The sequence below is a fragment of the Stenotrophomonas sp. STEN008 genome (genome assembly GCF_056760435.1).
In genome coordinates this window covers 110,989-159,835 of the sequence record NZ_JBRRET010000006.1, presented here as the reverse complement: position 1 = coordinate 159,835, position 48,847 = coordinate 110,989, and the positions used below count along the sequence as shown (strand labels likewise).

44 protein-coding genes, 1 tRNA gene and 1 riboswitch (1 of these 46 cut by a window edge) are annotated in these 48,847 nt (G+C 66.5%); of the genes, 36 read left to right on the top strand and 9 right to left on the bottom strand.

Features of this window, described 5'->3' with window-relative positions; all coding sequences use genetic code 11:
* Positions 1–218: 218 nt before the first annotated feature.
* Positions 219–1,796: a BCCT family transporter gene (locus tag ACVOME_RS05325; protein WP_481504808.1), complete on the bottom strand. Its 1,578-nt coding sequence runs from the start codon at positions 1,794–1,796 to the stop codon at positions 219–221.
* A gap of 245 nt (positions 1,797–2,041) precedes the next feature.
* Positions 2,042–2,142, top strand: a riboswitch (TPP riboswitch).
* Between the two features lie 82 nt (positions 2,143–2,224).
* Here ACVOME_RS05325 and thiC point away from each other — a divergent pair.
* From thiC to ACVOME_RS05295, 6 genes are all read left to right on the top strand, one after another.
* Positions 2,225–4,069, top strand: coding sequence for a phosphomethylpyrimidine synthase ThiC (gene thiC / locus ACVOME_RS05320; protein WP_180875870.1), 1,845 nt, complete (start codon positions 2,225–2,227; stop codon positions 4,067–4,069).
* A 97-nt stretch (positions 4,070–4,166) separates the two neighbouring features.
* Entirely contained in the window at positions 4,167–4,838 is a 672-nt protein-coding gene (locus ACVOME_RS05315) for an ion channel (protein WP_053519170.1), read from the top strand.
* 260 nt (positions 4,839–5,098) lie between these two features.
* On the top strand, positions 5,099–7,411 hold the full coding sequence (locus tag ACVOME_RS05310; protein ID WP_445394124.1) for a winged helix-turn-helix domain-containing protein: 2,313 nt from the start codon (positions 5,099–5,101) through the stop codon (positions 7,409–7,411).
* Positions 7,412–7,525: 114 nt separating this feature from the next.
* Positions 7,526–8,425: a helix-turn-helix transcriptional regulator gene (locus ACVOME_RS05305; protein WP_053519175.1), complete on the top strand. Its 900-nt coding sequence runs from the start codon at positions 7,526–7,528 to the stop codon at positions 8,423–8,425.
* 49 nt (positions 8,426–8,474) lie between these two features.
* Positions 8,475–11,354: a TonB-dependent receptor plug domain-containing protein gene (locus tag ACVOME_RS05300; protein WP_065175097.1), complete on the top strand. Its 2,880-nt coding sequence runs from the start codon at positions 8,475–8,477 to the stop codon at positions 11,352–11,354.
* A 166-nt stretch (positions 11,355–11,520) separates the two neighbouring features.
* The gene (locus ACVOME_RS05295) at positions 11,521–11,730 is read left to right on the top strand and encodes a hypothetical protein (protein ID WP_481504807.1); all 210 of its coding nucleotides are present in this window, start codon (positions 11,521–11,523) and stop codon (positions 11,728–11,730) included.
* Between the two features lie 68 nt (positions 11,731–11,798).
* Here the strand turns inward: ACVOME_RS05295 and ACVOME_RS05290 are convergent, their stop codons facing one another.
* Both ACVOME_RS05290 and ppa read right to left on the bottom strand, forming a co-directional pair.
* Positions 11,799–12,920 carry an HDOD domain-containing protein gene (locus tag ACVOME_RS05290; RefSeq protein ID WP_053519181.1) on the bottom strand — a complete coding sequence of 374 codons (1,122 nt, stop codon included), beginning with the start codon at positions 12,918–12,920 and terminating at the stop codon, positions 11,799–11,801.
* Positions 12,921–13,071: 151 nt separating this feature from the next.
* The gene (ppa, locus tag ACVOME_RS05285; protein WP_283219384.1) at positions 13,072–13,611 is read right to left on the bottom strand and encodes an inorganic diphosphatase; all 540 of its coding nucleotides are present in this window, start codon (positions 13,609–13,611) and stop codon (positions 13,072–13,074) included.
* Positions 13,612–13,798: 187 nt separating this feature from the next.
* Between ppa and ACVOME_RS05280 the strand changes: the two genes are divergently transcribed.
* The 5 genes from ACVOME_RS05280 to ACVOME_RS05260 all read left to right on the top strand — a co-directional run bounded on the left by ACVOME_RS05280 (position 13,799) and on the right by ACVOME_RS05260 (position 19,490).
* Positions 13,799–14,299: a hypothetical protein gene (locus ACVOME_RS05280; protein ID WP_193396835.1), complete on the top strand. Its 501-nt coding sequence runs from the start codon at positions 13,799–13,801 to the stop codon at positions 14,297–14,299.
* Positions 14,299–14,775, top strand: coding sequence for a hypothetical protein (locus ACVOME_RS05275; RefSeq protein WP_111186799.1), 477 nt, complete (start codon positions 14,299–14,301; stop codon positions 14,773–14,775). The genes ACVOME_RS05280 and ACVOME_RS05275 overlap by 1 nt, the downstream gene beginning before the upstream one ends.
* Before the next feature lie 79 nt (positions 14,776–14,854).
* A complete protein-coding gene (locus ACVOME_RS05270) occupies positions 14,855–15,361 on the top strand; it encodes an RNA polymerase sigma factor (protein ID WP_053519189.1) in 507 nt (168 codons plus the stop codon).
* 105 nt (positions 15,362–15,466) lie between these two features.
* Positions 15,467–16,405, top strand: coding sequence for a FecR family protein (locus tag ACVOME_RS05265; protein WP_481504806.1), 939 nt, complete (start codon positions 15,467–15,469; stop codon positions 16,403–16,405).
* Between the two features lie 169 nt (positions 16,406–16,574).
* Positions 16,575–19,490 (top strand): TonB-dependent receptor, encoded by a 2,916-nt coding sequence (locus ACVOME_RS05260; protein ID WP_481504805.1) that lies wholly within the window; start codon positions 16,575–16,577, stop codon positions 19,488–19,490.
* Between the two features lie 67 nt (positions 19,491–19,557).
* On the opposite strand, the gene ACVOME_RS05255 is transcribed toward ACVOME_RS05260, so the two are convergent.
* Positions 19,558–19,815: a DUF2789 domain-containing protein gene (locus tag ACVOME_RS05255; protein ID WP_053519195.1), complete on the bottom strand. Its 258-nt coding sequence runs from the start codon at positions 19,813–19,815 to the stop codon at positions 19,558–19,560.
* Between the two features lie 107 nt (positions 19,816–19,922).
* Here ACVOME_RS05255 and ACVOME_RS05250 point away from each other — a divergent pair, with 107 nt between their 5' ends.
* The 4 genes from ACVOME_RS05250 (at position 19,923) to truD (ending at position 22,658) form a co-directional block, all read left to right on the top strand.
* Complete coding sequence (locus ACVOME_RS05250; RefSeq protein ID WP_065175093.1) at positions 19,923–20,510, top strand: biliverdin-producing heme oxygenase; 588 nt, start codon at positions 19,923–19,925, stop codon at positions 20,508–20,510.
* A gap of 31 nt (positions 20,511–20,541) precedes the next feature.
* On the top strand, positions 20,542–20,973 hold the full coding sequence (locus tag ACVOME_RS05245; RefSeq protein ID WP_065181703.1) for a YbaN family protein: 432 nt from the start codon (positions 20,542–20,544) through the stop codon (positions 20,971–20,973).
* A 159-nt stretch (positions 20,974–21,132) separates the two neighbouring features.
* A complete protein-coding gene (gene ispF / locus ACVOME_RS05240) occupies positions 21,133–21,630 on the top strand; it encodes a 2-C-methyl-D-erythritol 2,4-cyclodiphosphate synthase (protein ID WP_074901199.1) in 498 nt (165 codons plus the stop codon).
* Positions 21,627–22,658, top strand: a complete 1,032-nt coding sequence (gene truD / locus ACVOME_RS05235) for a tRNA pseudouridine(13) synthase TruD (RefSeq protein WP_164152232.1) — start codon at positions 21,627–21,629, stop codon at positions 22,656–22,658. Before ispF ends, truD begins: the two co-directional genes overlap by 4 nt.
* A gap of 10 nt (positions 22,659–22,668) precedes the next feature.
* Here the strand turns inward: truD and ACVOME_RS05230 are convergent, their stop codons facing one another.
* Positions 22,669–23,208, bottom strand: a complete 540-nt coding sequence (locus ACVOME_RS05230) for a Smr/MutS family protein (protein ID WP_065181254.1) — start codon at positions 23,206–23,208, stop codon at positions 22,669–22,671.
* Positions 23,209–23,417: 209 nt separating this feature from the next.
* Between ACVOME_RS05230 and surE the strand changes: the two genes are divergently transcribed.
* The 4 genes from surE to ACVOME_RS05210 are packed head-to-tail and all read left to right on the top strand — an operon-like array spanning position 23,418 to position 26,275.
* Positions 23,418–24,197 carry a 5'/3'-nucleotidase SurE gene (surE, locus tag ACVOME_RS05225; protein ID WP_053519730.1) on the top strand — a complete coding sequence of 260 codons (780 nt, stop codon included), beginning with the start codon at positions 23,418–23,420 and terminating at the stop codon, positions 24,195–24,197.
* On the top strand, positions 24,194–24,871 hold the full coding sequence (locus ACVOME_RS05220; protein ID WP_053519731.1) for a protein-L-isoaspartate(D-aspartate) O-methyltransferase: 678 nt from the start codon (positions 24,194–24,196) through the stop codon (positions 24,869–24,871). The genes surE and ACVOME_RS05220 overlap by 4 nt, the downstream gene beginning before the upstream one ends.
* Before the next feature lie 19 nt (positions 24,872–24,890).
* Positions 24,891–25,505, top strand: a complete 615-nt coding sequence (locus ACVOME_RS05215) for a YqaA family protein (RefSeq protein ID WP_053519732.1) — start codon at positions 24,891–24,893, stop codon at positions 25,503–25,505.
* Positions 25,502–26,275: a peptidoglycan DD-metalloendopeptidase family protein gene (locus ACVOME_RS05210; RefSeq protein WP_053519733.1), complete on the top strand. Its 774-nt coding sequence runs from the start codon at positions 25,502–25,504 to the stop codon at positions 26,273–26,275. The genes ACVOME_RS05215 and ACVOME_RS05210 overlap by 4 nt, the downstream gene beginning before the upstream one ends.
* 80 nt (positions 26,276–26,355) lie before the next feature.
* Here ACVOME_RS05210 and ACVOME_RS05205 read toward each other — a convergent pair whose 3' ends face one another.
* Both ACVOME_RS05205 and yhbY read right to left on the bottom strand, forming a co-directional pair.
* Positions 26,356–26,730 carry an Mth938-like domain-containing protein gene (locus ACVOME_RS05205; protein ID WP_053519734.1) on the bottom strand — a complete coding sequence of 125 codons (375 nt, stop codon included), beginning with the start codon at positions 26,728–26,730 and terminating at the stop codon, positions 26,356–26,358.
* A 13-nt stretch (positions 26,731–26,743) separates the two neighbouring features.
* Positions 26,744–27,049, bottom strand: a complete 306-nt coding sequence (yhbY, locus tag ACVOME_RS05200) for a ribosome assembly RNA-binding protein YhbY (RefSeq protein ID WP_053519735.1) — start codon at positions 27,047–27,049, stop codon at positions 26,744–26,746.
* Positions 27,050–27,114: 65 nt separating this feature from the next.
* Here yhbY and rlmE point away from each other — a divergent pair, with 65 nt between their 5' ends.
* The 16 genes from rlmE to ACVOME_RS05120 all read left to right on the top strand — a co-directional run bounded on the left by rlmE (position 27,115) and on the right by ACVOME_RS05120 (position 43,029).
* Entirely contained in the window at positions 27,115–27,747 is a 633-nt protein-coding gene (gene rlmE / locus ACVOME_RS05195) for a 23S rRNA (uridine(2552)-2'-O)-methyltransferase RlmE (RefSeq protein ID WP_065181256.1), read from the top strand.
* Positions 27,748–27,813: 66 nt separating this feature from the next.
* On the top strand, positions 27,814–29,751 hold the full coding sequence (ftsH, locus tag ACVOME_RS05190; RefSeq protein WP_053519737.1) for an ATP-dependent zinc metalloprotease FtsH: 1,938 nt from the start codon (positions 27,814–27,816) through the stop codon (positions 29,749–29,751).
* A gap of 102 nt (positions 29,752–29,853) precedes the next feature.
* Positions 29,854–30,039 carry a hypothetical protein gene (locus tag ACVOME_RS05185; RefSeq protein ID WP_065179301.1) on the top strand — a complete coding sequence of 62 codons (186 nt, stop codon included), beginning with the start codon at positions 29,854–29,856 and terminating at the stop codon, positions 30,037–30,039.
* Positions 30,040–30,198: 159 nt separating this feature from the next.
* A complete protein-coding gene (gene folP / locus ACVOME_RS05180) occupies positions 30,199–31,095 on the top strand; it encodes a dihydropteroate synthase (RefSeq protein WP_481504804.1) in 897 nt (298 codons plus the stop codon).
* A complete protein-coding gene (gene miaA / locus ACVOME_RS05175) occupies positions 31,095–32,048 on the top strand; it encodes a tRNA (adenosine(37)-N6)-dimethylallyltransferase MiaA (protein ID WP_481504803.1) in 954 nt (317 codons plus the stop codon). The genes folP and miaA overlap by 1 nt, the downstream gene beginning before the upstream one ends.
* 96 nt (positions 32,049–32,144) lie before the next feature.
* Positions 32,145–32,420, top strand: a complete 276-nt coding sequence (gene hfq, locus ACVOME_RS05170; RefSeq protein WP_004152891.1) for an RNA chaperone Hfq — start codon at positions 32,145–32,147, stop codon at positions 32,418–32,420.
* Positions 32,421–32,434: 14 nt separating this feature from the next.
* Positions 32,435–33,745 (top strand): ribosome rescue GTPase HflX, encoded by a 1,311-nt coding sequence (gene hflX, locus ACVOME_RS05165; RefSeq protein WP_346479943.1) that lies wholly within the window; start codon positions 32,435–32,437, stop codon positions 33,743–33,745.
* A 120-nt stretch (positions 33,746–33,865) separates the two neighbouring features.
* Complete coding sequence (locus ACVOME_RS05160; RefSeq protein WP_053520002.1) at positions 33,866–34,360, top strand: CinA family protein; 495 nt, start codon at positions 33,866–33,868, stop codon at positions 34,358–34,360.
* A 34-nt stretch (positions 34,361–34,394) separates the two neighbouring features.
* Entirely contained in the window at positions 34,395–36,077 is a 1,683-nt protein-coding gene (gene ubiB, locus ACVOME_RS05155) for a 2-polyprenylphenol 6-hydroxylase (RefSeq protein ID WP_065181390.1), read from the top strand.
* A gap of 89 nt (positions 36,078–36,166) precedes the next feature.
* Positions 36,167–36,802: a transcriptional repressor LexA gene (gene lexA / locus ACVOME_RS05150; RefSeq protein ID WP_481504802.1), complete on the top strand. Its 636-nt coding sequence runs from the start codon at positions 36,167–36,169 to the stop codon at positions 36,800–36,802.
* A gap of 204 nt (positions 36,803–37,006) precedes the next feature.
* Complete coding sequence (recA, locus tag ACVOME_RS05145; protein WP_074901222.1) at positions 37,007–38,044, top strand: recombinase RecA; 1,038 nt, start codon at positions 37,007–37,009, stop codon at positions 38,042–38,044.
* A gap of 110 nt (positions 38,045–38,154) precedes the next feature.
* Positions 38,155–38,649, top strand: coding sequence for a recombination regulator RecX (recX, locus tag ACVOME_RS05140; protein WP_461287702.1), 495 nt, complete (start codon positions 38,155–38,157; stop codon positions 38,647–38,649).
* 109 nt (positions 38,650–38,758) lie between these two features.
* Positions 38,759–41,407, top strand: coding sequence for an alanine--tRNA ligase (gene alaS / locus ACVOME_RS05135; RefSeq protein WP_461287703.1), 2,649 nt, complete (start codon positions 38,759–38,761; stop codon positions 41,405–41,407).
* Between the two features lie 147 nt (positions 41,408–41,554).
* On the top strand, positions 41,555–41,758 hold the full coding sequence (csrA, locus tag ACVOME_RS05130; RefSeq protein ID WP_053520007.1) for a carbon storage regulator CsrA: 204 nt from the start codon (positions 41,555–41,557) through the stop codon (positions 41,756–41,758).
* A gap of 78 nt (positions 41,759–41,836) precedes the next feature.
* Positions 41,837–41,929: transfer RNA gene (locus ACVOME_RS05125), tRNA-Ser, on the top strand.
* Between the two features lie 179 nt (positions 41,930–42,108).
* Complete coding sequence (locus ACVOME_RS05120; RefSeq protein WP_065181262.1) at positions 42,109–43,029, top strand: hypothetical protein; 921 nt, start codon at positions 42,109–42,111, stop codon at positions 43,027–43,029.
* 66 nt (positions 43,030–43,095) lie between these two features.
* Here ACVOME_RS05120 and ACVOME_RS05115 read toward each other — a convergent pair whose 3' ends face one another.
* Positions 43,096–45,204, bottom strand: coding sequence for a phosphocholine-specific phospholipase C (locus ACVOME_RS05115; RefSeq protein ID WP_481504810.1), 2,109 nt, complete (start codon positions 45,202–45,204; stop codon positions 43,096–43,098).
* Between the two features lie 8 nt (positions 45,205–45,212).
* Positions 45,213–47,591: a TonB-dependent receptor gene (locus ACVOME_RS05110; RefSeq protein WP_193395531.1), complete on the bottom strand. Its 2,379-nt coding sequence runs from the start codon at positions 47,589–47,591 to the stop codon at positions 45,213–45,215.
* A 225-nt stretch (positions 47,592–47,816) separates the two neighbouring features.
* Here ACVOME_RS05110 and ACVOME_RS05105 point away from each other — a divergent pair, with 225 nt between their 5' ends.
* Positions 47,817–48,847 carry the 5' portion of an alpha/beta fold hydrolase gene (locus ACVOME_RS05105; protein WP_279941748.1) on the top strand. It continues 115 nt past the right edge of the window, so the window shows 1,031 of its 1,146 coding nt (coding positions 1–1,031); it begins with the start codon at positions 47,817–47,819; its stop codon lies beyond the right edge, outside the window.

The window sequence follows — 48,847 nt, the reverse complement described above, 5'->3', positions numbered from 1 at the left end:
CTTGTAGGCTTGGCCGCGGCATCCATGCCGCGGACGCCCCCGGGCGGCCCCCCCCCCCGCCCCCCGCCCATTTCCGGGCGCGGGAGGCCCGGAAGGGAAAGAAGAAGGGGAAGCCCAACGGCAAACTGCGGGGGGTGGGGGGTGGGGGGGGTAGCCGTCTCCCAGTGTAACGGTACCCCACCCCTTCGTGTTTTTCCGGCGCAGGCTGCCGAACACCCTCAATCCGAATCCTGCGCGCGCGCTGCTTCGGCCTGGGTTTCTTCCTGTGCCGCCATTTCGCGCGCGATCCACGCATCGATCATGTGCCGCTGGCGCTGTGCCTGCCGCCGCTCCCGCGTGTACTCCTGGTCCAGTACCCGGTACAGCGAGACCATCACCAGCACCATCAGCAGCGCGAATGGCAGTGCCGAGATCGTGATCATGCCCTGCAGCGCGTCGAGGCCGCCGGCCAGCAGCAACGCACCTGCGATCAGTGCGATGCCCACACCCCAGGCCAGCTTGCGCTTGGCGGGCGGGTCGCCTGCCTCGTCGGTGGACATGCTGGCCAGCACCAGCACCGCCGAGTCAGCCGAGGTCACGAAGAAGATCATCAGCAGAACCAGCGCGATGCACGACAGCAGCAATGGCAGCGGCATGCTGTCGAACAGGGTGAACAGTACGGTCTCATAGCCATTGCCCAGCGCCTGTACCAGGTCTGCATGGCCGAAGATCTGCGACCAGATCGCGGTGCCACCGAACACCGAGAACCAGAAGAAGCCCAGCAGCGTCGGCGCCAGTACCACGCCCACCACGAACTCGCGCACGCTGCGGCCACGCGAGATGCGCGCGATGAACGAACCCACGAACGGTGCCCAGGAAATCCACCAGGCCCAGTAGAAGATCGTCCAGTCGGCGACCCACGTACTGGAGGAGAACGGTGACATGCGCAGGCTCATCGTCACCAGCTGGTTCAGGTAGGAACCCAGCGTCGTGGTGAAGGTATTGAAGATCGCGCCGGTCGGCCCGAGCACCAGGACCAGTGCCAGCAGCAGGGCGGCCAGCGCCAGGTTGAAGTTCGACAGCCATTTCACGCCGCGCTCCACGCCGCTGAGGGTGGAGGCCATGTACAGCACGAAGGCGACGGCGATGATGGTCAGCTGCAGCGGCACACCGGCATGCACGCCGAACACGCGCTGCATGCCGGCTGCGATCTGGATGGTGCCGAAGCCCAACGTGGTGGCCACACCGATTGCCGTGGCCACCACCGCGGCAATGTTGACAATCCGTCCGATCCAGCCCCGATGATGATGACCGATGATCGGCTGCAGCATGTCGCTGACCAGCCCGCGGCCGTTGCGGTTGAACTGGAACCACGCCATTGCCAGACCGATCAGCGCGTAGATCGCCCACGGATGCAGGCCCCAGTGGAAGAACGCATAGCGCATCGCTGCACGTGCGGCGTCCATGCTTTCCGGTGCCAGTCCTTCCGGCGGCTTGCTGAAGTGGGAGATCGGCTCGGCCACCCCCCAGAACACCAGGCCGATGCCCATGCCGGCGGCGAACAGCATCGACATCCAGCTGGCCCGCGAGAATTCGGGTTCGGCGTCTTCGCCACCGATGCGCAGGTTGCCGAAGCGGCCGAACGCCAGGTACATCAGGAACACCAGCGCCAGGAACACCACCAGCAGGTACAGCCAGCCGATGCCGCGGATGAGTTCGCCGAGGATGCTCTGCACCACGGCGTTGAAGGGACCGGGCGCTACGCCGGCAAGCAGCACCAGCAACAGGACCAGTGCGATGGAAACACGAAACACCATGAAGGAGCTTCTCCGATCAAAGGGATTGAGGGAGCGAGCAAATGCTTGCAGCGAGGGGCCGGCGGCACTCGAGCGCTAGCCGGGCAGGGGCCGCGATGGCGGCGATGCGTCATCGGTCGCAGCGACACGATGCGCGTGCACGTTACTGAACGCGACGTCATGGTTGCGTTAATTCATCAATGGCGCGTGACGCGCAGCCGCCCCGTGGGCTCGCCCTGTTGCAGGACTTCTTATGGTCTAATGCCGGCAAGAAGCGGGGGTACCGCGGCCATCGGCCACGGTTGAGACAGTCCCTTGGAACCTGATCCGGCTCATACCGGCGTAGGGAAGCTTTGCAATGCAACCGAACCCGGACGCGGCCCAAGGGCCGTCCGCGTGCGGGGGCAGTGCGCCGCCGCTTCGTCCCTGACCCTCCTGGACGATGCCCGATGAACGCACAGCTCTCCGCCCTGCAGCAACAGGCCCAGCAACTCTCCGAATCCGTGACCCGGCCGATTCCCGGCTCGCGCAAGATCCATGTCACCGGCTCGCGCCCGGACCTGCGCGTGCCGATGCGCGAGATCACACTGAGCCGCACGCCGACCCTGTTCGGCGGCGAAGAGAACGCGCCGGTCACGGTGTATGACACCTCCGGCCCCTACACCGATCCTGACGTGCGCATCGACCTGTCCGCGGGCTTGCCGGCCCTGCGCCGTGCCTGGGTCGAAGCGCGGGGTGACACCGAACAGCTTGATGGCCTGAGCTCTTCCTTCGGCCGCGATCGCGAGCACGACCCGAAGCTCGATGCGGTGCGCTTCCCGGCCCGCAGCCTGCCGCGCCGCGCCCGTGCGGGTGGCAATGTCACCCAGATGCACTATGCGCGCCGCGGCATCATCACGCCGGAGATGGAATTCGTCGCCATCCGCGAGAACCAGCGGCTGGACGCGATCCGCGATGCAGGCCTGCTGCAGCAGCATCCGGGCGAAGCCTTCGGCGCATTCATCCAGAAGATCATCACCCCGGAGTTCGTCCGCGACGAAATCGCCCGTGGCCGGGCGGTGCTGCCCAACAACATCAACCATCCGGAAAGCGAGCCGATGATCATCGGCCGCAACTTCCTGACCAAGATCAACGCCAACATCGGCAACAGCGCGGTGTCATCCGGCATTGCCGAGGAAGTGGAGAAGCTGGTGTGGGCGATCCGCTGGGGGGGCGATACGGTGATGGACCTGTCCACCGGCAAGCACATCCACGAGACCCGCGAGTGGATCATCCGCAACTCGCCGGTGGCGATCGGCACGGTGCCGATCTATCAGGCCCTGGAGAAGGTCGATGGCCGTGCCGAGGCACTGACCTGGGAGATCTTCCGCGACACGTTGATCGAACAGGCCGAACAGGGCGTGGACTACTTCACCATCCATGCCGGCGTGCTGCTGCGCTACGTGCCGCTGACCGCCAAGCGGGTGACCGGCATCGTCAGTCGCGGCGGCTCGATCATGGCCAAGTGGTGCCTGGCCCATCACAAGGAGAATTTCCTCTACACGCACTTCGAGGACATCTGCGAAATCATGAAGGCCTACGACGTGACCTTCTCGCTGGGCGATGGGCTGCGCCCGGGCTGCATCGCAGACGCCAACGACGCGGCGCAGTTCGGCGAGCTGGAAACGCTGGGCGAGCTGACGAAGATCGCATGGAAGCATGACGTGCAGACGATGATCGAAGGTCCCGGGCACGTGCCGATGCAGCTGATCAAGGAAAACATGGACAAGCAGCTGCGCGAATGTGGTGAGGCTCCGTTCTATACGCTGGGGCCGCTGACCACGGACATCGCGCCCGGCTATGACCACATCACCAGTGCCATCGGCGCAGCGATGATCGGTTGGTTCGGTACCGCGATGCTCTGCTACGTGACGCCGAAGGAACACCTTGGCCTTCCCAACCGCCAGGATGTGCGCGACGGCATCATGGCCTATCGCATCGCCGCACATGCGGCCGACCTGGCCAAGGGGCATCCGGGCGCGCAGGTCCGCGACAACGCATTGAGCAAGGCGCGCTTCGAGTTCCGTTGGGAAGACCAGTTCCACCTCGGGCTGGACCCGGAGAAGGCAAAGGAATTCCATGACGAGACGCTGCCCAAGGACGCGCACAAGCTGGCGCACTTCTGCTCGATGTGCGGGCCGCACTTCTGCTCGATGAAGATCACCCAGGACGTGCGCGAGTACGCCGAGGCCGGAATGAAGGAGAAGTCCGAGCAGTTCCGCGCTGCGGGCGCGGAGGTCTACCAGCAGGGCTGATCGGACTGGCGTCGCCGGGCGTGCCCCGGCGGCGCTGCATCGCGCGCCTCACGCGCATCCCGTTATCCTCCGCCCATCTTTCCGGGGAAGGGACGCCATGCCTGTTGCCGTGACCACCCGCTGGCTGGCCATCGCCCGCCGCCATCCGTCCGCGTGGCTGCTGGGCGCGCAGCTGCTGGCGGTGATGCTGTATCCCGCGCTGGACGACACGGCCGCCGGCCGCGCCGCATTGGGCATGTTTGGAATGGCGGTGCTGGGCCTGGCGTTGTGGGTGGTCCAGCGCAGCCCGTTGGGTACATGGCTGGCACTGCTGCTGGCGATTCCGGCGGTGGTGTTCTCCATCGCCGGCGCGCTGCTGGACCGCGCCGCGCTGGTGACCACCGCGCAGCTGCTGGAGAGCCTGCTCTACTTCTATACGGCCGGCGCCCTGATCGCCTACATGCTGCAGGACCACAAAGTCACCCGCGACGAACTGTTCGCGGCCGGCGCCACCTTCACCTTGCTCGCGTGGGCATTCGCCTTCGCATTTGGGGTGTGCCAACAGTGGTATCCGGGCAGCTTCCAGGGCAGCAGCGAGGGACCTCAGCGAAGCTGGATGGAGCTGCTTTATCTGAGCTTCAGCTTGCTGTCCGGGGTCGGCCTGAGCGATGTCGTGCCGCTGCATCCGCAGGCACGCGCACTGGTCATGCTGGAGCAGTTCTCAGGCGTGATGTACGTGGCTTTGGTGGTTTCGCGGCTGGTCGGATTGACCATGCTGCGGCGCTTCTGAAAATGAATGGCAGATAAAAATTTCGCGCCCGAAAGGGCGCGAATGATGGTGCGAAGTTATGTGAATGCGTCGGCGAGAGAGAGCCTGATGTCGACCACGCGATAGGCGAGGTAACCGGCATAGGCTAGTATTCGCGCGCTCCATTGTTTTTGCGGTATGCGCCGATGCTTTGTGCGGAGTCTGGCTTTTCGCTGTTCCCCGTTGGGGACGGTATCGAAGGCGAACACTGCCCGGAAACTGTCTCTACTGTTTAGCAAAAAATGAACCGCAGCGAAATCCAGCCCACCGAATCTGATCGGATCCGGATTGGCGAATGTGTCGTCACTTTGTCCTCGCGAGAGGTCGAAGTTGCCGGCGCGCGTCGCCCGCGCCGGCTGACGCCGAAGGCGCTGGGCGTGCTGCGTGTGCTGCTGCGGCAACCCGGGCGCGTGGTCACCCGCGAAGAACTGTTCGCCGAGGTGTGGCCCGATACGCTGCCCACCAACGATGTGCTGACGCAGGCGGTCACCCAGCTGCGCAAAGCCTTCGCCAACGACGATGACAACGGCCAGGCGTATATCGAGACGATCGCCAAGACCGGCTACCGCCTGCGCGTGCCGGTGCAGGCCATGCCCGAGCCCGAAGCGGAACTGGCGGTCGAGGCCGAAGGCGCGGCTGGCGATTCCAACGCGGTCGTGGAAGTGCACACGCCAGCCCCGGAGGACATGCGACGCCGTCGCTGGCGCTACCTGCGACGTCGATTGTTGCTGGTGCTGGGCCTGTTGATGCTGGCCGCACTGCTGGTGATGACGGTCCTGCTGCTGCGCCGTGCGCCGGCCAGCTCTCCGGTGGAGGCGGCGGTGGAGAACGGCACGCGGGTGATCGGCAGCCCGCAGCGGCCCTATCGGCTGATCACCGCCACCGCAGGCTTCGAAACCTATCCCACGCTGTCGCCGGATGGTTCGCAGGTGGCCTACGAAGGTGCCAGCGAGGATGGCCTGGGCGGCGGTGCGATCAAGGTACAGACGTCCGGCAACGCGCCGGCGCGGCAGCTGCTTGTTCCTCCTGAGGGTGCGGTTGATCGCTTCCCGAACTGGTCGCCGGATGGACGCGACATCGCCTTTGCCCGCTTCTCCGCCGATGGGGGTTGTCAGGTGCTGATCGCCAGTGCGACCGGCGGCGCGTTGCGCCAGGCCACGCGCTGCGATGGCACCGAGCTGCTCAGCTTCGACTGGACACCCGACGGGCGCGGCCTGGTATTCGGCAGCATGGTGGGCCGCTATGCCCACCGCGGTATCCGAGTACTCGATCTGGCCAGCGGACAGTGGCAGCCGCTGCAGTACGCCGTCGATCAGGACGATTTCGATTACGCGCCGCGCTATTCGCCGGACGGCAAATGGCTGGTGTTCGTGCGCAACCCGCAGATGGGCGACCTGTGGCGGGTTCCTGCCGCGGGTGGTACGCCGGAGCAGCTGACCAGCGAGTCGGCTGAGCTGCGCGGATGGGCCTGGCTTGGCGACGGCCGCACCATCGTGTTCGGCCGCCGGGTCGACAGCGAGGTGCGGCTCTATTACCTCGACATCGAGCGGCGCACGCTGCGTGATGCCGGACTGGACGACGCGCAGTGGCCGGCGGTATCGCGGCATGGCGGCATGCTGGCCTTCGTCCATCGCCGTGCACAGTTCGGCGTGTTCAAGGTGCCGATGCAGGGCGGTGAACCGGAGCGCCTGTTTGCGTCCAGCGGCCGCGATGGTCAACCGATGGCAGCACCGGACGGTCGCCAGCTGGTATTCACCTCTGACCGCTCGGGCAGCTTCGCTCTCTGGTGGGCGGACATGCAACGCCCCGATTCGCTGCGGCCGATCGAGGGGCTGCGCCCGGAAGCACGGCAGGCCCCCGATTGGTCGGCCGACAGCCGGCAACTTCTGGTGGTTGGGCGCGATGCACACGGTCGCGCGGTGGTCTACGAGATCGCACCCCGCGACGAGCGTCTGCAACCGCTGCCCGTGCCCGCCGAACAGCCGCTGCAGGCGCTGTATGGCGCCACGCCCGAGCAGCTGCTGGTGGTCGAACGTGATGCCGACCAGCGTACGCGGCTCAGTCTGTTCGATCGCAGCACCCAACCCTGGCGGCGGCTGGCGAGCATCGACGGCGTCTCCCAGGTCCGCTTTGACCGCGCAGGCCGTCGGGTGCTGTTCACCCGCCTGGCGGCGGAGGGGTTGTGGGCGGCGGACGCGGCGCTGTCCCCGGACAGCGTGCGGCAGATCAGCGAGGACAAACCCAGCCGCTGGCGCTACCGCTCGTGGACGGTTGCCGGCCACGACAGCATCGGCTATCTCGGCAGTTCCACCCGCTGCAGCACCATCCTCGTCCGCATCGCCGCCGGGCAGGAGGATGCCGGGCGCTGCCTGGACGCGCAGCGCTTGAGCGCGAGCAACGGACTCAGCGCCAGCGCAGACGGGACGGCCCTGTTTGTCGCTCTGGCAGTCAGTGATGGCGCCGACATCGGCGTGATGCGGCTGCCCGAAAAGGCGCCAGCGCTGTTCCCGGCCTTCTCCAAGATGTTGATGTTCAAGGGAAATGGGCCTTCGTAAATTTTTCGTCGGGATCTCGCCGCGAATTCGTGGCGATCTCGTCGGTCTTTCCTGACGCGGTGCCGCCTGATTGGGCAAAACGGAGGCCTGTACTTGGCAAATCCGTGGTGCACCATGCGTCAACTCTCACTGGCCGATCGTGGCCAATCCGTCTCCCTGGACAAGGCACTCGATGACGTCGTGCCGACCTGTCTGGGCGTGGCCCGGCTCGGCAGCCTGCAGACCGCGGGCAGCAGCTTCACCGTGTGGATGCAGGTGCGCGGCAGCTCCTGGGTGGAGGCCAAGGAGGGGCGCTTCCGACTGCGCCACGGCGAATGGATCGCGTTCGAGAAGGAATCGCGCCCGCTGGTGCAGGCAGGGCGCAACGGGCTGTGCATCGGCCTGAACCTGAACGTGGAAGCGCTGCGTGTGCTGGCGGAGATGGCCGACTGCGGCCTGTACGCGGGCCGCGGCCGGATGGGCCGCAGTGACGCTCGCGTCGCGCTGCGCCTGTGGCGTGATGCCTTGGCCAGTGGCCACCCGGCGCAGCACCTGCGCCCGCTGCTGCTGCATCTGGCCGGCCTGCAGCGTGGATTGGCCGACAACGTGCAGCGCTGCCCTGGCCGTTCGCGCAGCCGCAAGCGCCAGGTGTTCGGTCGCATGCAGCGCGCCCGCCTCTACCTGGAAGGCAACAGCCACCGCGTCGTACGCATCGGCGAACTGGCCGAGCTGACCAACTTCTCCAGCTGGTATCTCTCCAAGACGTTCCAGAGCCTGTATGAAGAAAGCCCGCAGTCGCTTTCGGCACGGCTGCGCCTGGAGCGCGCCGCCGACCTGCTGCGCGACACCGACATGATGGTGGGGGAGGTCGCCGCGGCCAGTGGTTTCGACAACTGCTGCAGCTTCGCCCGGGCGTTCCGCGCCCGCTACGGGCAGTCCGCTTCGCGCTTCAGGGAAAACGGCGGCTTGCTCCCGCCACAATCCGCAAAGTCTCTGGTTGGTTCGCGCAAATACAGCGCTGCAACGCAATCGTAACGTGCTGGGGTGTTTTAACACGCTGCTAACACGTACCTTGGAGAGATTGATGAACGTTCGTAACCCCGCAGTGCGGTTCGGCCTGCTGCCGGCCGGCATTGCGCTGGCGCTGGCGCCCGCCTTCGCTTCCGCACAGGAAGCACCGGAAGCAAAGGGCACCACCGACCTGGACCGCATTTCGGTCACCGGCTCGCGCATCCGCGGCGCTGCCGTTGAAACCCAGCAGCCGATCGTCACCCTGAGCCGTGAGAACCTGGAAAAGCAGGGCTACACCTCGGTTGCCGACGTCCTGCAGAACCTGACCTCGGCCGGCTCCCCGGCCATCTCCCGTTCGGAGTCGCTGGCTTCGGGCGAAAACGTCGGTGGCTACTACGTCGACATCCGCAACCTGGGCGCGCAGCGCACCCTGGTGCTGATGAACGGCAAGCGCCTGGGCGCGACCACCGCCGGCTACCAGGATCTGAGCCAGATCCCGATGGCCGCCATCGAGCGCATCGAGATCCTGAAGGACGGCGCCTCGGCCATCTACGGTTCGGACGCCATCGCGGCCGTGGTCAACGTGATCACCCGCAAGCGCTTCGACGGCGCTGAAGCCAGCGTCTATGTCGGTCAGTACGGCAAGGGCGACGGCGACACCGAAACCTATTCGTTCACTCTCGGCAGCATGGGCGAGCGCGGCGGTGTCACCCTGTCCGCCGAGTACTCCAAGCAGGATCCGGTGTGGGCGAAGGACCGTTGGTTCAGCCGTGACGGCAACGCCGGCCCGAACTACCCGGGTTCGGGCGCCAGCCCGATCAACCAGAAGGGTGGCTTCTGCGACCCGTGCGTCACCCCGAACCTGAAGCAGGGCGAGCCGGGCTATGTCGGCCCGAGCGACCAGCGTTGGTACACCCTGCGTGATGGCGGCAACCCGGCCAACCGCGCCGACTACCGTCTGGAAACCTCCGCTGACGCCGTCAATGCCAACCAGCAGATGATGGTGCAGACCGGTATCGAGCGTAAGTCGCTGTACGTCAACGGCAACTACGACTTCACCGACGCGATCTCGTTCAACGCTGACGTGCTCTACAACGAGCGCAACACCACCCAGCAGATCGCAGGCTATCCGTACCAGTCGGCATCCTTCGACACCCCGCTGTCGGCCGACAGCGCGTTCAACCCGACCGGTGAAGACCTGACCTTCCGCCGCCGTCTGTGGGAAGTGCCGCGCACCACCGAAAGCCAGGTCAAGACCCTGCGCTTCGCCCCGAGCATCAGCGGCTTCTTCGACTTCGCCGGCAAGACCTTCGACTGGGACGTCGGCGCGCTGTGGAACCGCAACGAAACCACCAAGCGTGGTCACGGTGACATGAGCCTGATCGCATCGGAACAGGCGCTGGGCGCTTCGTTCATCGGTGCTGATGGCGTCGCCCGCTGCGGTACCAGCATGTCCGATCCGCTCGCCACCAGCGGCTGCCGTCCGTGGAACCCGCTGCTGCCGTTCGGCGTTGCCGGTGCCGGTTCGCTGGCCGACCAGGCCACCCAGGACTTCCTGTTCCCGTACTTCACCGATACCGGTCTGACCAAGACCACCAGCTTCACCGCCAACCTGTCGGGTTCGATCGTGACCCTGCCGGCCGGTGACCTGGGCTTTGCCGTGGGCGTCGAGCACCGCAAGGAAGAAGGCCGCTTCTCGCCGGACGCCTTCGCACAGTCGGGCCAGTCCACCGGCCTGGGCGCGCAGACCACCCAGGGTGAGTACTCGCTGGACGAGGTCTACCTGGAACTGAACGTGCCGGTCCTGGCGGACATGCCGTTTGCCAAGGAACTGACCCTGAATGCTGCGACCCGTTACTCGGATTACAGCAACTTCGGCGACACCCTGAACTCGAAGTTCGGCTTCACCTGGCGTCCGCTGGACGAGCTGCTGGTTCGCGGTACCTGGGCCGAGGGCTTCCGTGCTCCGACCATCGACAACCTGTACGGTGGCCTGAGCAGCAGCTTCGAGTCGTACACCGATCCGTGCGGCATCACCGCGCCGGGTTCGGTCAACGGCAACGCGGCCTGCTCGGCGGCGGGCGTCCCGGTCGGTTACACCCAGCTGGGCCAGGGCCTGATTCCGTGCACCTCGACCCCGTGTGCGACGCCGGACCAGTTCATCTCGGGTGCCAACCCGAACCTGACCCCGGAAACCTCCAAGAGCACCACCGTCGGCCTGGTCTGGAGCCCGCGCTGGGTGCAGGGCCTGGACATCTCGCTGGACTGGTACAAGTACGAAATCAGCGACATGATCATCGCTGACAGCGTCGACCGCATCCTGCGTGACTGCTACGTGCTGGGCGATGCTTCGCGTTGCGCCGCGCACACCCGTGCAGGCGATGGCCACATCAACGGCATGACCTACGGCCTGGCCAACCTCGGCCAGATGGAAACCCAGGGCTACGACCTGGGCATCAAGTACCGCCTGCCGGAGCTGGCCATCGGCCAGTTCGCGATCGACTGGCAGACGAGCTACCTGGCCAAGTACGACGAGCAGGGCCAGAACGCTGACGGTGACAACATCACCATCGGCCGTGTCGGTGAGCCGGGCCTGTTCCGCGTGCGTTCGAACCTGGGCCTGACCTGGTCGAAGGGTGACTTCGGCGTGGCGTACACCGCGCGTTACTACTCGGGCATGAACGAAGCCTGCGTGGCCAACCGTCCGTGCGACGACGCCGACCGCTACCAGAACGGTGAGAAGTCGCCGCTGCGCAAGACCGGCTCCAACACCTTCCACGACCTGCAGGTCAGCTGGAAGGCACCGTGGGATGCCACCATCGCGCTGGGCGCCAACAACGTGTTCGACCACAAGGGTCCGATCATGTTCACCCAGCCGAACTCGAGCTTCGCCTACTACGGCGGCTTCGACGTGGGTCGCTTCCTGTACATGAAGTACACCCAGCGCTTCTGATCCATCGAAGTGCGATAGCAGAACGAGGAGGGCGGACCGCAAGGTCCGCCCTTTTCGTTTCTGTAAGGGAATTCTGATCAGGTCGGGAAAGTGAGTGCGGTCACTGTCTGCTCTTGTCGCATTCAGCACAGTAGGTGCGTCCAATACCGGACACTGGGAGATGGATATGAAGCGCACGCTTTTCCGCCAGGTATCGGCCGCCGTCCTGATCTATGCAACGCTGGTGGGCTCGCTGTCCGCACGGAACATCATCGTCTGCGGCGGCGGTGTGTACTGCGAGCAACTCCGGCTGGAGTGCCTGGCCAAGGGCAGCGCCCCGGCCCTGTGCGAGCGTCAATGGCGTCTGTGCGTGCTGGACGCCTGTCCGCAGCGCTGAGAGAGAAAAAAGGGCGCGTCCGTTGGACGCGCCCTCATGCGAGGTGACGGCAGTCGCCCGCGTGCCGCTCAGGCGTCAGTGGGTGTCAGCCCCATCAGTGCATTGGCATGCTCACGCCACTGCGGCAATCGATTGAGTACGCCTGCGCGCTGCAGGTAGTCCTCGTCAACGGGATCGCCGTTGACCAGCGCCAGCGCCACGTGCACCGCGCCGGTCACCCAGAAACTGCGGGTCGTGGCGCGTTGCGGCTGCAGGTGGAACGCCACCGCTTCGATGATCGGCATCGGCAGGCCCCACAGCCCCAGCAGGTAGGCGCCGGCTTCGGCGTGCCCGGGACGGAGGTCGCCGGCCAGCGCAGGCTCGCTGCGCTCGTTGCGGACGCCCGGCAGCAGTAGGCCGATGTCAGCCAGCAGCGCCGCGGTGGCACCCAGTTCCGCACTGGAATCGGGCAGCAGGCGGGCGGCCAGGCGCGAGGCGAGCAGGGCGCGCTGCTGCAGCGAGTTGCGTTCGGCCGCAGACAGCGTCGGTGCCGAGAACACCTCGCTTGCCAGGACCAGGTCGCGCAGGGTGGACAGGCCCAGTCGGGTGACCGCCGTGCGCAGATCGGCGATGGTGCGGCCCTGGCTGAAGAAGGCCGAGTTGGACAGCTGCAGGACTTTCGCGGCGATGGCAGGATCGGCGGCGACCAGTTTGGCCACGTCGGCGCTGTCGGTATCGTCATCGTGTTCCAGGGCCTGGGTCAGGCTCAGGTACAGGTGTGGCGGCGAAGGCAGCTTCTCGATGCGGCCGATGGCATCACGCAGGCGCGGGCTGTCCAGCACCTCGCGCAGCTCTTCCAGGCTGGTCAAGGCCTCCAGCAGCACTTCCGGCGCCAGTGGCAGCGGCAGGAAGCGGTGGGCAACGCCGATCAGGCGCGCCGGTGGTGGCCGGTTGCCGTGCTGGGCATCGACCAGGGCGATACGGATGGTTTCCGGGCGCAGTGTCCGGATCTGCCCCAGCAAGGTGGTGGCATTGAGGTCCGGCAGCTGCGGGCAGACGATCACCGCGTCCACGCCCTGCGTCGCCACTGCCGTCATCGCGGTGTGGCCGTCGGCGGCGGTCAACGGCTGCCAGTCTTCCCCAAGATCGGCAATGAATTCGGTCAGCTCGGCCGGCAGGCTGGCTGCATCTCCAACAAGCAGAATACGCACGACACAATCCCCTGGCTGTCTCGACGCTGGATGTCGACGACGTGTGAAGTGACGCAATTTACCTAATACAGCACCCGGAGTGCTGTGCCGTGGTGTTGAAACGTGACCCGCATCGCTCCGGCAGGACACACCGGAGCGACGCGGTTCAGGATCAGGCCTTGCTGCCGTCCAGGTAGCGCGCGTGCGCTTCGACCAGGATCTGCTTGGCTTCCGCCGCACCGCCCCAGCCGTCGAGCTTGACCCACTTGCCCTTTTCGAGGTCCTTGTAGTGCTCGAAGAAGTGGCCGATGCGCTCCAGCCAGTGGCTGGAGACCTGCTCGATGTCCTCCACGTGGGCATAGCCGCTGAAGATCTTGGCGACCGGCACGGCCAGGATCTTCTCGTCGCTGCCAGCCTCATCGCTCATCTTCAGCACGCCGACCGGGCGGCAGCGCACCACCGAGCCCGGCACCAGCGGCAGCGGCAGCACCACCAGCACGTCGGCCGGATCGCCGTCGCCGCACAGGGTGCTGGGCACGTAGCCGTAGTTGCACGGGTAGCGCATCGGGGTCGACAGGATGCGGTCGACGAAGATCGCGCCGGTTTCCTTGTCCACTTCGTACTTCACCGGCTCCGAGTCCTTCGGGATCTCGATGATGACGTTGATTTCTTCCGGCGGGTTCTTGCCGGGCGAGACGAGTTCCAGACCCATGGTCGTGCTCCAGGTGGGGATGTAGGCGGATAGCCCTCCATTTTATGCCTTTGCAGGCCGCTGTGCAGGTGGGGCGACCCCTACAGGCCGCTGCGCAGGTGGACGACCTGCGGCGCCCGCCTTGCCCGATGGGCCCGGAAGGCCGGCCGGCGCAGGCTGCTGGCTCGTTCCCTGGGAGATATCCGCCATGTCCTGGACAACCCGCTGCTGCGGCACGTTCCTGTTGTTCGCAACCCTGCCGGCGCTGGCACACGCCAGCCATGTCGACCTTGTCGACTACCCCTCGCCCCAAGCCAATCGGGACCGCTTCCACCGGTTGCAGGCGTCGCTGGTGCGCGAGTTCGACGGCATCTGCGCCGACACCTTCTGCGAAGGTGAGTACAGCAACTACCGGGTACTGACGTTCCGCTGCGCCGTTCAGGCCGACGCCGGTACCGTACGCCACTGCGCCTGGGGCATCGTGGCCAGCGAGCTGCAGGTCGAACCGGTCCGCGGCGAAGTGCAGGTGGACAATGCGCGCTGGATCTGCCCCGTCACCCTTGGGGAGGGGATTCCGGTGGAGGTGTTCCACGCGACGCTGGAGCAGGAGGAGGGCGCGTTCGAGCCCTTCCCGGGAACCGATGTGACGGTCTTCGACACACTGCCGACCTGCCTGGGGCGGCCGGGCAATGCCGGGAGGGCCGCCTGATGCGCGCGCTGAAGAGGGGTGTTCTTGCAGGCCTGATGGGGCTGGCCGGCGCGGCACACGCTGCGCCGGCCTATGTGGATGCACGCCTGTTCCCCAACCAGGCGGCTGGGTGGCAACGCTTCCTGGCGGTCGAACGGTCGCTGCGGCAGAGCTTTGACCACGTCTGCGGTGACACCTTCTGCGAAGGCGAATACAGCAATCTGCTGCCGATGCGGTTGCGCTGCTCGGTGCATGCGGCGAGCGGCGCCATCCAGAGCTGCATCTGGACCTTCGCCGGCAGCGCCACCGCGGTGGCTGATGATGGACGGATCGATGTCGACCTGCGCAGTTTCGCCTGTCCACTGCCCGTGGCGACGGGAACACGGCTTGAGGACTTCCTCCGTGCGCTGGAGCAGGCCGCGCCCGTCCGTGCGATCCATGTCACGCCGCCAGGCAGCCGCATTTCGATTCACGAGGGGCTGATCGGTTGCCTGTGATTCTCTCAAATGAGAACGTGACTGATTCGCATTGACGGTGTAGCATGCGCGGCGCCCTCCCGTCGTACCGGCTCCGCGCATGCCATCCAATGCCGCCACCCTCACCGAACTGCTGATCCGAGAGCGGCCGGCGCTGCTGCGCCGGGTGCAGCGCATCCTGGGGGGCGACCCGGGTGCGGAGGACGTGATCCAGGCTGTCTGGTTCAAGGCCCGCGGGGTGGGCAACGCCCCGTTGATAGACAATCCCAGGGCCTATCTGTACCGCCTGGCAGCCAACCTGGCGACCGATCATGGACGCGAGTCGACGCGCCGCAACCGCCTGTTGGCCGATCACTACCTGTGGGGACCGGACGAGGCTACGTCCACGTCCACCGAAGAGCAGGTGATGGCGCAGGATGAGCTGCAGCGTGTCCTCGATGCGGCCAGCCACCTGCCGGAGCCGACCCGCGCCATCTTCCGCCTCAATCGGCTGCAGGGCCTGACCCAGGCCGAGATCGCGCGTCGCCTTGGCGTGTCGGTCACCACCGTGGAGAACCACATCCGCGCCGCGTTGCAGCGCCTGGCCTGGGCCCGCAGCGGCCGCTGAGCGGACGCGCTTGGGGATGGGCCTGGTTCAAACGTCTTGATGGCTGGACTGTACCTGCGGTCCAGTTCCCTCTCCCCGCGCGTGAGTATTCCTGTCCGCCAGCCAATGAGCCCGCCGAACACTTCTTCTCCCGCCGCCTGCGAAGACGTCGTGGTCGAACAGGCCATGCGCTGGATCGCATGGCTGGCATCGGGCGACATCACCGATGCTGGCATGTGCGAATTCGAAGAGTGGCTGGCGCAACCGGGCCATCGCCACGCCTTCGAGCAGCAGCGCACGCTGTGGCGCAGCCTCGGCCCTCGACCGGCTGTCGCGTCTGCGGTGCGGCGCCGGCGTCAGCGGCTGCGCTGGATGACGGCTGCCGCTGCCGCCCTGGCGATGCTGATGGTCTGGCCCGAGGCGTCCCTGCGCCTGCAGGCGGACCACCGCAGCCGCCAGAGCGTCCAGCATGTGCAGTTGCCCGACGGCAGCCGTGCGGTGCTCGACGCGGACAGCGCGATCGCCGTGCACTTCGATGCGGGCACTCGGCGGGTCGATCTGCTGCGTGGCCGCGCCTGGTTCGAGGTGGTCGCCGATCCGCAGCGGCGCTTCAGCGTGGCCGCAGGCAACGGCGTGGTTGAAGACATCTCCACGGCATTCTCCGTGTCGCGGGTCGAGGAAGCGGTTGAAACCCAGGTCGGGCAGGGCAGGGTGCGCGTGGCCGCCCCGGCCGACAGTGGCTGGACCTATCTGCAGGCGGGGCAGCGTGCGCAGTACGGTTCCGCGTCCGGCGTCGTCCGCCTGAGCGATGTCGCTGCCGACAGCGTGGGTGCGTGGCGCCAGGGCGAACTGCTGCTGGAGCAGGCCAATGTTGCCGATGCAGTGCATCTGCTTGGTCGTTATCGTGCTGGTCCGACCTTCGTGCAGGGCGACCTTTCGACCTTGCCGGCCGTGAGCGCCGCACTGCGTATCGATCGCCCCGAACAGGCCCTGGATGCACTCGCGGAGACGACGGGGCTGAGGATCACCCGCCTGCCGATGGGTGTGGTCATCGTTCACAGATGACGCCGTGTCACGTGTGGAGACGTGATCGGCAGTGATCCCCCTTGGGGCTGTGGCGCTGCCGTTCGTCTTACTCCACGAACGTACCCGCAGCCGCCACGTACGTCGCCGTGTCCACGCGTGCCGTGGATGACGCCGCGCCTGCGGCTCCGCTTTCCTGACAGGTTTCTCCATGTTCGATTCCCCACGTCCGGGCCGCACTCCGCGCCCGTCCCGACTGTGTGTCGCACTGCTCGCCGCGGGTATTGCCGGCGCAGTAACGCCTGCGCTGGCCCAGGATACTGCCAACCCGCAGGCAGCCGCGCAGCGCTTCGACATTCCCGCGCAGCCGCTCGACAGCGCGTTGCGCAGCTACATGCGGCAGTCCGGCGTACAGGTGGTCTATCCGGCTGCGTTGGCCAGCGGCGTCACGTCGCAGGCGGTCAGCGGCCCGCTCACCGCAGACGAGGCGCTGGCGCGGCTGCTGCAGGGCAGTGGCATGGGCGTGCGCCGTGTCGGCGACGGTGCAGTGACACTGGCAGCGGCCGGCGCCCTGCAGGCGCAATCGCCGACCATCACCGGCCCGCTGCGTGTGGCCGGCGATCGCGTCGCTGAAGGCATCGACAGCGACGAGGCGCGCCTGCTCGACACCTATCGCAGCGTCGGCTCGACCACCACGCTGGATCGCACAACGCTGGAGCGCTTCCGTGGCACATCCAACGGCGACATCGTCAAGGGCGTGGCCGGGGTCACCGCCGGTGATCCGCGCGTGGGCAACGGTTTCGACGTGAACATCCGCGGCATCCAGGGCCAGAGCCGCGTGCCCGTCATCATCGATGGCGGGCAGTCCAGCATGGACACCTACCGAGGCTACGCCGGCCAGTCACAGCGCAGCTACCTTGATCCGGACCTGATCTCACGCCTGACCATCACCAAGGGCCCCAGCCTGCAGGCCAACGCGTCCGGCGGCATCGGCGGCGTGGTGGAGATGGAGACGCTGAACGTGGGTGACATCCTGCGCGAGGGCCGCGACGTCGGCGTCCGCGTGCGCGCTGGGTTGGCCAACGCCAGCGCCAACAGCGTGCCGGCTTACAGCGCGGTGCCCCGGACGGACCGCAGCGCCACCGGAAGCCAGTTCTTCAACGTTGCCGCCGCCGGGCACTGGGACCGCTTCGATCTGGTCGCGGCGTACGCCCACCGCGACAACGGCAACTACTTCTCCGGCAGGCACGGATACGATGACTTTCCGCAGACCCGGCGCACGCTGGCACCGTTGAATCCGCCGCGCACCGAAGTGTTCAACACCTCCTCGCGCTCGACGTCGGCCCTGCTCAAGGGCACCTGGCGCATCGACGATGCGCAGACCCTCGAAGCTGGCTATCGCCGCTATGAGGGCCGCGCCGGCGAGATCATGGCCTCGCAGATCATCCGCGTTGAGCGGGATCGCATCCCACAGTGGGATCCCGGCCACGTCGACATGGACAGCTACAGCCTGCGCTATCGCTTCGATCCAGACAGCGAACGGATCGATCTGCGCGTCAACGCCTGGTACACCGATGCTGACAGCGTGATGTACAACAGCCTGACCGGCATCACGCCGTGGTACTTCGACCGCCGTACCGAGTGGTACGACGCGCCGAGTTTCAGCGGCGATCCGGGCTACAAGGATGCCTACCGCAATCCGCTGCGACAGAAGCGCTTCGGCCTGGATGCCAGCAACACCTCGATCTTCGATACCCGTGCAGGCGTGTTCACGCTCGACTACGGCCTGTCCTACAGCGACGAGGACATCGCACCGGGCAGCTCCGCACCGATCAAGCAGGATGATCTGGTCAACAACCGTTTCCTGCGCAACGCTGAGCGCAAGGAGTACAGTGCGGTGGCGTCGCTGAAGTGGCAGCCCGACGAACACTGGGAGTTGATGGCCGGTGGCCGCTGGAACCGGGTGGACGTGCATGACCGCAATCGTCTGGCCACACCCGATGCCTATGAAGTGCAGGGACAGTACCGCTACACCGAGCTGCTGGATGGCAACCCGGCACTGCCCTCCTGGCGCGCCAAGCGCATCGCGCTGCTGAACTGGTATCCGGACGCCGATGGTGCGTTCACCCAGGCCTCGCTGTTGGCCTCGCCGTACAAGAAAGGCACGGTGGCTGACATCGGTGGCTGGAACTTCTACGACGCTGATGCACCGGAAGACCTGGAGGTGCCGGTCAGCTGGACCTGGTCGCAGCCGATCCGTCGCCGCGACAGTGCCTTCTCACCCACCGCCAGCGTGGCCTATCGCTTCAGCGAGGACACGATGGTCTACGTGAAGTACGCCGAGGGCACCAAGCTTCCGAGCCTGTTCGAGACGACACTGGGCCTGTTCACCGCTGCCAAACCCGTCGGAGAGCTGAAGCCGGAGCGCGCGCGCAGTTGGGAAATCGGTGCCAGCACCGTCCACCATGACCTGTTCACCGCCGGCGATCGCCTGGCGCTGAAGCTGGCGTACTTCGATACGCGCATTGATGACCTGATCACGCGTGACTACCGCACGCTGTCGGCCGGCCTGATCCGCAACGTCGACCAGTTCAAGGTCTCAGGCATGGAGTTCCAGTCCAGCTATGACAGCGGCAAGGTATTTGCCGACCTGTCCGCGCATTACTACTTCAAGGCCAAGACCTGCGCCCCGGACATCGCCGCCGAGCGCCGGGCGTACGGTGCACAGCGCAACAATGATGAACTGGCCAGTACGCCCAACTGCGTGGACGGTGGCTTCGAGGGTTCCTACACCAATACGCAGAACCCGCCGCGCTACATGGTGAACCTGACGGCTGGATCGCGCCTGTTCGACGAGCGCCTGACCTTCGGCACCCGGGTGATCCACAACGCCGGCCCGATCAGCAGACTGGACAAGGACTGGAATGTCGGCCTTTCGGCGATCCAGCAGCTGTACCGGCCCACCACCCTGGTGGATCTGTTCGCCAGCTGGCGCTTCAGCGACCAGCTGTCGGTGGAGGCGAATGTGGACAACGTGACGGATCGTTACTATCTCGATCCGCTCGCCCTGGGCGTGATGCCCGCCCCGGGCCGTACCGCGCGCCTTGCGTTCACCTGGAGGTACTGATTACCTGCGCAGAGCGCCTTCGGTGGGTGCGGACCTTGGTCCGCACCGCCTTGCCGCGACTGCGGGCTTACAGCCCGGTCGCTGCCTTCACCGCATCTTCGTGCAGCGACTCGTTCAATTCATCGACCACCGTGCTCCAGGCCGCATCGGCCTGCAGCGATTCGGCCAGGAACTGCCGCTGGCCATCGTTCCAGTAGGGCGCGTCGGCCACCGCCACGCCGGTAGCCAGCTGGTGGTCGCGGATGAAGCGGGCGATGCCCTCGGCGCTGGCATCCAGGCCCAGCTGCAGGAACAGGTTGGTCATGCGCGGTTCGGTGGTGATCATCATCGGTTCCCGGCGGGAAAGAGGGAGGGGCATTATCGACGCAAGCGGGCTTGGGGAAAGCCCTGCGCCACACGTCTACAGCAGGACCTCTCTCCCAGGTACCCTCCATGAACGCACATATCGCTCCTGAAGACAGCCGCAGCCTGCGCCTCAAGGCCGCCACGCGCGACAGCCACGGCGCACTGGACAAGCGCATCATGGCCGGTGACATCTTTGCCGATCTCGGCAGCTTCGCCCGCTTCCTGCGCGTGCAGTACCGCTTCCATCGCAGCATCGACCGGCTGTACGCCAGCCCGGCGCTGGACGCATTGCTGCCGGGGCTGGCCGGGCGTCGGCGTCTGCAGCAGGTGGCAGCTGATCTGCACGACCTGGGGCAGGATCTCCCCGGCGCGGACATGGCGCCGTTGGCAGGTGACCTGCCGTTGCCGGTGGCGCTGGGGTGGCTGTACGTGGCCGAAGGCTCCAACCTGGGGGGCACGGTGCTGTACAAGATGGCCGCGCGGCTTGGCCTGGACCAAGGGTTCGGTGCCCGCCACCTGGCTGCGCACCCGGATGGCGCGGCCCGCCACTGGCGGGAATTCACCGCCGCGTTGGATGCGGTGCCCCTGAGCGCCGCGCAGGAACAGCAGGTGATCGATGCCGCCGATGCCGCGTTCCGTAGCGTGCATGGCCACGTTGAAATCGAGTTCGGCTGATGCCCGGGCTCTGCCTGCGGGCGATGCGCTGATGCGCTGGCTGTGGTTCGCGCTGGGCTGGATGATGGTCGGGCTGGGGGTGATCGGCGCGTTGCTGCCGGTGATGCCCACCACCATCTTCCTGATCCTGGCGCTGGGCTGCTTCGCGCGCAGTTCGCCACGGTTCGAGCAACGGCTGCTGGCACATCCTCGCTACGGCCCGCCGCTGCGACTGTGGCGGGAACAGGGCGCGGTGTCGCGCCGGGGCAAGGCATTGGCCAGCGCTGGCATGGCGGTGGGGTTCGCCTTGTTCTGCTGGGGCGCACACCCTTCCTGGCGGCTGCTGCTGGGCGTGGGCCTGTTCTTCGCGGTCAGCGCCGGCTATGTGCTCAGCCGGCCGGCGCCACGGCTGGAGCCGCCCCAGAGTGTCGAACGTGGCGATGTCGGCGATCCGCGCCGCTGTGGGCGTCGCTGGAATCGCTGAGTCCGCGTGAGGGGGTGGGGGCCGGCCCCCCCCCCCCCCCCCCCCCCCCCCCAACCCCCCCCCCCCCCCCCCCCCCCCCCCCCCCCCCCCCACAACCCTCCCCCCCCCCCCCGCCCGCCCCCCCCCGCCCCCCCCGGCCCTGCTGCAAGGGTTGCATCCATGAGCACTGCTCCGTTCCCGCCCGTCCGCATCGGCCAGGGCTACGACGTCCACGCCTTTGGTGAGGGTGACCACATCATGCTGGGAGGCGTGCGCGTGCCGCACAGCCACGGTGTGCTCGCGCACAGCGATGGCGACGTGATCCTGCACGCGCTGTGTGACGCCATGCTCGGCGCGCTGGCGCTGGGCGACATCGGCCAGCACTTTCCGCCCAGCGATGATCGCTGGAAGGGGGCCGACAGCAGCGACTTCGTCCGCCACTGCGACGCTCTCCTGCGTGAGCGTGGCTGGTGCGTCGGCAACACCGATGTCACCGTGATCTGTGAACGACCGAAGGTCGGGCCGCATGCGCTGGCAATGCGTGAATGCATCGCGGCACTGTTGCAGCTGCCACTGGATGCGGTCAGCGTAAAGGCCACCACGTCGGAGAAGCTTGGCTTCACCGGTCGCGGTGAAGGCATCGCGGCACAGGCTGTGGTCCTGCTGGTGGCGGCATGATTCCGCTGCCGCTCGCGTTCGGTGCGCCGCTGCTGCAGGCGCGCATCCGCACCACGCCGGAGGATTTCCAGGTCGACGAGCTGCCGGCCTTTGAGGCCACGGGCGAGGGCGAGCATCTGCTGCTGCATGTCCGCAAGCGCGGTGCCAACACCGTGCATGTGGCCAAGGTGCTGGCCAAGTGGGCTGGCTTGCCGGAGATGGCGGTCAGCTATGCCGGGATGAAGGATCGCCACGCGGTCACCACCCAGCGCTTCAGTGTGCATCTGCCCAAGCGCGTCGCGCCGGATCTGGCGCTGCTGGCCAGCGATGATATCGAAGTGCTCGATGCAACCTGGCACAACCGCAAGCTGCAGCGTGGCGCGCTGGCCGGCAATCGTTTCAGGCTGGTGCTGCGCCAGGTACGCGGCGATGCGGTCGCAATCAGCGAACGCCTGCAGCAGATTGCCGATCGTGGTTTGCCGAACTGGTTCGGCGAGCAGCGTTTCGGCCGCGATGGCGGCAACGTTCCGGCAGCGCTGGCGATGTTCGGTGGCCGCCGCATGCGCAAGGACCAGCGCTCGCTGCTGCTGTCGGCTGCGCGTTCAGCACTGTTCAATCGCGTGCTTGCCGCACGCGTGGAGCAGGGTGTCTGGGACCAGCCGCTGGACGGTGAGGTGTGGATGCTGGATGGCAGCCGCAGCGTGTTTGGTCCGGAGCCTTACACCGATGCACTGGCAGCGCGGCTGGCCGGGTTCGATATCCATCCCAGCGCGCCGTTGTGGGGAGAGGGCGAGCTGCGCAGTACCGGCGCAGCCCGCGAGCTCGAACTGCGCGCGCTCGACGACGAGGAATCGAAGGCGCTGCGTGCCGGACTGGAAGAGGCACGGCTGAAGCAGGAGCGCCGCGCGTTGCGCCTGCGTCCTGCGCTGCTGCAGCACCAGTGGCTGGCGGAAGATGTGCTTGAGCTGTCGTTCGCGCTGCCGCCGGGCTGCTACGCCACCGCGGTCCTGCACGAGCTCGGACCGGTCGAGGACGCCGCGCAGTCCTGAGCGGATTGCATCAGCGCCGGGACAGCAGCACCAGTACGGCACCGGTTCCGCCCTGGCTGGTCGGCGCCGAATGGAAGGCAAGCACATCGTTGCGCAGGCGCAGCAGCCGGTCGACCAGATTCTTCAGGACCGGCGCACCACCGTCGGACTGCAGTCCCTTGCCGTGGATGATGCGCACGCAGCCATACTCATGTGCGTGCGCCTCCAGCAGGAACTGACGCAGCATGGCCTCGGCCTGCGCTGCGGTCGCGCCATGCAGATCCAGCTCGTCCTGCACCGAGTACTGGCCGCGCTTGAGACGCTGGAACAGCCGCGGCGGAAGGGCGTCGCGCCGGTAGCTGGCCACATCCCCGGCTTCCAGCGGTGCGCTGTCGCGCAACAGCCGGGCGAACTCGCCGGCGGCCTCGGCCTCGTCGCGTTCGGCCATGCGCGCGCGCGGCTTCGGCCGGGCAGCGGCCGGCGCGGGTTCGGCCTCTTTGCGCAGCGGCGTCACTTCGCCGATGGCCGCGCGGAAGAGCGCGGCAGGGTCTTCGTCTTCTGGATGCGACATGCGCACAGGGTAAACCGGTGAGGCGGGCCTGCCTATCGCAATGCGAGGCCAGTCGTGACCGCCGGCAGGGTAGGACCTGCGGCTCGCATGCGGCACAATAGACGATGCCCCTGCAGGGTCGTCGGCTTCCGCAGGGAAGCACGACGGTCCCGCCAACACCGCACGGTGACGGAATCGAATTCTTGGAAAATCAAGCGGTTAAATCGAAGATGCGAATTCTGGTCAGTAACGACGATGGCGTCGACGCCGCAGGTATCCGGATGCTTGCCTCGGTACTGCGTGACGCCGGCCACGAAGTGACGGTGGTCGCACCCGACCGCGATCGCTCAGGCGCCAGCAATTCACTGACCCTGGACCTGCCCATCCGGCTCAAGCGCATCGATCACTACACCGTGTCGGTGGCCGGCACGCCCACCGACTGCGTGCATCTGGCGCTGACCGGCCTGCTGGAGTTCGAACCCGACATTGTCGTGTCGGGCATCAACAACGCCGCCAACCTGGGTGACGACGTGATCTATTCCGGAACCGTCTCGGCGGCGATGGAGGGGCGCTTCCTCGGCCTGCCCGCGGTGGCGGTGTCCCTGGTGACCCGCAATCACGATCCCCGTCACTTCGAGACCGCGGCGCGTGCCGCCGTGGAAATCGTCGCCCGCCTCAAGGCCGACCCGCTGCCGGCGGACACCATCCTCAACGTCAACGTGCCCGACCTGCCGTGGACCGAGGTCAAGGGTTTCGAAGTCACCCGGCTGGGCAACCGCCATCGCGCCGAAGGCTGCATCCCGCAGAAGGATCCGCGCGGCAACGAGGTGTACTGGATCGGTCCGGCGGGCCGCGAGCAGGACTCCGGCCCCGGCACCGACTTCCACGCGGTGCGTACCGGGCATATCTCGATCACCCCGATCCAGGTGGATCTGACCCGCTATCAGGCGCTTGAGAAAGTGGCCAGCTGGGTCGGCGGTCTCAGCGCCGCGCTGGACCAGCCGGCATGAGCCCACGCCTTCGCCTGCAACCGGAAGCCGTCGGCATCGGCATGACGTCACAGCGCGTCCGCGATCGTCTGGTCGATCGCCTGCGCGAAGCCGGCATCGTCGACGAGTCCACGCTGAACGCGATCCGGGTGGTGCCCCGCCATCTGTTCATCGACGAGGCCCTGGCCTCGCGGGCCTATGAAGACACCGCGCTGCCGATCGGCCACGGCCAGACCATCTCGCAACCCTGGGTGGTGGCCCGGATGACCGAAGCGGTCGTGCAGGTGGCGCCCAAGCGGGTGCTGGAGGTGGGGACGGGCTCCGGCTACCAGGCCGCCGTGCTTGGTGCACTGGGTCTGGAGGTCTACACCGTGGAGCGCATCGGCGACCTGCTGCGGCAGGCCCGCAAGCGGTTCCGCGCACTCGGCATGAACATCCGCACCAAGCACGATGACGGCCGTGTCGGCTGGGCCGAGCACGGCCCGTTCGATGCCATCGTCGTCACAGCTGCGGCCCCGGCGCTGGTCGACGCACTGATCGAGCAGCTGGCCGAAGGTGGCCGGCTGGTGGCGCCGGTCGGCGGTGCCAGTGCACAGTCGCTGGTGCAGCTGGACCGCAGGGCCGACGGCAGCGTCGAACAGCGCGTGCTGGCACCGGTCACCTTCGTGCCGCTGCTGTCTGGCATGCTGGATTGAATCCACGGAGCAGGGTTGCATGAAGATTTTCGGACCGCTGTACGAGCGGGCGATGAAGTGGGCGGCGCACGAACGCGCGCCGACCTACCTGACGGTGCTGAGTTTTTTCGAGGCGATCATCTTTCCGGTGATGCCGGAAGTGATGCTGGCCCCGATGTGCGTGGCTCAACCCCGGCGCGGCTGGTGGTTCGCGACCCTCAGCCTGGCCGGTTCGATGGTCGGTGCCGTGGTCGGCTATGCGCTGGGTCACTTCGCATTCGAGGCGATCAAGCCGTTGTTCGAAGTGCTGGGCATGTTGCCGGCAATCGAACAGGGCATCACCACCGTGCAGGAGAAGATGGCCGAATCGCCGTGGGCGGTGTTCACGTTCCTGGTCCTGGGCGGCTTCATGCCCATCCCGATGAAGGTCTTCACGTGGGCATCGGGTATCGTCGGCGTACCGATGCCGCAGTACCTGCTGAGCATGCTGATCGGACGCGGCAAGCGCGTGTATGTGCTCGCTGCCGTGATCCGCATCGGTGGAGCGCGCGCCGAAGCGGCGCTGCGTCGCTGGATTGAACCGCTGGGCTGGATCGCCACCGCGTTGGTGGTGGTGCTGATCGCCTGGCTTGTATGGAGGTCGAAGTTCGCATGAGTGCTGATCGTCTGAGCAAGGGAGTGCGCGTCGGCGCGCTGGTGCTGCTGGTTTCCGGCCTGGCTGCCTGTGGCACTGCCACGGTGGTGCGGCCCAATGGCAGTGGTGGCGGGGCGGCGGTCACTACGCCCAAGACTTCGGTGGCCAAGCCGGGGCAGACCGTGGTCGTGCGCAAGGGCGACACGATCTACGCGCTGGCCCGCATCCACGACATCACCCCGGCCGATCTGATCGCGTGGAACAGCCTGGACAACCCGTCGACGATCTATCCGGGGCAGGTCATCCGCCTGTATCCGCCGGGGGCCAGCAGCGGCCGCGCACCGACCACCGTGGTCACCGCGCCGCGCAGCGGCGGCAGCACGGCACCGGCCACGGCACCGGCCGGTCCGGTGAAGAGCAACATCGCCTGGCGCTGGCCAGCCGATGGCGCGATCGTGGGCCGCTACGTGGCCGGCGACGCAACCAAGCAGGGCGTCGACATTGCCGGCACCAGCGGGCAGGCCGTCAAGGCCACCGCCAACGGTGTGGTGGTGTACTCGGGCGCCGGACTGGTCGGCTATGGCGAGCTGATCATCATCAAGCACAGCGACCAGTGGCTGTCGGCCTACGGCCACAACCGCAAGCGCCTGGTCAATGAGGGACAGAGCGTGAAGGCGGGTGAGCAGATTGCCGAGATGGGGCGCACCGGCGCGAATCGCGACATGCTGCACTTTGAAATCCGCTACAACGGCAAGCCGGTCGATCCGCAGCAGTACCTGCCAGCGCGCTAGCGCAGGCAGGTACGGTAGCGCCGGGCCATGCCCGGCGTACGTGCACCAAGGTAGCGCCGGGCCATGCCCGGCGGTGGTCCTCAACCTTCCAGGATGAACGCGGCCGCCACCTTGCGGCCTTCGCCGGCAAGGATGTTGAAGGTGCGCGCCGCGGCAGGGTTGTTCATCACTTCCAGGCCGATCCCGCGCGACAGGCAGGCGGCCATGACCGCAGCCGACGGAAACACCTGCCGCTCGCCGGTTCCCAGCACGATCAATGCAGGACTCAGTGCCAGCACCGGTTCCAGGTCGGCCACCGTCAGCGCCGCCGCATCGGCGACAGGCCAATGTTCGACCAGCTGGTCCGGCGTCAGCAGAAAGCTGCTGGCCAGCACCGTGTCATTGACCTTGGCCGAGCGGCCATCGGCAGCGCGCAGGCTGTAGGCGTAATCGGGCGGCTCGTGGTTCAGCTGCATGGCGGTAGCGCGATCAGCCGCGCGGCAGCACGATCTGGCGCTGCTCCCTGCTCGGGCGATACAGCACGGCAACGTGACCGATGCGCTGCACCAGCGCACTGTCGGTGGCTTCGACGATCTCGCCGATCATCGCGTCCCGGGCCTCGCGGTCCTCGGCTGCGACCTTGACCTTGACCAGCTCGTGGCGCTCCAGCACTTCGTTCAGCTCCGCGATGAAGGCCGGGGTCACTCCCTTGCCGCCGGTCTGCAGCAGGGCCTTCAGGTCGTGGGCTTGGCCGCGCAGGAAACGGGTCTGGGAGGCGGTCAGGGCGATGGACATGCAGGAAAAGACGGTTGAATGGGGGGATCAGGGTATCATGACGGCCCCATCAGCCCCTATTTCCAATGGCAACCCGCAGCAAAAGCAGCCAGCGCTGGCTCAAGGAACACTTCTCCGACCCCTTCGTGAAGAAGGCGCAGGCCGAAGGCATGCGCTCGCGGGCGGCCTACAAGCTTGAAGAGTTGCTTGAACGTGACCGCCTGCTGAAGCGGAACATGGTCGTGGTGGACCTCGGTGCCGCCCCTGGCGGATGGTCTCAGCAGGTTCGGAGACAGATGGGCGATACCGGCCGCGTGCTGGCGCTGGACATCCTGGAGATGCCGCCGCTGGCGGGTGTGGAGTTCCTTCACGGTGACTTCAGGGAAGAAGCCGTCCTATCTCAGTTTGAAGCCATGCTCGGGGACGAGCCGGTGGACCTTGTGCTGTCGGACATGGCCCCCAATAAAAGTGGCATGGACGCGGTCGACCAGCCGCGGATGATGCATCTGGCGGAGCTGGCGCTGGACTTCGCCGACAACCACCTGAAGACCGGCGGGGCGTTCCTGATCAAGCTGTTCCAGGGTGTGGGCTTTGACGACTACGTGCGTGAAATGCGCCGTCGCTACGACAAGGTCTCCATCCGCAAGCCGGAAGCGTCGCGCAAACGCTCTCCCGAGGTGTACGCCTTGGGTCAGGGCAAACGCGCCCACATGAAGTAAGCTCGCAACGTAAGTTTCAACCCCAACGCAACGCCCGCACTGAGAGGAACACCGGAGCCAATGAGGATGAACGACTTGACCAAGAACCTCCTGCTATGGGTGGTCGTCGCCGTCGTGCTGATGGTGGTCTTCCAGAGCTTCTCGCCCAAGTCCTCCGGGGCCGGTGCGCAGGGTGCGTCCTATTCGCAGTTCCTGGACCAGGTGGACAGCGGCAACGTGCAGAAGGTCGCCTTCGGCGGCGACATGCGCGGCGGCACCAGCCAGATCACCTACACCACCCGGGGTGGACAGTCGTCCACCATCACCGCGCCGTTCGATCGCGACCTGATCAACGTGCTGCGCACCAAGAACGTCGAGATCGTGCAGGAGGAGCCCTCCAGCGGCATCTCCCTGGGCGCGATCCTGATGAATTTCCTGCCGGTCATCCTGATCATCGGCTTCTGGCTGTTCATCATGCGCCAGATGCAGGGCGGCGGCGGCGGCGCCAAGGGCGCGATGTCCTTCGGCAAATCGCGCGCCAAGCTGCAGGGCGAGGACCAGATCAAGGTCACCTTCGCCGATGTCGCCGGCTGCGACGAGGCCAAGGAGGAAGTGGGCGAACTGGTCGACTTCCTGCGCGACCCGTCCAAGTTCACCAAGCTGGGCGGCAAGATTCCGCGTGGCGTGCTGATGGTCGGCCCGCCGGGTACCGGCAAGACGCTGCTGGCCAAGGCCATCGCCGGTGAGGCGAAGGTGCCGTTCTTCTCGATCTCCGGTTCGGACTTCGTGGAAATGTTCGTCGGTGTCGGCGCCAGCCGCGTGCGTGACATGTTCGAGCAGGCCAAGAAGCACGCCCCGTGCATCATCTTCATCGACGAGATCGATGCCGTCGGCCGTCACCGTGGTGCCGGCCTGGGCGGCGGTCACGACGAGCGCGAGCAGACCCTGAACCAGCTGCTGGTCGAGATGGATGGCTTCGAGGGTGGCGAAGGCGTGATCGTGATCGCCGCGACCAACCGTCCGGACGTGCTGGACCCGGCGCTGCTGCGCCCGGGTCGCTTCGATCGCCAGGTGGTGGTCGGTCTGCCCGACGTGAAGGGCCGCGAGCACATCCTGAAGGTGCACATGCGCAAGCTGCCGCTGGCCGACGACGTCGAGCCGCTGGTGATCGCACGCGGTACCCCGGGCTTCTCCGGCGCGGACCTGGCCAACCTCTGCAACGAGGCAGCCTTGTTTGCTGCGCGTGGCAACGAGAAGGAAGTCCGCATGGACCACTTCGACCGTGCCCGTGACAAGATCCTGATGGGTGCCGAGCGCCGTTCGATGGCCATGAGCGAGGAGGAGAAGACCCTCACCGCCTACCACGAAGCCGGCCATGCCATCGTCGGCCGCCTGGTGCCCGAGCACGACCCGGTCTACAAGGTCACGATCATTCCGCGCGGCCGCGCCCTGGGTGTGACCATGTACCTGCCTGAGGGCGACAAGTACTCGATGAACCGCGTGGCGATCCAGTCGCAGCTGTGCTCGCTGTACGGCGGCCGCGTCGCCGAAGAGCTGATCTTCGGCACCGACAAGGTCACCACGGGTGCGTCCAACGACATCGAGCGCGCCACCAAGATGGCCCGCAACATGGTCACCAAGTGGGGCCTGTCCGAAGAACTCGGTCCGATCGCCTATGGCGAGGAGGACGACGAAGTCTTCCTGGGCCGCTCGGTGACGCAGCACAAGAGCGTGTCCAACGACACCGCGCGCCGCATCGACGAGGAAGTGCGCAACATCCTCGACAAGGCCTACGCCCGCACCACCCAGTTGCTGACCGACAACATCGACAAGCTGCACACGATGTCGCAGCTGTTGCTGCAGTACGAGACCATCGACGCGCCGCAGATCGATGCCATCATGGAAGGTCGCGAGCCGCCGCCGCCGGCGGGCTGGAACAAGTCGAACAAGGACGGTGGCAGCAACGACAAGGGCGGTGATGCTCGCCCGCTGCCGCCGATCGCCGGCCCGGCCGAATCGCACTGACGGCCCGCTGCACGTGACATCAGACGAGGCCGGGGCAACCCGGCTTCGTCGTTTCCGGGCCCTCGGCCCACCCCGAAGAACCGATCTGACGCTGGAGCCCGCATGTCCGCCCCGAAGCCCGAACCGATTTCCCACACCGTCGAGATGGTCATCGCCACCGTGGTCGGCGTGGGTGTGGGCCTGGGGGCCGACAATCTGCTGCTGGGCTGCGTGGTGGGTATTGCGGTGGGCATCGTGCTGAGCATTGCCAGGACCCTGTACGTGGACCGCAAGCGCCGCCGCCGTTGAGGGGTGTCGGCAGGGCTGACGCCCTGCAACCGGACCGGCCCCGCCTTTCATCAGCAAACCAGCCGTTGCTCTGGCTGTTGTTGTCGCTCTGGCCTCTGCGGGTGCAGGGCGCAGCCCTGCCGAACTAAACTACCCGCCGTTGTCCCTGCAGGATTGCCCATGTTCGATACCTCGCCCCAGCTCGACTGCGCCGGTCGCATCCTGCGCCTGGACCGTGCCCGGGTCATGGGCATCGTCAACGTCACCCCGGATTCGTTCTCTGACGGCGGGCACCATGACACCACGGAGGCCGCGGTCGCGCATGGCCTGAAGCTGGTGGAAGAGGGCGCCGACCTGCTCGACATCGGGGGTGAATCGACCCGTCCCGGCGCTGCACCGGTATCGGTGGATGAAGAGCTCCGGCGAGTCGTTCCGGTCATCGAGCAGCTTGCGGCGCGTACCTCCGTGCCGATCAGCATCGATACCTTCAAGCCTGAGGTGATGCGCGCGGCGGTGGCCGCCGGCGCCGGCATGATCAACGACATCTTCGGCCTGCGCCAGGACGGCGCGCTGGAAGCGGCCGCTGCGGCCAACGTGCCGGTGGTGCTGATGCACATGCAGGGCGAGCCGGGCAACATGCAGGCCGATCCGCACTACGACGACGTCGTTGCCGAAGTCCACGGGTTTCTCGTGCAGCGCCTGTTCGCCGCCGAGATGGCCGGCATCGCGAAGAAGCATCTGGTCATCGATCCGGGTTTCGGCTTCGGCAAGAACACCACGCACAACATGACCCTGTTGGCGCGTTCGGAGCGTTTTCTGGAACTGGGTGTGCCGATGCTGGCGGGCCTGTCGCGCAAGCGCAGCCTTGGCGAGCTGACCGGGCGTGAAGCGCCGGCCGAGCGGGTGGCGGCGTCGGTGGCCGCGCACCTGATTGCCGTGCAGCGCGGTGCGCGTATCGTGCGTGTACATGACGTCGCCGCCACCGTCGATGCACTGAAGATCTGGCAGGCAGTGGACGCCGTGCCGGCGCCACGCGATGACACCCGGCCGACGATCAGCTGGCCGGACGAAGACTGATGGGCGTTGACCGGCGGCCGCTGGCGATTGCCGTGATGGGGCCGACCGCCAGTGGCAAGACGGCCACCGCGATCGCCCTGGCCCGGCAGCTGGATGGCGAGATCGTCAGCGTTGACTCGGCGCTGGTCTATCGCCATCTGGATATCGGTTCGGCCAAGCCCGACGTTTCCGAGCGCGCACAGGCGCCGCATCACCTGCTGGACCTGCGTGATCCGTGGCAGACCTACTCAGCGGCGGAGTTCGCCGCCGACGCCGGCCGCGTCGTCGCCGACATCGTTGCGCGTGGACGGATGCCGATCCTGGCCGGGGGCACCGGCCTGTACTTCCGCGCCCTGCTGAAGGGACTGTCGCCCATGCCGGAGGCCGACCCGGCCCTGCGCGCCACGCTGGCAGCCGAGGCCGCCGAGCGCGGTTGGGCCGCGTTGCATGCCGAACTGGCGAATGTGGACCCCGCCGCTGCTGCCCGCATCCATGCGACAGACCCACAGCGGATCCAGCGGGCGCTGGAGGTCTATCGACTGACGGGAACGCCGATCAGCGAGTGGCAGCGCCGGCCCGGCGTGGCGCCGCTGCCGGTACGCACCCTGAAGCTGGTCCTGGCGCCGCGCGACCGGGCAATCCTGCACCGGCGGATCGAGGCCCGCTTCGATGCCATGCTGGCCCAGGGCTTCCTCGACGAAGTGCGCGATCTGCGCGCGATGCCGGAAATGGCCGCTGTCGCGGCACCGCTGGACCTGCCGGCGGTGCGTGCGGTCGGGTACCGCCAGGCTTGGGAGCATCTGGACGGCCGGATCGATGCCGGCGGCTTCCGCGACAAGGCGATCTTCGCCACCCGCCAGCTGGCCAAGCGGCAGCTGACCTGGCTGCGCGGTGAGCTTGACGCGCGCTGGTTCGACCCCCATATCGACCACGAGCGGCTGGCCGACGCGGTGTCGACCTTCGTCGCACGCTGAACCGCCGCCAGCCGTGTAACATCACTGTCCGGCGGGCGGCTCGGGGGCCGCGGCGGCCGCCGGCAACCCAATAAGAACAATAATCAGGAGTGAGCAATGTCCAAGGGGCAATCGCTGCAGGATCCTTTCTTGAATGCACTGCGGCGCGAACGCGTGCCGGTTTCGGTGTACCTGGTCAACGGCATCAAGCTGCAGGGCACGATCGAGTCGTTCGATCAGTTCGTGGTCCTGCTGCGCAATACGGTCAGCCAGATGGTCTACAAGCATGCGATCTCCACCGTGGTGCCGGCACGCAATGTGAAGGTTGGGCCGGGCGGTGGTTATGTGCAGTCGGGTGAAGGTGGTCAGGCAGGTGATGAAGCAGACGAGTAAGACCGGAGCGGTGAATGTTTGACCGCTCGAAAAAGGGTGAACATGCCCTGCTGATCCAGCCGCACTTCGGCAAGCTGGAAGACGACGTGCTGGAAGAGTTCGGTGATCTGGCCCGCTCGGCAGGGGCCAGCATCGCTGCCACGATCACCGCGCGCCTGGACCGTCCCAATCCCTCGACCCTGATCGGCAGCGGCAAGCTGGATGAGATCAAGGCAGCAGCCGACGCCACCGGCGCCGATCTGGTGCTGGTCAACCATGCGCTGAGCCCCGGCCAGGAACGCAACCTGGAACGCTTTCTGGAGCGCCGGGTGATCGACCGTACCGGCTTGATCCTGGACATCTTCGCGCAGCGCGCTCACAGCCACGAAGGCAAGCTGCAGGTCGAGCTGGCGCAGCTGCGTCACCTTGCGACGCGGCTGGTGCGCGGCTGGACCCATCTGGAGCGCCAGCGCGGTGGTTCGATCGGCCTGCGCGGCCCGGGTGAAACCCAGCTGGAAACCGACCGCCGTCTGCTGCAGAAGCGGGTGGAGCAGTTGCAGAAGCGGCTGGAGAAGGTCGAAGTCCAGCGCACCCAGATGCGCCGTGCGCGCGTGCGCAGCGAACTGCCACGTGTGGCCCTGGTGGGTTACACCAATGCCGGCAAGTCGACCCTGTTCAACGCGATGACCGGCGCCGAGGCCTATGCGGCCGACCAGCTGTTCGCGACCCTGGACCCGACGGTGCGCCGCATCGCTGTGCCGGGTGGCAACGTCGTGCTGGCCGACACCGTCGGCTTCGTCCGCGACCTGCCGCACGACCTGGTGGCCGCGTTCCGCTCGACCCTGTCCGAGGCCCGCGAGGCCGATTTCCTGCTGCACGTGGTCGATGCGGCCGATCCGCACCGCGAGGAGCGCATCGCCCAGGTCGACGAGGTGCTGGCTGCGGTCGGTGCGGGTGATCTGCCGCAGCTGCTGGTGTTCAACAAGATCGACCGTATCGAGGGCGCCGAAGTGCGCCACGATGGTCAGGATGGCGTGCCGGACGAGTCGCGCCGCGAGAGGGTCTGGATCTCCGCGCGTGACGGGCAGGGCCTGGAGCTGTTGCAGACGGTGCTGGGCAAGCGCCTGGGGTTGCAGCATGTGACCGGGGAGCTGCGCCTGCCGCCGGATGCGGGCCGCCTGCGCGCGCGCCTGCATCAGCTGGAAGTGATCCGCAGCGAGCAGGCAGACGAGGAGGGCTGGCTGCTGCAGGTCGATCTTCCGATTGCCGAAGCCGAAAAACTTGCGGCGGGCATTGATGGCGGGCCGATCCGCGCCCTGCTGCCGGAGAAGCTGCCGGAATGGTGAGATAGCGCCGCAAAATCCCGGTGCGCGCCGCTGCGTAGTCGGGCGCGTACCGGCCGGGACGCGACACGCGTCTGCGATCTGCGGTACAACAGGCGGGTTCTTCACCCCACTGTCATCTCGATGTCCATCCCTACCGACGCCGACCTCAACGCCCAAGCTGCCGCACTCGGGCAGCGCCTGCAGCAGGCCTCGCTGCAGCTTGTGACGGCTGAAAGCTGCAGTGGCGGCTGGATCGCCAAGACCATGACTGACATCGCCGGTTCCTCGGCGTTCTTCGACTGCGGCATGGTGGTCTACAGCTACGAAGCCAAGCAGCGCCTGCTGGGGGTACGTGCGCAGACGCTGGAGCAGTTCGGTGCGGTGAGCCGCGAAACGGTGCTGGAGATGGTGTCCGGCGCCCTGATCAACTCCGGTGCCGGCATCGCGGTGGCGGTTACCGGCATTGCCGGTCCTGGTGGCGGCAGCCCGGACAAGCCGGTCGGCAGCGTCTGGATCGGCTGGAAGCGCCGCGGCGGATACGCCCGGGCGGAACTGTTCCAGTTCGATGGCGACCGCGAAGCCATCCGCAGGCAAACCGTCGCTGCGGCATTGCACGGTATCGACGCCCAGCTGTGACATGCTGCTGCGGTAATCGTCCGGAGCACGCATGATGTGGGAAACGCTGGGCACCGTCCGTGACCTGGGGAGGCTGCAGGAAATTGCAGCGGTCCTGATCCGTTATGGCTTCGGCGACGTGGTGCGCCGGATCGGCCTGGCCACGGTGCTGGAGCGTGCCGGGCGCCTGCTGCACTGGAACGAGGACCGCCAGCATCTGCTGCGGATGACCGCGCCGGTGCGGGTGCGCAGCGCCCTGCAGGACCTCGGTCCGACGTTCGTCAAACTCGGACAGGTGCTGGCGACCCGTGTCGATCTGCTGCCGCCGGAGTGGATCGCCGAGCTTTCCGAACTCCAGAATGCGGTGCCGGCCCTTCCTTATGCGCAGATCCGCGCGCAGCTGGAGGCCGATCTGGGCGCGCCTCCGCAGCAGGTATTCGCCTTCCTCGACGAAACACCGATGGCGGCGGCCTCGCTGGCGCAGGCCCATCGCGCGCGCCTGCTGGACGGCCGCGAAGTGGTGCTGAAGGTGCGTCGTCCCGGCATCCGTGACGTGGTCGAAGCCGACCTGCGCCTGCTGGCACGGCTGGCCGAAATCGTCGAGGCGCGTCTTCCGGATCTGCGCCGTTACCGGCCGGCAGAGGTGGTGCAGCAGTTCACCGTATCGCTGCGGCGCGAACTCGATTTCGCGGCCGAATGCCGCAACGCGGAGCGCATCGCACGCAACTTTGAAGGTCGCGACGACATCCTTGTTCCCGGCGTGCATTGGCAGTGGACCTGCGAAAGCCTGAACGTGCAGGACTTCGTGGACGGCATTCCGGGCCGCGATCTTGCCGGCGTGGACGCAGCAGGGCTGGACCGTCGTGAACTGGCGCGGCGTGGTGCCAACATCGTATTGAAGATGGTGCTCGAGGACGGCAGCTTCCACGCCGATCCACACCCGGGCAACATCATCTATCTGCGTGACGGCCGCATCGGCGTGATCGACTTCGGCATGGTCGGGGCACTGTCCGAAGTGCGTCGCTTCCAGGTTGCGCAACTGCTGCACGGGCTGGTCGAACAGGATCCGCAGGGGGTGGCCGACGTCCTGCTGGACTGGGCCGGGGGCGTGGAGGTAGATGAGAACCGGCTGCAGCACGACATCAGCCAGTTCGTCGACCAGTACCGTGGCGTGCCGCTGAAGGATCTGCGCATCGGCCTGATGCTGGGCGACATCACCCAGTTGCTGCGCAGCTACAGCCTGACCCTCCCGGCCGACCTCGCCCTGATGATCAAGGCGTTCCTCACCCTGGAAGGCATGGGCCGGCAGCTCGACCCGGACTTCGACATGGCCAGTGCCGCACGCCCCTTCCTGGAGCGGGTGGTACTGCAGCGCTACGCGCCGCGCGCACTGCTCAAACGCGGCCGGCGCAGCCTGTTGGGAATGATCGACTTCGCCGGCGATCTGCCGCGCGATCTGCGCAAGCTGGTGCAGGCGGCGCGCCGCGGGCGCCTGCAGCTGAAGGTCGAGACCAGTGCGCTGCAGGGCTTTGGCGAGCAGGTGAACCGTGCGGCCAATCGCATGGTGATGGGCATCGTGACTGCAGCGCTGATCATCGGCTCATCGATCGTCATGCACAGCGTCGGTGGGGTCTCCAGCCGCTGGCTGCTGGCGCTCGGGGTTTCCGGATTCGTCGGGGCCGGTATCTGCGGCGTCTGGATCCTGTTCTCCATCTGGAGAAGTGGCAGGCACGACTGAGTGTCGTTCGCTGCGGTATCGCCCGGCACGCTTCGCCCTGTCGTGTCCGGCACTTGCAGTTCCCGCAGTTAGTAGTAATACTACTAACCATGGACCTGACTGACACCCAGCAGGCGATCCTGCAGTTGATCGCCGAGCGTATCGAGAGCGAAGGCGCCCCGCCGTCGCAGACGGAAATCGCACGTGCGTTCGGCTTCAAGGGCGTACGCGCGGCCCAGTACCACCTGGAGGCGCTGGAGCAGGCGGGAGCGATCCGCCGCATTCCCGGCCAGGCCCGGGGCATCCGCCTGGTGCAGGCTCCCCCCGTGGAGATCCTGGCCGAGCCCGGGCTGCCCGACAGCGTGCTGCGGCTGCCGGTACTCGGCCGGGTCGCCGCCGGCCTCCCTATCGGTGCGGATATCGGCTCGGACGATTTCGTGGTGCTGGACCGGGTGTTCTTTTCGCCCGCGCCGGATTACCTGCTGAAGGTGCAGGGTGACTCGATGATCGACGAAGGCATCTTCGATGGTGACCTGATTGGCGTGCACCGCACCCGAGACGCCCATTCGGGGCAGATCGTGGTGGCGCGCATCGATGATGAGATCACCGTCAAGCTGCTGAAGATCGCGAAGGACCGTATCCGGCTGTTGCCCCGGAACCCCGATTACAAGCCGATCGAAGTGCTTCCCGACCAGGACTTTTCGATCGAAGGCCTGTACTGCGGCCTGTTGCGGCCGAATCGCTGAAGCGTTCGAAGGTGCGTTACCCCGCGGTCTTTTGTGGCGATTCTCTGGTTCCACCGAGGTTGGTACGGATGTCCGATAATTCTTTTCAGAGCGCCGGGCAGAATCTCAGCCTGTGCGATACGTCCGCCTTAAAGTGAACCCATGGCAAAGAAGACCCCCAAAGACAGCACCCCCAACGAAATGACCTCTGCAAGGACCAATACGATGGACGAGAACAAGAAGCGCGCATTGGCTGCTGCTCTGGGCCAGATCGAAAAGCAGTTCGGCAAGGGCTCGGTGATGCGCATGGGCGACCGTGTGGTCGAGCCCGTCGAAGCCATCCCGACCGGTTCGCTGATGCTCGACATCGCTTTGGGCATCGGGGGTCTGCCGAAGGGCCGCGTGGTGGAAATCTATGGACCGGAGTCCTCGGGCAAGACCACGCTGACGCTGCAGGCCATCGCCGAATGCCAGAAGATGGGAGGCACCGCTGCCTTCATCGATGCCGAGCACGCTCTCGACCCGATCTATGCCGCCAAGCTTGGCGTGAACGTGGACGACCTGCTGCTGTCGCAGCCCGATACCGGTGAACAGGCATTGGAAATCGCCGACATGCTGGTCCGTTCCGGCTCGGTGGACATCCTGGTGATCGACTCGGTCGCGGCATTGACCCCGAAGGCCGAAATCGAGGGCGAGATGGGCGACCAGTTGCCGGGTCTGCAGGCCCGCCTGATGAGCCAGGCGCTGCGTAAGCTGACCGGCAACATCAAGCGCTCGAACACGCTGGTGATCTTCATCAACCAGCTGCGCATGAAGATCGGCGTGATGATGCCGGGCCAGAGCCCGGAGACCACCACGGGTGGCAACGCGCTGAAGTTCTATGCCTCGGTCCGCCTGGACATCCGCCGCATCGGTGCCATCAAGAAGGGCGATGAAATCATCGGTAACCAGACCAAGATCAAGGTCGTCAAGAACAAGCTGGCCCCGCCGTTCAAGCAGGTAATCACCGAGATCCTGTATGGCGAAGGCATCAGCCGTGAAGGCGAACTGATCGACATGGGCGTGGATGCCAAGCTGGTCGAGAAGGCCGGTGCCTGGTACAGCTATGGCGAAGAGCGCATCGGCCAGGGCAAGGACAACGCCCGCGGTTATCTGCGTGACAACCCGACCGTCGCCGCCAAGCTCGAAGCCGAGCTGCGCGAGAAATTCCAGCCGTCCGAGGCCGCCCGCGAGGAAGGCGACGACGAAGGCGACGACGAGTAAGTCTTGCTGTGGGGTAGGGTGACGCCGTCAGTGACGTCGCTCTACCCCGCAGGTTCGAACCGCCCAGGATGGGCAGGGTGCCAGGGACGGCGCCACCCCTGGAGGGATTGATGTCCGAGAGCGACGAACCTACCTCGACAGGCCGAAAGCGCCGGCCCCGCGAGCAGACTCCGGTGCAGCGGGCACTTGGCCTGCTGGTCCGCCGGGAGCATTCACGCAAGGAATTGACCCGCAAACTGACGGCGCGGGGTATCGAAGACGAAGCCGCGCAGGCAGCGGTCGCCAAGCTGACCGAGGCGGGGTGGCAGGACGACACCCGGTTTGCCGAGAACCTGGTACGCATGCGGGCCAACACCGGTTACGGCCCCATCCATGTGCGTGCCGAACTGGGGACCCATGGGCTGGACAGTGCCGCGATTGCCGCAGCGATGGACAGCTACGAGGGCGACTGGCAGGAGAACGCCCGTGATCTGGTCCGCCGCCGCTTTGGCGAGGCCGGCCCACAGGACCTGGCGCAGCGCCGCAAAGCGGCGGATCTGCTGGCGCGGCGGGGCTTCGACGGTGACAGCATCCGCCGTGCGACCCGCTACGACCCTGACGATTGAGACTGGCGGCGCCGGGCCTGATACCCTTTAGGTTTTCGGCGGTCCGTCGCGACCCTGGCCCAGGCGGCCGGTGGTCCGGGTCCGCCGGCCCGCAGACTGCCAGCCCCCAATGAACGCACCCGCCAAATTCACGACCTCCCAGATCCGCAGCGATTTCCTTGAATTCTTCAAGGGCAAAGGCCATACCATCGTGCCGTCGGCACCGCTGGTGCCTGGCAACGATCCGACCCTGCTGTTCACCAACTCCGGCATGGTGCAGTTCAAGGACGTGTTCCTCGGTGCCGAGAAGCGCAGCTACGTGCGCGCGGCCGATGTCCAGCGCTGCCTGCGCGCGGGTGGCAAGCACAACGATCTTGACCAGGTTGGCTACACCGCCCGCCATCACACCTTCTTTGAAATGCTGGGCAACTGGTCGTTTGGTGACTACTTCAAGAAGGACGCGATCGCGTGGGCGTGGGAGCTGCTGACCCAGGTCTGGAAGCTGCCTGCCGAGCGCCTGCTGGTGACTGTCTACCAGACCGACGACGAAGCCTACGAACTGTGGCGCGACATGGTGGGGGTGCCGGAAGAGCGCATCGTGCGTATCGGCGACAACAAGGGCGCGCCGTTCGCTTCGGACAACTTCTGGCAGATGGCCGACACCGGCCCGTGTGGTCCGTGCACCGAGATTTTCTACGACCACGGCGACCACATTGCCGGCGGTCCTCCGGGGTCGCCGGATGAGGATGGCGACCGCTTCATCGAGATCTGGAATCTGGTGTTCATGCAGTTCGACCGCCAGCCGGACGGCACTCTGGTGCCGCTGCCGGCGCCGTGCGTGGATACCGGTATGGGCCTGGAACGTCTTGCGGCGATCCTGCAGCATGTCCACACGAACTACGAGATCGACCTGTTCCAGGCTCTGATCCGCAAGGCCGCCGAGCTGACCGGTACCTCCGACCTGGAGAACAAGTCGCTGCGCGTGATTGCCGACCACATCCGTGCCTGCTCGTTCCTGATCGTCGATGGCGTCCTGCCGTCCAACGAAGGACGGGGCTATGTGCTGCGCCGTATCATCCGCCGCGCGCTGCGCCATGGTTGGATGCTGGGTGTGCGCCAGCCGTTCTTCAGCAAGCTGGTGCCGACGCTGGTTGCACAGATGGGCGAGGCCTATCCGGAGCTGCCGGCGGCAGCGGACACCGTGACCCGCGCGCTGCAGGCTGAGGAGGAGCGGTTCGCCGAGACGCTCGACGCCGGCATGAAAATCTTCGAAGACGTTGCGGCGAGGGCCGGCAATGGCGTGATCCCGGGTAGTGACGCCTTCCGCCTTTACGACACCTATGGCTTCCCCCTGGACCTGACCCAGGACATCGCCCGCGAGCGTGACCTGACGGTCGATATCGCCGGGTTCGATGCGGCGATGGAACAGCAGCGCGAGACCGCGCGTGCCGCGGGCAAGTTCGGCGGTGGCGTGACCCTGCCGGCCGAGCTGGTGGCGACGCTCACCCCGACCGTGTTCCTGGGCTACGACCGCCTGCAGGCCAGTGACCTGACCGTGCTGGCGCTGCTCAAGGAGGGGCGTCCGGTACAGTCGGCCAGTGCCGGCGATGCCGTCATCGTCATCACCAACCAGACGCCGTTCTATGCCGAGTCCGGCGGCCAGGTCGGCGATACCGGCGTAATGACCGGCAACGGCGTGCGGCTGGCGGTGGAAGACACCCAGAAGTTCGCGGGCCAGTTCCACGGCCATGTCGGTACCCTGACCGAAGGCGACCTGAAGGTGGGCGATGTGCTGGCTGGCGAGGTCGACAGTGAGCGCCGCGGCGCCACCATCCTCAACCACTCGGCCACCCACCTGCTGCACGCGGCCCTGCGCGAAGTGCTGGGCACGCACGTGCAGCAGAAGGGCTCGCTGGTGGCGCCGGACCGCCTGCGTTTCGATTTCTCGCATTTCCAGCCGATCAGTGCCGAAGAACTGGCCGTGATCGAGCGCAAGGTCAATCAGCAGGTGCGTGCCAACAATGTTGCCGAAGTGCACTCCATGGGCATGCAGGAAGCACTCGATTTCGGCGCCATGGCACTGTTCGGAGAGAAGTACGGCGAACAGGTCCGGGTACTGAAAATGGGCGACTATTCCACCGAACTGTGTGGTGGCACCCACGTCAAGCGCACCGGTGATATCGGCCTGTTCAAGATCACCTCGGAAGGCGGTGTCTCCGCGGGCGTGCGTCGCATCGAAGCGGTCACCGGTCAGGGCGCCCTGGATTACGTCGATGCCGAAGAGGCGCGGTTGTCCGAGGCGGCCGAGCTGCTGGGTGGCAGTGCTGCCGACGTGGTCGAGAAGATCCGGGCGCTTGGCCAGCGCCAGAAGCAGCTGGAACGTGAACTGGAAGCGGTGAAGGCCAAGGTTGCCGCGGGTGCGACCGCCGACCTTTCCAGCCAGGCGGTCGAGGTCGCGGGCGTGAAGGTGCTGGCGGCCCGCCTGGAGGGCTTCGACGCCAAGGCGCTGCGCGATGCCGTGGACCGCCTGAAGCAGCAGCTGGGAGACGCGGTGATCGTGCTGGCAGGTGCCCAGGACGGCAAGGCCGCCCTGGTCGCCGGCGTGAACGGCAGTGCAACGGGCCGGGTCAAGGCAGGGGAACTGTTGTCGCATATCGCCGGTCAGATCGGGGGCAAGGGCGGCGGACGCCCGGACCTCGCCCAGGGTGGTGGCGAGGACGGGCCCGCCCTTGCCACTGCACTGGCTGCCGTCGTCGAATGGGTCAGCCCCCGCCTGTGATGAAGCCTGCCGTCCCCCTTCTTGTAGGAGCGGGACGGCTGACGGTACCATTGCGAATCTTTTCCCTTTGTCGTGGTAGCGCTTCTTGACGAAGCGTCAAGCCGGTGGGGGATACCCTTCCACACGGTTCCATGGAGACTTACAAAAATGTTGATCCTGACTCGCCGCGTCGGCGAAACCTTGATGATCGGTGACTCGGTGAGCGTCACCGTGCTCGGCGTCAAGGGTAACCAGGTACGTATCGGCATCACTGCGCCGAAGGACGTCGCTGTGCATCGCGAAGAGATCTACCAGCGCATCCAGCGTGGTGACGAAGCCGGCAGCGCCGGTGGTGAAAATTCTGCGGAATAAGGCTTTACCTTCGCGCGTGATTAACGTTATGATTCACGCCCCGCTGAGGTGCGACGCACCCCCTGCGGTGAAATCCCCGGAGTGATGCCCGAGTGGCCGAAGGGGCTCCCCTGCTAAGGGAGTATAGGGTCAAAAGCTCTATCGAGGGTTCGAATCCCTCTCACTCCGCCAGATACTCAGAAAAGCCCCTGGAGACAGGGGCTTTTTTGTGGCCGGAATTCTCCCGTGCAGCACGTTGCCCATCACCTGCAGGAATCGAGTCTGCGCTGATTGCTGGACTTGGATTGCAGGTTCTGATGTGCTGAGCCGGTACGCCGACGGATCGGCGATCGATGGGACGGGAAGTGCGGATGCAGATTTCCTTGAAGCGCGCTCTGATCGTGGGCGGCGTGGCAGTTGTCGTGTTGACCGGCGGTTATGTCCTGTGGGGCCGCGCGGATTCCATGCCGCAGGCGATTGCGGCGCACGCGCCTCACACGCAAGGCCGCACTGACGTCGCACCCGTGCCCTCAAAGCAGCATCGTGCCGCTGCGCGAACAGGTCCGCAGCCGCCGAATCCCCAGGTCTTCCGCCGGGTAGGTCCGAAGGCATACGAGATTGCCGGCAACCGTGAGCGGCGGCCGCCGGGCGATGCGCTTGAGTACATGAGGGTGATGAAGCAGCGTTCCGACGCCGGTGATGCGGATGCGAGCTATCTGATGGAGTTGACGGTGCGCGAGTGCAGGAACCTGATCAAGCATGATCCGGTCGCGTCATTCGATTTCCTTCGTAATGCAGGCATGACGCCGGATCCTGCCTCGTTGGTCAATGATGAGCGTCGTCTGGGCGAGTGTGCGTCCCTGGTAGCTGCGCCTGCCTTCTATCATGGAGCATGGCTTGCCAGGGCCGCCTCGCAGGGTTCAATCGAAGCCAAGCTGCTTTACGCGGCCGATCCCGAGACCGTCATCGGCCCTCCGTCGGAGTGGCTTGCGAATCCGGAATCCCTGGTCAGATGGCGGGAGAGTGCGATGCGCCATCTCCATGATGCTGCGGCAACGGGAAGCCTCGATGCGGTCAGTCACCTGTCCAGCGCGTACGACAAGGGAAGAATCACCGCCTACGATGGCGTGAATGCCTATGCATATGCCTTGGCCGCTGCCAAGGCAAATCCGGCACATATGCCGGCGAGGAGCCTGCAGGAGTTGCAGGCGAAGTTGAGCCCTGCACAGCGCGAGGCTGCGCGCGAGCGGGCGACGCAGGTGTACGCGGACTGCTGCATCGCAGATCAATGACGCGCAGTCCCGATTCGGTCGGTTTCGATGGGGCAGGACGCGGCCTGCCGGGTTTCGTCCTCGACCTCAATCGTGCTGGAACCGCAAGGGTTCACTGCCCATCGCCGGATCGCTGGTGCCGGGGCGGCCATCCTCTACACGCCCTGCCAGGCGCAGCGCACCGCTTCCTGCGCTGACATGCAGGTCGTACCACCCTGCGGTGGGGGCTGCATCCCAGGCCAGCGATGTTTCCGAGCGCGCGGGGATGTCCAGCGTCTGGTCGGGCATGTGCCCGGCATAGGCGCCTCCCTGCACGCGGACCCGGCAGGGTTCATTGCCCGGGTTACGCAGAAGCAGGCGAAGCTGACCATCGGCGCGCTCCACGTCCGCCAGCAACATCGGGGAGGTGGCATCGCCGCGGAAGTGGCGATGGAATCCATTGGGGCCCAGCAGCCACAGGTCGAAGCGGCCATCGGCAGCAAGCGGCCAGCGCGCCTGCACGGGCGTGCCCGGCACCAGCGTGTAGCGCCTCGGAATCGCGTCCAGGCGCAGCCGGTCGTAGACATGCAGTACCGCTGCCGCTCCTTCGCAGCCCAGCTGCAGATGGATGCTTCCGGCGGCCAATGCGGTGATCCGGGCCTGCGGCCGATAGGGCAGGGCGCGTGCCGGTCTCACCCCGGCTTCCTGGCGTGCAGGGTGCAGCCCCTGCGGCAGTGCAGGCACGGTCCGGCCCGGCAGGGCCGCCGCGCGCGCGGCCACCGCATCGACGTCAGGCAACGCTTGCACGAAGGGGCGGGTATCGCGCTGGGCGAAATCGAACGTGTGGGTCAGATCGCCACAGATCGCGCGCCGCCACGGTGAGATGCCCGGTGCTGGCACACCGAAGCGGCGTTCGATCAGGCGCAGTACCGAGGTGTGGTCATACACCTGCGAATCGACCCAGCCGCCCCGGCTCCAGGGCGAGATCACATACAACGGCACGCGTGGGCCCAGTCCATAGGGGCGGCCACGCAGCTCGGCGGCGTCGTACTTCTCGTCGCCAGGCGCAGGATGCCGATGGTATTCGCCTTCGGTGCCGACCGACGATGCGCCGGCCCAGCCATCCTCCAGCGGTGAAGGCGGGGCGGGCGGCGGCACGTGGTCGAAGAAGCCGTCGTTCTCGTCGAACATCAACAGCAGGGCGGTACGACTCCAGACCTCCGGGTCAGCGGTCAGCGCGTCGAGCACGCGCGCGGTGTAGGCCGCGCCCTGCGCCGGGCTGGAGGGGCCGGGATGTTCGCTGCCGGCAGCGTCGGCGATGATGAAGCTGACCTGTGGCAACTGCCCGTCGACCACATCCTGGCGCAGCTGTGCCAGCCCGCGCGTGCTGACCCCGCGTGCGCGAAGTTGTGGATCGTGGCCCGGTGCAGCGCGGTACGCCTGCCGGAAGGTCTCGAATCCGGCCAGCGGGTTGTCGGTGAAGTTGTCGGCCATGTCCTGGTAGATCTGCCAGGACACCCCTGCCTGCTGCAGCTGCTCGACGTAGCTGGTCCACTGGTAGGACGCCGGATGGCCGCCGTGCTCCGGGAAGTTGTCGTGGGAGTTGGCGATCACCGGGCCGCCGGCGCGGGCAAAGGGATCGTTGTGGCCGGTCCACAGGAACACCCGGTTCGGGTTGGTGCCGGCCTGGATCGCGCAGTGATAGGCATCGCAGACGGTGAAGGCATCGGCGAGTGCGAACTGGAAGGGCAGGTCGCTGCGCTGGAAGTAGCCCATGGAGTGATTCTGCTTGGCCTTGGGCCACTGCCCCATGCGCCCATGGTCCCAGGCACGCTGCGCGTCAGGCCAGGTGTGCGGCGTGCCTTCGACGCGCATGTAGCCGAAGTGCGCGGCGGTATCCAGCGGGAACGGTGCGATCGCCCGGCTGCCGCTGGCATCGGGTTGCAGCCACAGGGTGCGCGCAGCGCCACCGCCCGCCAGGGGGGCGGCGGGGGCCACGAAACGATCACCGAATCCGCGCACGCCCGGCAGGGTGCCGAAGTAGTGATCGAACGAGCGGTTCTCCTGCATGAACACCACGATGTGCTGCAGGTCCTGCAGGCTGCGGGTGCGTGCATCGGGGGCGATCGCGGCGGCCCGGGCGATGCTCGGCAGCAGCGGTGAAAGGCCGGCGGCAAGGCCGGCCTGCAACAGTCGGCGACGGCCGATATCGGTCACGGGTTCACTCACAGGTCCACACGGAAGGAGATGCCGACGGTGCGCGGAGCGCCGATGAAGGCGCTGTCGCGGCCGTCGACACCTGCAAGATACCGCTTGTCGGTGAGATTGCTCACCACCAGGTTCGCACCCATGCCCTTCAGGCGTGGCGACAGGCCCTGCAGATCGAAGCCGATGTTGGCATTGAACACCGTGGCCGAGGGCAGTCTGCTGGCGTTGGCAGCATCGAGGTAGCGCGTTCCCAGGTAGCGACCTGACAGGCCGAAGTTCCAGTTCTCGCCCTGCCAGTCAGCCGAGACCACCAGGATCTGCTCGGGCTGGCCGATCACCTTGGCGCCATCGACGATGCCCAGCTGGGCGTCACGCGCGGAATCGCCGCTGCCGAGGTACTTCGAGCGGTTGTAGGTATAGGCCGCGTTGATCCGCCAGCCGTTGTCCCAGCCGTATCCGAGCGCCGCTTCCAGGCCATTGCTCTCCACGCCCCCGAAGTTCTCGTAGACGCCGTCGGTCTCGCCCAGGTAATCGATGCCGCTGACGAAACCGGCCGGCAGGTAGACGATGCGGTTGTCGAACTTGATGTTGTACAGGGTGACCGAGGCGGTCAACGGCCAGCGGCTGATGCGCATGCCGAGTTCGATGTTGTCGGCGGTCTCCGGCTCGACGTTGCGGAAGCGCTGCGGATCGGTCTCGCCCAGTACGCCGGAGGGGATGGCCGCGAAGTTCTGCGAGAAGCCTGCGAACAGTTCCATGCCCTGAACACCGGGTGCCCAGGTGAAGCCGGTGGACAGCAGCGGATCGGACTTTGAATCGGACGTGACGTTCTCGGCGGCGCCGATCACACGCCGGCGGGACTGGTCCACGAAGAACTGCTTCACGCCCAGGCGCGCGCTGAAGGGACCGAAGCGGGCCACGTCCTCGATGTAGTACATCTGCTCATCGACCTTGTACCGGTCTTCGAACTGGACCCAGTACGGCTGGTGATCGAAGGCGATGTCCTGCCCGACGTTGAGCAGCCGGTGCCAGTCGCGGCGTGCGGAGCGGTCCAGCTTTTCCACCCACAGGCCACCGCGGACCGTGTTGTCGATGCTGCCGAAGGTCTGCCGCCACTCGACGTCGGCAGTGACGCCCATGCGGTCGTTGTCGTAGTGGGTGTGGCGGTAGGACTGGGCGCCGAGCACATTGCCGGCGTAGCAGCCCGGATCATACTCGGCCGTGAAGCCCAGCCGCGGCGTGCAGGTGGCCAGACGCTGGGCGGCGCTGCCATCGGGATTGACGAAGTAGATCTGGCCCCGGTTGCTGCCGCCGTACACGGTGCTGCCGCCGGTGTACTCCGACTCGGGGCGACCGCTGCCATCGTCGCTGACCTGCGCCAGGTACGGCGGCAGCCAGTCGCCGCGACCCTGCATGCGATGACCGTAGGCCGCCATCGAGGCCTTGAAGCCGTTGCCACCGTCAAAGGCCGCGCGCAGGTAACCGAAGGTGTTCTCGCGCAGGGCACGGGAACCGGAACGGAAGTTCTGGTCCAGATAGGGAATGCCGGTCAGGGTGCCGACCAGGTTGTCGCGGTCCGGATTGGTGGCGAATCCCTGTGGCGAAACGCTGGTGTACTCCGGTTCGTCGGCATCGTTGTAGGACAGATAGCCGGTGAGTGTCCAGCGGTCCAGTTCGGTGACGAACTTGCCGGCGATATGGTCGTTGCGGGTGCGGCCGCTGCCGTCGATCCAATCGTGCACGCGCGCCGAGGATGCACTGACCCAGGCACGGGTGTGGCCGCCAAGCACGCCGGTGTCATAGCGCACGTAGTACTTGCGCGCTTCATTGTCACCGGCACCGACGACGAAGCGCAGCCGGCTGTCCTGCAGCGGATCGCCGGTGAGGAAGTTCAGGGTGCCGCCCAGCGCCTCGTTCGAGCGCGAGGAGATGTCAGCCGTGCCCTGGCTGACCTCCACCGTTTCCAGGTCCAGGGTGTCGATGTAGCGATTGGCCAGGGAGCCACCGCCGTAGCCCGAGCCACCATTGGGCAGGCCATCGATGGTGGTGCCGATCTGCTGCGTATCGCGGTTGGTGACGAAGCCGCGCATGCTGATCTGCGTGCCCCACACCGACGAACCGGTGGCATCGGCCTCGCTGACGACCACGCCGGGCACTTCGTTGAGCGCGTCGTTGACGCTGCTCATCACCAGCTGCCGGTTCAGTGTTTCCGTGCGCACCGCAGTCTTGGCGTAACTGGTTGCCTGGCCGATCACCTGGACCTGGTCCAGCGTGCGGGCGTCGCTGCGACGTGTCGTGTCACCCTCTCCCTGCGGTGCTTCGGCGAGGGCGTCCAGTGTGGGCGCGATCAGCAGGGCAAGCAACGAGATACGGGGAATACGCGCATGCGTTGGCATCGAAACCGGACCTTCACGAGTGGGGGAAGCCCCGGAGTGTCGGCAGCGGCAGTGACGTGACGGTGACGTGCAGATGCAGCCTTCATTGCACCCGCGGCGCGGGAGGCGCCCTGCACCAAGCTGAATCGATGCTGCGCTGTCATCAAGCCGTCATCGAACCGCGATAGATGGCAAGCGCGGTGCCCGCTAGGCTGCCACGCTGCCGCATTTCTTCCCTGATCGCCCATGAAGCGCCTGCTGCTGCTGTTGCTGGCGTGCGCCGGCCTGTGGCTGGCTGCATGCTCTTCCTCGATGAATGCCGCATCCACCTCGCTCGCCGACCGCCTGGTCGCGCCGGGCGGCGTGTCGACGCTGCTTGACCAGCCGCGCATCGCTGCGGCCATTGCCGGGATTCCCAATCGCCATGGTTTCGCGCCGGGCCGTGATGGCGTGCCGATCTTCTGGCGCGTGTTCGATCCGGGCGACTACGGCGCCCGCTATCGCTATCTGCCGCAGCGGCACGAGAATGGCCTGCCGCTGGACACCGGACTCAGCCTGTCGGTGCCGCAGCCGTTCCGGGCACAGGCGCCGCGTGGCACCGTGGTGCTCCTGCACGGCTGGATGATGAACGGCGATTCGATGCTGCCGTGGTCATTGCAGCTGGCCGGATCGGGCTATCGCGTGGTCACGCTCGACCTGCGCAACCACGGTCAGTCCGGGGCTGGACCCTCCGGCTATGGCACCTACGAATCGGACGACGTGGTCGATGTGATCGCTGAGCTGCGCGCACGCGGCGAAGTCACCGGGCCCCTGTATCTGTTCGGCGTGTCCTATGGCGCGGCGACGGCGGTGTTCACCGCTGAAAAGCTCGGTGACCAGGTTGCCGGCGTCGTCGCGATGGAGTCGTTCGCCAATGCCGGCGTAGCCATCCGCACGATGATTCCGCACCTGATGGCGCTGCAGCCGGAAGGGTGGAAGGCACAGGCCGTGGCCTCATATGCGCGGTGGCGTTATGGCGGACAGGACATCGACCAGGTGATTGCTGCGGCCAGCCGCCGCATCGATGTCGATCTTGACCATGTGGATGTGGCTCGCGCGCTGGCCGACACGCGCGCCTGCGTGCTGCTGCTGCACGGGCAGGGCGACCAGCACATTCCTGTGAGCCAGGGGCGCGAACTCGCGCAGGCCAACCCGCGGGCGCACTACATCGAGATGCGCGGCGAGGACCATATCACCCTGCCGCTGCGGCTGGATCTGTTGGCCGGTGTGGTCGACGA

What these genes read in the sequence shown, in the direction of transcription:
- ACVOME_RS05325 (WP_481504808.1), bottom strand. Translation starts at nt 1,796, where the DNA reads ATGGTGTTTCGTGTTTCCATCGCACTGGTCCTGTTGCTGGTGCTGCTT.
- thiC (WP_180875870.1), top strand. Translation starts at nt 2,225, where the DNA reads ATGAACGCACAGCTCTCCGCCCTGCAGCAACAGGCCCAGCAACTCTCC.
- ACVOME_RS05315 (WP_053519170.1), top strand. Translation starts at nt 4,167, where the DNA reads ATGCCTGTTGCCGTGACCACCCGCTGGCTGGCCATCGCCCGCCGCCAT.
- ACVOME_RS05310 (WP_445394124.1), top strand. Translation starts at nt 5,099, where the DNA reads ATGAACCGCAGCGAAATCCAGCCCACCGAATCTGATCGGATCCGGATT.
- ACVOME_RS05305 (WP_053519175.1), top strand. Translation starts at nt 7,526, where the DNA reads ATGCGTCAACTCTCACTGGCCGATCGTGGCCAATCCGTCTCCCTGGAC.
- ACVOME_RS05300 (WP_065175097.1), top strand. Translation starts at nt 8,475, where the DNA reads ATGAACGTTCGTAACCCCGCAGTGCGGTTCGGCCTGCTGCCGGCCGGC.
- ACVOME_RS05295 (WP_481504807.1), top strand. Translation starts at nt 11,521, where the DNA reads ATGAAGCGCACGCTTTTCCGCCAGGTATCGGCCGCCGTCCTGATCTAT.
- ppa (WP_283219384.1), bottom strand. Translation starts at nt 13,611, where the DNA reads ATGGGTCTGGAACTCGTCTCGCCCGGCAAGAACCCGCCGGAAGAAATC.
- ACVOME_RS05280 (WP_193396835.1), top strand. Translation starts at nt 13,799, where the DNA reads ATGTCCTGGACAACCCGCTGCTGCGGCACGTTCCTGTTGTTCGCAACC.
- ACVOME_RS05275 (WP_111186799.1), top strand. Translation starts at nt 14,299, where the DNA reads ATGCGCGCGCTGAAGAGGGGTGTTCTTGCAGGCCTGATGGGGCTGGCC.
- ACVOME_RS05270 (WP_053519189.1), top strand. Translation starts at nt 14,855, where the DNA reads ATGCCATCCAATGCCGCCACCCTCACCGAACTGCTGATCCGAGAGCGG.
- ACVOME_RS05265 (WP_481504806.1), top strand. Translation starts at nt 15,467, where the DNA reads ATGAGCCCGCCGAACACTTCTTCTCCCGCCGCCTGCGAAGACGTCGTG.
- ACVOME_RS05260 (WP_481504805.1), top strand. Translation starts at nt 16,575, where the DNA reads ATGTTCGATTCCCCACGTCCGGGCCGCACTCCGCGCCCGTCCCGACTG.
- ACVOME_RS05255 (WP_053519195.1), bottom strand. Translation starts at nt 19,815, where the DNA reads ATGATCACCACCGAACCGCGCATGACCAACCTGTTCCTGCAGCTGGGC.
- ACVOME_RS05250 (WP_065175093.1), top strand. Translation starts at nt 19,923, where the DNA reads ATGAACGCACATATCGCTCCTGAAGACAGCCGCAGCCTGCGCCTCAAG.
- ACVOME_RS05245 (WP_065181703.1), top strand. Translation starts at nt 20,542, where the DNA reads ATGCGCTGGCTGTGGTTCGCGCTGGGCTGGATGATGGTCGGGCTGGGG.
- ispF (WP_074901199.1), top strand. Translation starts at nt 21,133, where the DNA reads ATGAGCACTGCTCCGTTCCCGCCCGTCCGCATCGGCCAGGGCTACGAC.
- truD (WP_164152232.1), top strand. Translation starts at nt 21,627, where the DNA reads ATGATTCCGCTGCCGCTCGCGTTCGGTGCGCCGCTGCTGCAGGCGCGC.
- ACVOME_RS05230 (WP_065181254.1), bottom strand. Translation starts at nt 23,208, where the DNA reads ATGTCGCATCCAGAAGACGAAGACCCTGCCGCGCTCTTCCGCGCGGCC.
- surE (WP_053519730.1), top strand. Translation starts at nt 23,418, where the DNA reads ATGCGAATTCTGGTCAGTAACGACGATGGCGTCGACGCCGCAGGTATC.
- ACVOME_RS05220 (WP_053519731.1), top strand. Translation starts at nt 24,194, where the DNA reads ATGAGCCCACGCCTTCGCCTGCAACCGGAAGCCGTCGGCATCGGCATG.
- ACVOME_RS05215 (WP_053519732.1), top strand. Translation starts at nt 24,891, where the DNA reads ATGAAGATTTTCGGACCGCTGTACGAGCGGGCGATGAAGTGGGCGGCG.
- ACVOME_RS05210 (WP_053519733.1), top strand. Translation starts at nt 25,502, where the DNA reads ATGAGTGCTGATCGTCTGAGCAAGGGAGTGCGCGTCGGCGCGCTGGTG.
- ACVOME_RS05205 (WP_053519734.1), bottom strand. Translation starts at nt 26,730, where the DNA reads ATGCAGCTGAACCACGAGCCGCCCGATTACGCCTACAGCCTGCGCGCT.
- yhbY (WP_053519735.1), bottom strand. Translation starts at nt 27,049, where the DNA reads ATGTCCATCGCCCTGACCGCCTCCCAGACCCGTTTCCTGCGCGGCCAA.
- rlmE (WP_065181256.1), top strand. Translation starts at nt 27,115, where the DNA reads ATGGCAACCCGCAGCAAAAGCAGCCAGCGCTGGCTCAAGGAACACTTC.
- ftsH (WP_053519737.1), top strand. Translation starts at nt 27,814, where the DNA reads ATGAACGACTTGACCAAGAACCTCCTGCTATGGGTGGTCGTCGCCGTC.
- ACVOME_RS05185 (WP_065179301.1), top strand. Translation starts at nt 29,854, where the DNA reads ATGTCCGCCCCGAAGCCCGAACCGATTTCCCACACCGTCGAGATGGTC.
- folP (WP_481504804.1), top strand. Translation starts at nt 30,199, where the DNA reads ATGTTCGATACCTCGCCCCAGCTCGACTGCGCCGGTCGCATCCTGCGC.
- miaA (WP_481504803.1), top strand. Translation starts at nt 31,095, where the DNA reads ATGGGCGTTGACCGGCGGCCGCTGGCGATTGCCGTGATGGGGCCGACC.
- hfq (WP_004152891.1), top strand. Translation starts at nt 32,145, where the DNA reads ATGTCCAAGGGGCAATCGCTGCAGGATCCTTTCTTGAATGCACTGCGG.
- hflX (WP_346479943.1), top strand. Translation starts at nt 32,435, where the DNA reads ATGTTTGACCGCTCGAAAAAGGGTGAACATGCCCTGCTGATCCAGCCG.
- ACVOME_RS05160 (WP_053520002.1), top strand. Translation starts at nt 33,866, where the DNA reads ATGTCCATCCCTACCGACGCCGACCTCAACGCCCAAGCTGCCGCACTC.
- ubiB (WP_065181390.1), top strand. Translation starts at nt 34,395, where the DNA reads ATGTGGGAAACGCTGGGCACCGTCCGTGACCTGGGGAGGCTGCAGGAA.
- lexA (WP_481504802.1), top strand. Translation starts at nt 36,167, where the DNA reads ATGGACCTGACTGACACCCAGCAGGCGATCCTGCAGTTGATCGCCGAG.
- recA (WP_074901222.1), top strand. Translation starts at nt 37,007, where the DNA reads ATGGACGAGAACAAGAAGCGCGCATTGGCTGCTGCTCTGGGCCAGATC.
- recX (WP_461287702.1), top strand. Translation starts at nt 38,155, where the DNA reads ATGTCCGAGAGCGACGAACCTACCTCGACAGGCCGAAAGCGCCGGCCC.
- alaS (WP_461287703.1), top strand. Translation starts at nt 38,759, where the DNA reads ATGAACGCACCCGCCAAATTCACGACCTCCCAGATCCGCAGCGATTTC.
- csrA (WP_053520007.1), top strand. Translation starts at nt 41,555, where the DNA reads ATGTTGATCCTGACTCGCCGCGTCGGCGAAACCTTGATGATCGGTGAC.
- ACVOME_RS05120 (WP_065181262.1), top strand. Translation starts at nt 42,109, where the DNA reads ATGCAGATTTCCTTGAAGCGCGCTCTGATCGTGGGCGGCGTGGCAGTT.
- ACVOME_RS05110 (WP_193395531.1), bottom strand. Translation starts at nt 47,591, where the DNA reads ATGCCAACGCATGCGCGTATTCCCCGTATCTCGTTGCTTGCCCTGCTG.